46 protein-coding genes and 2 pseudogenes (2 of these 48 running past the window's edge) are annotated in these 57,338 nt (G+C 67.1%); 19 read left to right on the top strand and 29 right to left on the bottom strand.

What is annotated here, in order from left to right:
* The 7 genes from B2G71_RS05650 to B2G71_RS05620 all read right to left on the bottom strand — a co-directional run.
* Positions 1-68: the beginning of a response regulator gene (locus B2G71_RS05650; RefSeq protein WP_098104741.1), read on the bottom strand. 604 nt of this gene lie to the left of the window's left edge; 68 of the gene's 672 nt are visible here — the first part of the coding sequence; its start codon is at positions 66-68; its stop codon lies beyond the left edge, outside the window.
* Positions 61-1,932: a PAS domain S-box protein gene (locus B2G71_RS05645; RefSeq protein ID WP_098104740.1), complete on the bottom strand. Its 1,872-nt coding sequence runs from the start codon at positions 1,930-1,932 to the stop codon at positions 61-63. Before B2G71_RS05645 ends, B2G71_RS05650 begins: the two co-directional genes overlap by 8 nt.
* Before the next feature lie 276 nt (positions 1,933-2,208).
* On the bottom strand, positions 2,209-2,646 hold the full coding sequence (gene trxC / locus B2G71_RS05640; RefSeq protein ID WP_098104739.1) for a thioredoxin TrxC: 438 nt from the start codon (positions 2,644-2,646) through the stop codon (positions 2,209-2,211).
* Between the two features lie 9 nt (positions 2,647-2,655).
* Complete coding sequence (locus B2G71_RS05635) at positions 2,656-2,976, bottom strand: metalloregulator ArsR/SmtB family transcription factor (RefSeq protein ID WP_098104738.1); 321 nt, start codon at positions 2,974-2,976, stop codon at positions 2,656-2,658.
* The gene (locus B2G71_RS05630) at positions 2,973-6,236 is read right to left on the bottom strand and encodes an efflux RND transporter permease subunit (RefSeq protein ID WP_098104737.1); all 3,264 of its coding nucleotides are present in this window, start codon (positions 6,234-6,236) and stop codon (positions 2,973-2,975) included. Before B2G71_RS05630 ends, B2G71_RS05635 begins: the two co-directional genes overlap by 4 nt.
* Entirely contained in the window at positions 6,233-7,270 is a 1,038-nt protein-coding gene (locus B2G71_RS05625; RefSeq protein ID WP_098104736.1) for an efflux RND transporter periplasmic adaptor subunit, read from the bottom strand. The genes B2G71_RS05630 and B2G71_RS05625 overlap by 4 nt, the downstream gene beginning before the upstream one ends.
* 30 nt (positions 7,271-7,300) lie before the next feature.
* Positions 7,301-7,636: a rhodanese-like domain-containing protein gene (locus B2G71_RS05620; protein WP_098104735.1), complete on the bottom strand. Its 336-nt coding sequence runs from the start codon at positions 7,634-7,636 to the stop codon at positions 7,301-7,303.
* Between the two features lie 233 nt (positions 7,637-7,869).
* Here B2G71_RS05620 and B2G71_RS05615 point away from each other — a divergent pair, with 233 nt between their 5' ends.
* From B2G71_RS05615 to B2G71_RS05605, 3 genes are read left to right on the top strand one after another with little or no spacing between them, the layout of a single operon-like run.
* Positions 7,870-9,150 (top strand): FAD/NAD(P)-binding oxidoreductase, encoded by a 1,281-nt coding sequence (locus B2G71_RS05615; protein ID WP_098104962.1) that lies wholly within the window; start codon positions 7,870-7,872, stop codon positions 9,148-9,150.
* An 11-nt stretch (positions 9,151-9,161) separates the two neighbouring features.
* Positions 9,162-9,365 carry a DUF2892 domain-containing protein gene (locus B2G71_RS05610; protein ID WP_098104734.1) on the top strand — a complete coding sequence of 68 codons (204 nt, stop codon included), beginning with the start codon at positions 9,162-9,164 and terminating at the stop codon, positions 9,363-9,365.
* A 9-nt stretch (positions 9,366-9,374) separates the two neighbouring features.
* The gene (locus B2G71_RS05605) at positions 9,375-10,634 is read left to right on the top strand and encodes a TolC family protein (RefSeq protein ID WP_098104733.1); all 1,260 of its coding nucleotides are present in this window, start codon (positions 9,375-9,377) and stop codon (positions 10,632-10,634) included.
* Positions 10,635-10,694: 60 nt separating this feature from the next.
* Here B2G71_RS05605 and B2G71_RS05600 read toward each other — a convergent pair whose 3' ends face one another.
* Positions 10,695-11,294, bottom strand: a complete 600-nt coding sequence (locus tag B2G71_RS05600; protein WP_098104732.1) for a murein L,D-transpeptidase catalytic domain family protein — start codon at positions 11,292-11,294, stop codon at positions 10,695-10,697.
* A gap of 108 nt (positions 11,295-11,402) precedes the next feature.
* On the opposite strand from B2G71_RS05600, the gene B2G71_RS05595 reads away from it, so the two are divergent.
* Complete coding sequence (locus tag B2G71_RS05595) at positions 11,403-12,587, top strand: L,D-transpeptidase family protein (RefSeq protein WP_240530019.1); 1,185 nt, start codon at positions 11,403-11,405, stop codon at positions 12,585-12,587.
* Between the two features lie 52 nt (positions 12,588-12,639).
* On the opposite strand, the gene B2G71_RS05590 is transcribed toward B2G71_RS05595, so the two are convergent.
* From B2G71_RS05590 to B2G71_RS05580, 3 genes are all read right to left on the bottom strand, one after another.
* Positions 12,640-13,452: a ferredoxin--NADP reductase gene (locus B2G71_RS05590; protein ID WP_098104730.1), complete on the bottom strand. Its 813-nt coding sequence runs from the start codon at positions 13,450-13,452 to the stop codon at positions 12,640-12,642.
* Positions 13,453-13,456: 4 nt separating this feature from the next.
* Positions 13,457-13,900, bottom strand: coding sequence for a hypothetical protein (locus tag B2G71_RS05585; RefSeq protein ID WP_098104729.1), 444 nt, complete (start codon positions 13,898-13,900; stop codon positions 13,457-13,459).
* Between the two features lie 89 nt (positions 13,901-13,989).
* Entirely contained in the window at positions 13,990-14,676 is a 687-nt protein-coding gene (locus tag B2G71_RS05580) for an SDR family NAD(P)-dependent oxidoreductase (protein ID WP_098104728.1), read from the bottom strand.
* A 295-nt stretch (positions 14,677-14,971) separates the two neighbouring features.
* On the opposite strand from B2G71_RS05580, the gene B2G71_RS24030 reads away from it, so the two are divergent.
* The 5 genes from B2G71_RS24030 (at position 14,972) to B2G71_RS05555 (ending at position 20,429) form a co-directional block, all read left to right on the top strand.
* Positions 14,972-15,481: a nuclear transport factor 2 family protein gene (locus B2G71_RS24030; protein WP_168176271.1), complete on the top strand. Its 510-nt coding sequence runs from the start codon at positions 14,972-14,974 to the stop codon at positions 15,479-15,481.
* An 86-nt stretch (positions 15,482-15,567) separates the two neighbouring features.
* Positions 15,568-15,798, top strand: a complete 231-nt coding sequence (locus tag B2G71_RS05570; RefSeq protein ID WP_098104726.1) for a hypothetical protein — start codon at positions 15,568-15,570, stop codon at positions 15,796-15,798.
* A gap of 249 nt (positions 15,799-16,047) precedes the next feature.
* Positions 16,048-17,817 (top strand): alpha/beta fold hydrolase, encoded by a 1,770-nt coding sequence (locus tag B2G71_RS05565; RefSeq protein ID WP_098104961.1) that lies wholly within the window; start codon positions 16,048-16,050, stop codon positions 17,815-17,817.
* Positions 17,818-17,820: 3 nt separating this feature from the next.
* Positions 17,821-19,248 carry a bifunctional enoyl-CoA hydratase/phosphate acetyltransferase gene (locus B2G71_RS05560; RefSeq protein ID WP_098104725.1) on the top strand — a complete coding sequence of 476 codons (1,428 nt, stop codon included), beginning with the start codon at positions 17,821-17,823 and terminating at the stop codon, positions 19,246-19,248.
* Positions 19,245-20,429 (top strand): acetate/propionate family kinase, encoded by a 1,185-nt coding sequence (locus B2G71_RS05555; RefSeq protein WP_098104724.1) that lies wholly within the window; start codon positions 19,245-19,247, stop codon positions 20,427-20,429. Before B2G71_RS05560 ends, B2G71_RS05555 begins: the two co-directional genes overlap by 4 nt.
* 24 nt (positions 20,430-20,453) lie before the next feature.
* On the opposite strand, the gene B2G71_RS05550 is transcribed toward B2G71_RS05555, so the two are convergent.
* On the bottom strand, positions 20,454-21,443 hold the full coding sequence (locus B2G71_RS05550; protein WP_098104723.1) for a zinc-dependent alcohol dehydrogenase family protein: 990 nt from the start codon (positions 21,441-21,443) through the stop codon (positions 20,454-20,456).
* A complete protein-coding gene (locus tag B2G71_RS05545) occupies positions 21,440-22,984 on the bottom strand; it encodes a bifunctional aminoglycoside phosphotransferase/ATP-binding protein (RefSeq protein ID WP_240530018.1) in 1,545 nt (514 codons plus the stop codon). The genes B2G71_RS05550 and B2G71_RS05545 overlap by 4 nt, the downstream gene beginning before the upstream one ends.
* A 204-nt stretch (positions 22,985-23,188) precedes the next feature.
* Between B2G71_RS05545 and B2G71_RS05540 the strand changes: the two genes are divergently transcribed.
* From B2G71_RS05540 to B2G71_RS05530, 3 genes are read left to right on the top strand one after another with little or no spacing between them, the layout of a single operon-like run.
* Positions 23,189-24,184: an efflux RND transporter periplasmic adaptor subunit gene (locus B2G71_RS05540; RefSeq protein WP_098104721.1), complete on the top strand. Its 996-nt coding sequence runs from the start codon at positions 23,189-23,191 to the stop codon at positions 24,182-24,184.
* Positions 24,181-25,431, top strand: coding sequence for an FtsX-like permease family protein (locus tag B2G71_RS05535; protein WP_098104720.1), 1,251 nt, complete (start codon positions 24,181-24,183; stop codon positions 25,429-25,431). Before B2G71_RS05540 ends, B2G71_RS05535 begins: the two co-directional genes overlap by 4 nt.
* On the top strand, positions 25,428-26,123 hold the full coding sequence (locus B2G71_RS05530) for an ABC transporter ATP-binding protein (RefSeq protein ID WP_098104719.1): 696 nt from the start codon (positions 25,428-25,430) through the stop codon (positions 26,121-26,123). The genes B2G71_RS05535 and B2G71_RS05530 overlap by 4 nt, the downstream gene beginning before the upstream one ends.
* A 21-nt stretch (positions 26,124-26,144) precedes the next feature.
* Here B2G71_RS05530 and B2G71_RS05525 read toward each other — a convergent pair whose 3' ends face one another.
* The 3 genes from B2G71_RS05525 to B2G71_RS05515 all read right to left on the bottom strand — a co-directional run bounded on the left by B2G71_RS05525 (position 26,145) and on the right by B2G71_RS05515 (position 30,727).
* Positions 26,145-28,277 carry a TonB-dependent receptor gene (locus tag B2G71_RS05525; protein ID WP_098104718.1) on the bottom strand — a complete coding sequence of 711 codons (2,133 nt, stop codon included), beginning with the start codon at positions 28,275-28,277 and terminating at the stop codon, positions 26,145-26,147.
* A gap of 264 nt (positions 28,278-28,541) precedes the next feature.
* Positions 28,542-29,933: an FAD-linked oxidase C-terminal domain-containing protein gene (locus B2G71_RS05520; RefSeq protein ID WP_098104717.1), complete on the bottom strand. Its 1,392-nt coding sequence runs from the start codon at positions 29,931-29,933 to the stop codon at positions 28,542-28,544.
* A gap of 191 nt (positions 29,934-30,124) precedes the next feature.
* A complete protein-coding gene (locus B2G71_RS05515; protein WP_098104716.1) occupies positions 30,125-30,727 on the bottom strand; it encodes a TetR/AcrR family transcriptional regulator in 603 nt (200 codons plus the stop codon).
* A gap of 248 nt (positions 30,728-30,975) precedes the next feature.
* Here B2G71_RS05515 and B2G71_RS05510 point away from each other — a divergent pair, with 248 nt between their 5' ends.
* From B2G71_RS05510 to B2G71_RS05495, 4 genes are all read left to right on the top strand, one after another.
* Complete coding sequence (locus B2G71_RS05510; protein WP_240530017.1) at positions 30,976-32,028, top strand: efflux RND transporter periplasmic adaptor subunit; 1,053 nt, start codon at positions 30,976-30,978, stop codon at positions 32,026-32,028.
* 4 nt (positions 32,029-32,032) lie between these two features.
* The gene (locus tag B2G71_RS05505) at positions 32,033-35,236 is read left to right on the top strand and encodes an efflux RND transporter permease subunit (protein ID WP_098104715.1); all 3,204 of its coding nucleotides are present in this window, start codon (positions 32,033-32,035) and stop codon (positions 35,234-35,236) included.
* Positions 35,229-36,683, top strand: coding sequence for an efflux transporter outer membrane subunit (locus B2G71_RS05500; RefSeq protein WP_098104714.1), 1,455 nt, complete (start codon positions 35,229-35,231; stop codon positions 36,681-36,683). Before B2G71_RS05505 ends, B2G71_RS05500 begins: the two co-directional genes overlap by 8 nt.
* Positions 36,684-36,926: 243 nt before the next feature.
* Entirely contained in the window at positions 36,927-39,662 is a 2,736-nt protein-coding gene (locus B2G71_RS05495; protein WP_240530016.1) for an EAL domain-containing protein, read from the top strand.
* A gap of 77 nt (positions 39,663-39,739) precedes the next feature.
* On the opposite strand, the gene B2G71_RS05490 is transcribed toward B2G71_RS05495, so the two are convergent.
* The 7 genes from B2G71_RS05490 to rlmN all read right to left on the bottom strand — a co-directional run bounded on the left by B2G71_RS05490 (position 39,740) and on the right by rlmN (position 46,354).
* Complete coding sequence (locus B2G71_RS05490) at positions 39,740-40,303, bottom strand: septal ring lytic transglycosylase RlpA family protein (RefSeq protein WP_098104712.1); 564 nt, start codon at positions 40,301-40,303, stop codon at positions 39,740-39,742.
* A gap of 119 nt (positions 40,304-40,422) precedes the next feature.
* On the bottom strand, positions 40,423-41,637 hold the full coding sequence (locus B2G71_RS05485) for an argininosuccinate synthase (protein ID WP_098104711.1): 1,215 nt from the start codon (positions 41,635-41,637) through the stop codon (positions 40,423-40,425).
* Positions 41,638-41,718: 81 nt separating this feature from the next.
* Positions 41,719-42,984, bottom strand: a complete 1,266-nt coding sequence (locus tag B2G71_RS05480) for a cyclopropane-fatty-acyl-phospholipid synthase family protein (protein WP_098104710.1) — start codon at positions 42,982-42,984, stop codon at positions 41,719-41,721.
* 83 nt (positions 42,985-43,067) lie between these two features.
* Positions 43,068-43,820 (bottom strand): SDR family oxidoreductase, encoded by a 753-nt coding sequence (locus B2G71_RS05475; RefSeq protein ID WP_098104709.1) that lies wholly within the window; start codon positions 43,818-43,820, stop codon positions 43,068-43,070.
* A gap of 252 nt (positions 43,821-44,072) precedes the next feature.
* Positions 44,073-44,399, bottom strand: coding sequence for a glycine zipper 2TM domain-containing protein (locus B2G71_RS05470; protein WP_098104708.1), 327 nt, complete (start codon positions 44,397-44,399; stop codon positions 44,073-44,075).
* A gap of 159 nt (positions 44,400-44,558) precedes the next feature.
* The gene (locus B2G71_RS05465; RefSeq protein ID WP_098104707.1) at positions 44,559-44,972 is read right to left on the bottom strand and encodes a glycine zipper 2TM domain-containing protein; all 414 of its coding nucleotides are present in this window, start codon (positions 44,970-44,972) and stop codon (positions 44,559-44,561) included.
* Positions 44,973-45,070: 98 nt separating this feature from the next.
* Entirely contained in the window at positions 45,071-46,354 is a 1,284-nt protein-coding gene (gene rlmN / locus B2G71_RS05460) for a 23S rRNA (adenine(2503)-C(2))-methyltransferase RlmN (RefSeq protein ID WP_206049304.1), read from the bottom strand.
* Between the two features lie 243 nt (positions 46,355-46,597).
* Between rlmN and B2G71_RS05455 the strand changes: the two genes are divergently transcribed.
* Entirely contained in the window at positions 46,598-47,260 is a 663-nt protein-coding gene (locus B2G71_RS05455) for an outer membrane beta-barrel protein (RefSeq protein ID WP_098104706.1), read from the top strand.
* A 731-nt stretch (positions 47,261-47,991) separates the two neighbouring features.
* Here B2G71_RS05455 and B2G71_RS05450 read toward each other — a convergent pair.
* The 4 genes and pseudogenes from B2G71_RS05450 to B2G71_RS05440 form a co-directional block, all read right to left on the bottom strand.
* Positions 47,992-48,498 (bottom strand): hypothetical protein, encoded by a 507-nt coding sequence (locus B2G71_RS05450; protein ID WP_240530015.1) that lies wholly within the window; start codon positions 48,496-48,498, stop codon positions 47,992-47,994.
* A gap of 53 nt (positions 48,499-48,551) precedes the next feature.
* Positions 48,552-49,538: a TauD/TfdA family dioxygenase gene (locus tag B2G71_RS05445; protein ID WP_098104705.1), complete on the bottom strand. Its 987-nt coding sequence runs from the start codon at positions 49,536-49,538 to the stop codon at positions 48,552-48,554.
* 228 nt (positions 49,539-49,766) lie between these two features.
* Positions 49,767-50,192 (bottom strand): annotated as a pseudogene (locus B2G71_RS24805) (OmpA family protein); the annotation flags it as partial.
* Positions 50,193-50,333: 141 nt separating this feature from the next.
* A pseudogene (locus B2G71_RS05440) lies at positions 50,334-52,520 on the bottom strand (TonB-dependent receptor); the annotation flags it as partial.
* Positions 52,521-52,798: 278 nt separating this feature from the next.
* Between B2G71_RS05440 and B2G71_RS05435 the strand changes: the two are divergent.
* On the top strand, positions 52,799-53,695 hold the full coding sequence (locus B2G71_RS05435; protein ID WP_098104703.1) for an enoyl-CoA hydratase: 897 nt from the start codon (positions 52,799-52,801) through the stop codon (positions 53,693-53,695).
* Between the two features lie 27 nt (positions 53,696-53,722).
* Here B2G71_RS05435 and B2G71_RS05430 read toward each other — a convergent pair whose 3' ends face one another.
* Together B2G71_RS05430 and lptD are read right to left on the bottom strand one after the other, a co-directional pair.
* Positions 53,723-54,625: an SDR family NAD(P)-dependent oxidoreductase gene (locus tag B2G71_RS05430; RefSeq protein WP_098104702.1), complete on the bottom strand. Its 903-nt coding sequence runs from the start codon at positions 54,623-54,625 to the stop codon at positions 53,723-53,725.
* Positions 54,626-54,702: 77 nt separating this feature from the next.
* On the bottom strand, positions 54,703-56,991 hold the full coding sequence (gene lptD, locus B2G71_RS05425; RefSeq protein WP_098104701.1) for an LPS assembly protein LptD: 2,289 nt from the start codon (positions 56,989-56,991) through the stop codon (positions 54,703-54,705).
* A gap of 85 nt (positions 56,992-57,076) precedes the next feature.
* Here lptD and B2G71_RS05420 point away from each other — a divergent pair, with 85 nt between their 5' ends.
* On the top strand, positions 57,077-57,338 hold the 5' end (the start) of the coding sequence (locus tag B2G71_RS05420) for a leucyl aminopeptidase (RefSeq protein WP_098104700.1). The gene runs 1,202 nt beyond the window's last position; only the first 262 of its 1,464 coding nucleotides appear in the window; the start codon lies at positions 57,077-57,079; the stop codon falls past the right edge of the window.

Raw genomic sequence — 57,338 nt, 5'->3', positions numbered from 1 at the left:
GAACGCCTGACCGAATCCTCGTCATCGATGACGTGGACGAGCCGGGAGCGGCCGGTGCCGTCAGTCATGGCCGGTCTCCGCTACCGGAACGGTGAAGTGGAACGCCGCGCCGCCTTCGGGCGGCGTTTCGCACCACATCCGTCCCCCGTGCGCCTCGACGATGGTGCGGCAGATCGCCAGACCGATGCCCATGCCGCTCGCCTTGTCGCTGACGAACGGTTCGAAGAGCTTGTCGGCCTTGTCCGGCGCAATTCCGGGTCCGGAGTCGACCACGCTGAAACGCATCATGGCGCCTTCCCGCTCCGCGCCGATTATGATCCGCCCCTTGCCGCCCATCGCCTCCATCGCGTTGCGGATCAGGTTCAGCAGCACTTGCTGGATCTGGACGCGATCGACCAGGACGGGCGCGAGTTCCGGCGGCACCGCGACCTCGCAGGAAATTCCTCCCGCCGTCGCGCCCGCCGCGCCGAGCTCGTGCGCCTGCAAGGCGAGCTCGCGCGGCGACACGACCGTACGCTCCAGCTCGCCGCGTGCGACGAAATCGCGCAATCTTTGCACGATCGTCCCGGCGCGGATGGCTTCGCGTCCCGCTTCCTCGAGCGCTTCGCGCACCAGCGCGATCGCGTCCTCCCCGCCGCGAGCCAGAAGGGCGGCCGAGGTCTGGACGTAGTTGGCGATGGCAGTGAGCGGCTGGTTGAGCTCGTGGGCGAGCGCCGTTGCCATGGTGCCGACCGCCGAGACGCGCGAGATATGGATGAGTTCGCTCTGCAATTCGTTCAGCCGGGCATCGGTCGCCTCGCGCGTCGTAAGATCGCGAATGAACCCGGTGAAGATGGTCCTGCCGCCGCTGCTTGCCCCACCGACGTAGAGTTCGTGAGGAAAGACCGAGCCGTCCTTGCGTCGGCCGAACACGCGGCGCATGTCGCCAATGATGCGCTGGTCGCCGGTCGCGTGATAGCGCGCGAGATACTCGTTATGGCGCGAACGGTCCGGTTCGGGGATGAGCATGGCTATGTTGCGCCCGACGACTTCCGCCGCGCGATAGCCGAACAGTTTCTCCGCCGCGGTGCTGAACGAGAGCATTTGCCCGTGATCGTCGATGGTGATCATCGCGTCGGGCACCGTTTCGAGGATGGAACGCAGATAGGCTTCGTTGGCTTTTATCGTCCGCAGGCTCTCGGCTTCCTCGGTGACGTCGTGCACCACGTGGCCGAAGCCGAGGCAATTGCCGGTCTCGTCATCGATCCGGCCCAGGGTCACATCGGCAAGGAAGCGCGAACCGTCCTTGCGTACGCGGGTCGAGCGGGCGTGAAACAGGCCCTCGTTTCGGGCAGCGGCCAGTTGGTCCGCCGGCACCTTCGAGGACCGGTCGCCGGCCTCGAACATCATTGCGAAATGCTGGCCCAGGACTTCATCCTCGCTCCAGCCGAAGAGCCGTTCCGCCCCTGTGTTCCAGATGCGCACGTACCCGTCGGGATCGAGCATGCAGATGGCGTGGTGCGTGGCGCTGTCGATCAGGAGATTGAGTTCGCTGTCGAGCGTCCTGGCCTCGCGCTTGCTCTCGATCGCGTCGGTCAGAACCTGGGTGAAGAGCACCACCCCCCCGATTTCGCCCGCCTCGTCGCGCCAGGGGACCATCTCCCACTCGATCCAGTCGGTCGCGCCGTCCGCGCGCGGAAAGGCCTCGGCGTGGCTCGATTGCGTTTCTCCGGAAAGCGCGCGGCGATGGATCTCGCGCATGCGCTCCGCAGTCTCGGGGAAGACTTCCTCGTGCGAGCGTCCGATAATGTCCAGACCTTCGAGACCGTAGTCGGTCCGCCAGCGGCGACTACAGGCGATATACCGCATTTCGGTATCGAACAGGGCGATCGCCGCCGGCATGTGTTCCAGCAGCAATTCGCTGACGCGCACGTTGGCGACGAAGTTCCGCAAGTTCCTGCCCCCCGCTTCAGCCCATCGGTTCCGGACATATGCTTCGCTCTGATGCGAGGTAGTGCCGGCTTGCCGGACGGGGAGCGAGAGCGACGCGGCGTCGCATCGCAGGGGATGCCGGAAAACCGGCAAAACCAGCCGGACGATATCTCGATGACTGGCGTGCGCCCGATGGCTTCGCTATCCGTAATGTTACCAGTTGCCGGACCACGAGACCCATGAGCGTCGCCCGGTGCATCCGGCGGTCCCTGGTCGGACGTTCCTTCACGCGGCTTCTTACGACAGCGCCTGCCCGACCCATGAGATGATCGCGTGCGCGGGCATGACGCCGGATTGCCGCGCGATCTCGCGTCCGCCCGTGATCAGGATCATCGTCGGGATCGAACGGATGCCATAGCGCCCGGCGATCGCCTGCTCGGCCTCGGTATCGAGCTTGCCGAGCCGCACTGTGGGTTCCAATTCGCGTGCGGCGGCTTCGAATTGCGGTGCCATCTGGCGGCACGGTCCGCACCATGACGCCCAGAAATCGACCAGCAGGGGAATGCTGCTGCGGGCGGCATGCGCGTTGAAGTTGGCCGCGGTGAGCGTCACCGGATGGCCATCGAATAGCGGCGAGTGGCATCGCCCGCATTTACCTCCGTCCGCCAGCTTCGTGCTCGGCACGCGGTTGAGCGATGCGCAGGCGGGGCAGGCAATGATCTCGGAGTCGCTCACGTCGGGGTCCTAGTCGCAGGAATTGCTGCAGATGTCGCACAAGGCGCGGATGATGTCGCGCACGATCGGGTCCTTCAGGCTGTAATAGCGGGTCTGCGCCTCGCTGCGGATCGCGGCGATGCCCTCATCGCGCAGCAGGGCCAGATGCTGCGAGACCGAGGACTGGGAAAGGCCGGTTAGGTCCACCAGTTCGCTGACCGAGACTTCGCCTTCGTCCATCCGGCACAGCATCAGCAGGCGCTCGGAATTGCTCAGCATCTTGAGCCGCCCCGCCATGGCATTGGCGTTGGACTTGAGCGCCTGGAGTTCGGACGGGTCGGTCGTCTTCATGCTTCGTGGCTTTCCAATGCCCTGCCGTCGTCGCGAAGGACGACGTAGATCGCGGGGATGACCAGAACCGTCAGCAGGGTCGATGAGGCCAGGCCGAACATCAGCGAGATCGCAAGACCCTGAAAGATCGGGTCGGTCAGGATCACGGCGGCGCCGATCATGGCGGCCGCGGCGGTAAGTACGATCGGCTTGAACCGGATCATGCCGGCCTCCAACAGGGTTTGGCGCAAGCTCTTGTCGGGCGAGCGGCTGTGCCGGATAAAGTCCACGAGCAGGATAGAGTTCCGCACGATGATGCCCGCCAGCGCGATGAAGCCGATCATCGAGGTGGCGGTGAAGGGCGCGCGGAACAGCATGTGCCCGAGCACGATCCCCACCATGGTCAGCGGAACCGGGGTGAGGATCACCAGCGGAATGGTGAAGCTGCGGAACTGCCCGACCACCAGCACGTAGATGCCCAGAAGCGCGATCATGAAGGCTCCGCCCATATCGCGGAAGGTGACCCAGGTGATTTCCCATTCGCCGTCCCACAGCAGCGAGGGCTTGCTCTCGTCATCGGGCTGGCCGTGCAGGATCACCTGCGGCTTTTGCAGCCCGTGCGCCTGCCAGTCGAAGCCCTCGATCGCCTCGTCCACCGCGAGCATGCCGTAGATCGGCGCTTCGTAGCGCCCGGCGAGTTCGGCGGTGACCATGTTCACGCCGCGCCCGTCACGCCGGAAGATCGTCTGTCCGCCCGGTTCGGTCCGCGCGGTGACGAGCTCTCCTAGCCGGACGAGCGTGGGCCCGGCCGGCCCCTGCGCCACGGCCACCGGCGTCGCGGCAAGCGCCGCCGACCATGTGCGCTGCGACTGGTCGAGTTCCAGCACGATCGGCAAGGGATCGCGTCCGCTGCCGTGGGTCCCGGCGTTTCGCGAGGCATAGCCGATGGTTCGGCTGCCGAGCAGGGTGCCGATCGAATCGAATAACTGGCGCTCGGACAGGCCGTAGTGGTCGAGCTTGGCCCGGTCGGGCACGAGCCGAAGCGTCGGACGGGGTTGGCCGAAGGAATTGTCGACATCGACGATGAAGGGCACCGAGCGGAAGATCTTCTCCACCTGCTCGGCCGTGTTCATCCGCGTGGCTTCGTCGGGGCCGTAGATCTCGGCGAGCAGCGTCGCGAGGACCGGCGGGCCGGGCGGGGTCTCGACGACCTTGAGCGAACCGCCGGCGGGCAGGGGGATCGCCTCGAGCTTCTCGCGCAGGACGACCGCGATTTCGTGGCTCGAGCGCGAGCGGTCGCCCTTGGGCAGCAGCGCGACCATCAGATCGCCCATCTCGGGCTGGCTGCGCAGGAAATAGTGGCGGACCAGGCCGTTGAAATTGAACGGCGCGGAGGTGCCGGCATAGCCTTCCATCGAGACCACTTCGGGCACCGAGCGGGTGATCGTCGCGGCTTGTTGCAGCACGCGGGCGGTGGTCTCGAGGCTGGTCCCCTCGGGCAAGTCGACGAGCAGTTGCACCTCGCTCTTGTTGTCGAAGGGCAGCAGTTTGACCGTCACCGCCTTGAAGTAGAACATCGAGCAGGCGAGCAGGGTGGCGATGCCGACCGCGATCAGGAATCGCCACGCGCTCCGTTTCGTGGCGATCACCCGGCTGGCGTAGCGCTTGTAGAGCGCGCCCAGCCTGCCGCCGTGGTCGTCCGCATGCGCGCCGCCGCCGCCATTGGCGAGCGTCTGGCGTGCGAAGCGGATCATCAGCCAGGGCGCGATGATCACCGCGACGAAGAAGCTGAAGATCATCGCTGCCGACGCGTTGATCGGGATCGGCGCCATGTAGGGCCCCATCAGCCCCGACACGAACAGCATCGGCAGCAGCGCCGCCACGACCGTGAGCGTCGCGATCACGGTGGGATTGCCGACTTCGGCGACCGCCTCGATCGCCGCGTCCACGCGGCTGCGCGCATCGCCGCCGGCGCCGTCTTGCATCGCCCAGTGCCGCGCGATGTTTTCGATCATGACGATCGCGTCGTCGACGAGGATGCCGATCGAGAAGATCAGCGCGAACAGGCTCACGCGGTTGATGGTGAAGCCCATCAGGTTCGATGCGAACATAGTCAGCATGATCGTCGTGGGAATGACGATCGCCGTCACGCCCGCCTCGCGCCAGCCGATGGCGAAGCCGATCAGCACCACGATCGAGACCGTCGCCAGCGCCAGGTGTAAGATCAGCTCGTTGGCCTTTTCGTTGGCGGTTTCGCCGTAGTTGCGCGTCACCGCCACCTCGACACCCTGCGGGATGAGCGTGCCTTGCAGAAGGTGCACGCGCTCGACCACCTGCTCGGCCACGACCACGGCATTGGCGCCGGCACGCTTGGCGATGGCGAGGCTGACGGCCGGAGCCATCGTCCAATCGCCCTTGTCGTCCCTGGTCCAGCGCACGGCGCGCGCCTGATCCCGGGTTGCTTCGCGTTCCACTCTGGCGACGTCGGACAGCAGCACCGGCGCGCCCGTGACTGAGCGCACGGTGAGCTGCGAAAGCTCGCGTGCATCGCGCAGGCTTTGCCCGGCGACCACGAGCGCAGTCCGGCCGTCTTCACGCACGGTCCCTGCGGGAAAGGCGCGGTTGGCCTGGCCGACCGCCTCGATCACGTTGCTCAGCGGCACATCGTAAAGCGCGAGGCGGGCAGGGTCGGGCACGACGCGCAGCGCCATCGTCTGTCCGCCGGTGATGAAGGTGAGGCCGACATCGTCGACCTTGGCGATCTCGGTGCGCAGCTTGCCCGCCAGTTCGGCAAGCGCCTGATCGTTCCATTGCCCCGCCGCGCCGGGCTTGGGCGCGAGCGTCAGGACGACGATCGGTACGTCGTTGATCCCGCGAACGGTCACTTGCGGGAACGGCACGCCCACCGGGATCAGGTGCTTGTTCGCCTCGATCTTCTCGTTGATGCGGATCGCCGCGTCCTCGGGATTGGAACCGACGAGAAATCGGGCGGTGACGAGCACGCCGTGGTCCTGCGCCTGTGTGTAGACGTGCTCCACCCCATCGACGCTCCTGACGATGGTCTCCAGCGGTTTGGCGACCAGCTCCACCGCGTCAGGCGCGGAAAGGCCGGGCGCCTGGACCATGATGTCGACCATCGGCACCTTGATCTGCGGCTCTTCCTCGCGCGGGATCGTGATCGTGGAGATCAGTCCGACGACGATCGCGGCCAGCAGGAAAAGAGGCGTCAGCGGTGACTGGATCGTCGCGCGGGTCAGCCTGCCGGAAATGCCCAGATTCATGCGCCGCTCGCGTCCCTCGCGGGGCCGATCAGCGTGTCTCCGGCCGATAGCCCGGACAGGATCTCGACCTTGCCCGGCTCGCTTGCCGCCGCCATCTGCACGGGCACTTCGGCGCCGTCTCCGTCCTTAGTCAGGACGGTGACGTAGTCGATGCCATAGCGGCTCGTGACGAAGGCGCGCGGCACCAGCAGCGCCTTGCGGGTTCCGGTTTCCACTCTCGCCGGCAGCCGACGGCCGATCAGCGAATTGTCGATTCCGGGCATTTCGACATCGGCCCTGACCTGTCCCGTCGCGACGGAAGGATAGAGCTTAACGACGCGGCCCATCGTCTCGCCGCCGCCGGCGCGCGAGACGCTCACGCGCGAGCCGATCCGGACCTTGTCGGCCAGCGATTCGGGCATTTCCAGTCGGACGATCGTCGGGCCGGCGGTGATCACCGCCACCGTCATGCCAGGCGTCACGGGCGAGCCGGGCGGCACGTCGGCGTGCAGGACGCGTCCGGTCGCGGGCGCGACGACGCGGCCCTGCCCGGCAACGGCCCCGACGGCCGCCTGCTGCGCCTGCGCCGCGCGGACCTGCGCCTGCGCGGCGGCAGCGGCGGCCTGTGCCTGTTCGAGTCGCGCCTTGGCGTAGACGCCATTGTCGTGGAGGAAGCGGACGCGCTCGAGTTCGGCCTTGGCCTGTTCAGCCTGCGCGCGGGCGGCGGCGGCCTGCGCGCCGTAGGCGCCCGACTGATAGCCGAGCTGGCTGTCGACGATGCGGCCGATGGCCTGGCCCTTGCGGACCATATCGCCTTCGCGAACAGAGAGCGTCGCCAGGATGCCGGGAATGCGCGCGAGCACCTGCGCCTGATCGACCGTGGCGATTTCGGCGCTGACGTCCTGCCAGTCGACCGTGTCGCTCGGCGTGAGCACGAGCCTCGGGCCCGCCGGGGCCCGTGCCGTCTCGGTGGGCTCCTCGGTTGAGCCGCAGCCTGCCAGGGGCACGGCGAGAAGCAGGCCGAGAGCCGCAGTTGCCGCGAGCGCCTTACGCATGATCGCTTACTCCGTCGGCTCGCGTGGGTGCTAGCGTTCCACGGGAAGCTTCGCCGCTTCCCAGCCGGCAAAGCCGCCGGCGAGGTGCGTATCGACCGATTCCTGCGCCGCGCCGCACTTGTCGAGCGCCATCGCCGAGCGCTTGCCGCCTTGGCAGTTGAGCACGAGCGTCTTGCCGGGCTCGACCGGCAGGTTCGACGGGCGGAACGTTGACAGCGGCATGTTGACGGCGCCGGGAATGTGCCCTGCCGCGAATTCATCGGCTTCGCGCACGTCGACGACCGTTGCCGCACCGTCGTCGATCATCGCCGCGAGCTGTTGCGCGCTGATTTCCCGATGCGGGCCCTTGCCTGAATTGGAGTTCATTTTCCTGCCTCTCGAGACGGCTCATCCGGAGCCTGCTGAACCTCTCTTGCTATATCGTAATTTCATTATATAAGTAAAGGGCGATATTGAGTCGGGTCGGACGTCTGTCTCCGAGCGGCTCGGCGTGCATCGCCCTTCGTCCCTGCCGCAAGCAGGAATGTCCAGGTATGCGGGACATTATGAATGGGCGTGCGGGCCGGGCCGATGCATCCGACGGACAGGAGCTGGATGCCATGACGTTACCCCGGATCATCATTCTCGGAGCTGGGCTGGGCGGTACGATAGCGGCTTACGAGATACGCGACGCGGTCAAGGGCAAAGCCGAGGTCATGCTGGTCAACGATCAGGACGACTACTGGTTCGTGCCCTCAAATCCGTGGATCGCGGTCCGCTGGCGCGAGCCCGAGGCGATCAAGGTCCACCTGCCGCCGATCATGCACCGGAAGGGCATCGGGTTCACCAGCGCCGGGGCCGAGCGGGTGCATCCGGCGGAAAACCGCCTCGAACTGCGCGACGGGACCTCGCTCGCCTATGACTATCTCGTCATCGCCACGGGCCCCGACCTCGCGTTCGACGAAATCGCCGGGCTCGGTCCGCAAGGCTTCACCCAGTCGGTATGCACGACCGGACACGCCGCCGACGCCGCCGACGCGTTCGACCGTTTCTGCGCCGATCCCGGTCCGATCGTGGTGGGCGCCGCGCAGGGGGCCTCGTGCTACGGCCCCGCCTACGAATTCGCGCTGATCCTCGATACCGAACTCAAGCGGCGCAAGATACGCGACAAGGTGCCGATGACGTTCGTCACGGCGGAGCCCTACATCGGCCACCTCGGACTCGACGGCGTGGGCGACACGAAGGCCCTGCTCGAAAGCGAGCTGCGCGAGCGCCACATCAAATGGGTGTGCAACAACCGCATCCTGGGCGTCGAGGACGGTCTCATGCACTGCGAGGAGCTGGCCGAGGACGGTTCGGTCAAGGCCCGGCACGACCTGCCGTTCGGCTATTCGATGATCCTGCCCGCCTTTCGCGGCATTTCCGCCGTCAGGGACGTGGAGGGTCTGGTCAATCCACGCGGCTTCATTCTTGCCGACAAGCACCAGCGCAACCCGACGTTCAAGAACGTCTATTCGCTGGGCGTGTGCGTGGCGATCCCCCCGGTGGGGCCAACTCCGGTTCCGGTCGGCGTACCCAAGACGGGGTTCATGATCGAATCGATGGTCGCCGCGATCACCGCCAATCTGAAGCTGGCACTCGACGGCAAGGAGCCCGCCGAGGAAGCGACCTGGAATGCGGTATGCCTGGCCGATTTCGGCGACGGCGGCGTCGCCTTCGTCGCCCAGCCGCAGATCCCGCCGCGCAACCTCAACTGGTCATCGAACGGCAAGTGGGTCCATTTGGCGAAAGTCGGCTTCGAGAAGTACTTTCTCCACAAGGTGCGGCGCGGTTCCAGCGAACCATTCTATGAGAAGCTCGCCATGCACGTGCTCGGCATCCGCAAGTTGCGGTTCAAGTGAGGAGACGACCGATGAATCTCGATGTTGCCGTTCTTCGCTTCGCCGGCGTGGTGGTTCTGGCCAGTGCGATCCTTGCGATCTATGTCCATCCCTACTGGATCGGGCTGACTATCTTCGCCGGACTCAACATGATCCAGGCAAGCTTCACCGGCTTCTGCCCGGCGGCGGTGATCTTCCGGAAACTTGGCGTCGCCCCCGGAAACGCTTTCCGCTGAGAGACCGCGATGCGTCGCCTGCTGCTTGCCCTCCTGCCGGTATCGTGTCTGGCCGCCTCGCCCGCCACGGCGGCATCGGATCTCGACGCCGCCATCGCCGACGCGCTTGCGAACGCGCCCGCGCTCGCGGCTGCGAGGGCGCAGGAAACGGCGGCGAAGGCGCGCCTCGATCGCGCCAAGGCGGAAGGAAATCCCTTGCTTCGCGTCGAGGGATCGGTCGGGAAAGGCCGGATCGACAACGGCGGGTTTTTCGGCATCACCGCCGCGAACACCACGCCGCTGGCCGTGCAGGGAACGGCGGAAATGCCTCTCTACGCCGGCGGTCGGATCGCGGCGGCAATCGATCAGGCCAGCGGCGGTGCGCAGATCGCCGGCTTCCAGGCCGAGCACGCGCGCTTGCAGACGGTGGTGCAGACCATTTCCGCCTATGCCGAGGTGCTGACCGCGCGCAAGCTCGATGCGCGTTTCGGTCGCCTCGTCACCGAACTGACCGAAGTGGAGCGGCAGGCGCTGCTTCGCTTCCAGTCGGGTGAGATCGCGAGTTCCGAGCTTGCGCAGGCGCGGGCTCGCAGGGCCGAGTCGGAAGCCTGGCAGGCGCGGGCGAAGGGGCGTCTGGCCTCGGCCGAAGCCGCCTTCGAGCGGCTGACCGGCAAGCCGGCGGGCGAACTGGCTGGACTTCCGGATCTGCCGGCAACGCCGCCGACGCTGGACGAAGCGCTCGATCTGGCGCGCGCCGCCAATCCGTCGTTGCAGCAGGCGAAGACGGCGGTGGATGTTGCGAAAGCGGGCGCGCGCGGGGCACGGGCCGAAGGTATGCCGCAGGTCATGGCCTTCGTCGAGGCCGACCATGTGCGCGACCAGTTCTTCTCCGACTATCGCGCGGATTCCGTCGCAGTCGGCATTCGCGGGCGGTGGACGCTCTTCGCGGGCGGTCGCGTCGCCAGTCAGGCCCGCGCCGCCGATGCCGATCTCGATGCCAGCATGGCGCGGCTGCGTCAGGCCGATCAAGTGCTGGAAGGTCTGGTGATCGACGCCTGGACGGGGCTTGCCGCCGCGCGGCGGATGGTGGAGGCGACCCAGTTGCAGAGCGAAGCCGCCGACGAGGCGCTTCGTGGCCGCAAACTGGAAGCGCAGGTCGGCGCGGTGCCGGTTCTCGCCGTGCTCGATGCCGAGCGCGAGGCGGCCGAAGCCCGGGCGGCGCTGCTCGAAGCCCAGGGCCAGCGGCTTGTCGCGGCGTGGCAGCTCAATGCCCTGACGGGCGGTTTCTGAGGGAGACCGACGGACAAGGTGACCGGCTTGCGCCGAAGCCTCCATCCGCCTGTCGGGCCTCTACCTCGCGGCGAAGAGCATCCGGCCCTCACCAAGCCGGGATAACACCTCGGAGAGATCGCCGCGCGTCAGGGTGAAGCAGCCGAGGCTCCGACCGATGCGGCCTTGCGAGCGCGCCATGATCGGGTCCACGTAACTTGCGCTATGAATGACGATGGCACGGGCCAGCGCGTTGTCGTTCTCGGGATCGAGCCCGATAAGCCGCCGCGATTTGCCGTGCTTGCCGTAGTAGGAGTTGGCGGTGAGAAAGGCGCCGTGGCTGGACGCGTTGGAACCCGGCCGGTTTGAGAATTTCTGCACGACACCGGTGTTCGCCGGATCGGATCCCTTGCCGTGGGCGACGAGATGATGGCTGATCACACGGCCCCCGGCGACGTCCACCAGTTGCAGCCGGGGTACTGCCGAAGGAACCGAAAAATCGACGAGCCCGATCAAATCCCGGTGCGGAATCCTGGAAGAATGCGTATCGAGAGCGGCCATTGCCTTGCGAAGCAGGTCAGGGCGGCTATCCGATTTGACCGCGGCGAATACGCGCGGAGAAATAAGGCCGGTTGAACCTGCAGCAATGGCGCCCAGAAGCGTGCGCCTGCTGAATGTCATGTCTTGCGAACCCAATTAGGAGTTGTTTCTTTGAAACTGGGAAGCCTGTGGCTTGTTTGCAATAGTGAACACATCGCCCGAGCGGGTCTGCTTCGTCGGTTGCCGATTTTGCTGGCGTACGTGACGCTCGGCGCGACACCCGTTGCGGCGCAGTCCGTCGCAGGCTGGACGCGGCACGAGGCCGATCGCCTGAAGGTCTGGGCCGCCAGGGCGCCGGAAGATGCGCTTCCCGCGCTGGATACGACGTCGCTTGACGACGCGATCGCCTCGGGCGACGGGGCCGCCATCGACGGCGAAGCGACGGCGCTGGCGCTGCGGCTGGCCCGTTGGCACCTGCTGGGCGCCGTTCCCGCCTCGCGCCGCGCGGGCTGGCATATCACCGACACTGACTCTTCGGTCGACCTGCGAGAGCGGCTGGCTCGCGCCTTGGCGATGAACAGCCTGGATTCGTTTTTCGAGGGTCTGCGTCCGGCCCATCGCGACTACGCCGCCTTGCGCAGGCAGTACGGCGTCGAATCCGACCCCGCGCGCCGGCGCACCCTCGCGCTCAACATGGAGCGCTGGCGCTGGATGCCCCGCGTGCTGGGCTCCGACTACATCCTGGTGAACGCGGCGGCCTTCGAGGCGCGGCTCTCGCTGCAAGGACGCGAACCGAGCCGCTGGCGCGTGATCGTGGGCAAGAGATCCACGCCCACCCCGATCTTTTCGGCGCAAGTGACCGGCGTGATCCTCAATCCCTGGTGGACGGTCCCGGCCAGTATCGTGCGCGAGAAGCGCGGCGTCTTTCCGGCAAGCGCCGGCTATGTGCGCAGCGGCGGCCAGGTCCGCCAGAAGCCCGGCCCGACCAATGCCCTGGGCGAAATGAAGCTCGACATGCCCAACCCCTATACGGTCTACATGCACGATACGCCGAGCAAGGCCCTGTTCGATCGCGAGGTTCGTGCGTTCAGCCATGGCTGCGTGCGCGTCGACCATGCGCTCGATTTCGCCCGAACCCTGCTCGCCGGAACGATGTCGCGCGAGCAGATCGATGCCGTCGTCGCGCGTCGGGTGACCACGACCGTGCCGCTGGAGCGGGCTCTCCCGGTCTACATCGCCTATTTTACCGCGAGCGCAAGCGAGGAGGGCGGCGTTGCATTCCACCCCGACATCTACGGACGTGACGCGAGGCAGGGCATGGCGGAAGTGACACGCCCGGCGGCAGTGGCAAGCAGCGACCCCGCGAGCGAATGCGGACAGGCCGAAGCGTTGGCCTTGAACGAGGCGCCAGCGGCGGCGCTCGTCCAGCGGTAGCGACGTGCGGGCGGCTGCCGAGACGGGCTCGCACACGCCGCGCCGAATTCCGTTATCCCACGAAGGCGCGCTCGATCACGAAGTCGCCCGGGCTGGCGTTGGAGCCTTCGACGAAGCCTTCGCGTTCCAGATCGGCCGCCAGGTCGCGGATCATGTCCATGCTGCCGCACAGCATGGCGCGGTCGGTCTGGGGATCGAAACGATGCGCTCCGCCGAGGCCGCGGAAGAGAGTGCCGTCGGCGATCAGGCTGCCGATGCGGCCTTGGGTGTGGAACGCCTCGCGGGTCACGGTCGGAATGTAGCTGAGCTGCAGCAAGGCCTGGTCGCTGACCAGCGGATCGTCGGCGAGATGGCTTTCCAGCTCGTCTCGGAACGCGAGGTCGCTGACCTGCCGCACGCAATGCACGACCACGATCTGGCCGAAGCGGTCGTAGATGTCGGGATCGCGAACCAGCGACAGGAAGGGCGCGAGGCCGGTGCCGGTGCTCAGCAGGAACAGCCGCTTGCCCGGGCGCAGGGCGTCGGCCACGAGCGTTCCGGTGGGCTTGCGTCCCAGATAGACCTGGTCGCCGGGCTCGATCGTCTGGAGGCGCGAGGTCAGCGGGCCGTCGGGCACCTTGATCGAGAGAAACTCCAGCTCGTCCGACCAGGCCGGGCTCGCGATCGAGTAGGCGCGCAGCAAGGGGCGGCCGTCGCCCGGCAGGCCAATCATGACGAACTCGCCCGAGCGGAACCGGAACGAGGGCGGGCGCGAGATCGAGAAGCTGAACAAGTGCGCGTTCCAGTGGCGCACGGCGCGCACCTCCTCGATCGTGAGCGCGGCGGAAGCGGGAAGGGCGGCCGCCGAGGCCTTGCGGTTGCTCATCACATCAATCCTCCGATGCATGAATGTGGAGCGCCGAGGGTTCGAAGCCGCCATGGGTCATCTCGGCGGAGCACGAATTCAGCGCGCGCAGCAGCGGCGTGACCGCCTCTTCGTTGACCAGCAGCGCCAGCGTTGCGCGGACGCGAGCCTCCCTGCCGAAGGCGACGTCGCGCCAGAGCGCCAGCAGGACGGCCTCGTGCTCGACGATGTCGCGGTGTTCAAGCGGCGCCACCGCCAACTTGTCGCGGCCTTCGAGGTTGAGCAGCACCATCGCGAGGTGGAAGTGCGGCAGCATGTCCATCAGGCCGTGAGCGTTGAAGCCGCGCATGAGGACGCGCGGAGGACAGCGTCGCGCCGCGATCGCCCTGGCCCAGCCGCGCGTCGCCCAGACCAGAAAGCGACCGCTGCGGTCGAGGTTGGCGACGGGCTGTTCGATAAAGTCGTACATGGTTCGCTCCGGTCAGCGGGGTTTCGTGGTGTTACCGACGCGCACTGGCGCTGCGGCGGACACCCTGACGAAATCGGTCTCGCCATCATTCATTTTGCTAATGCAAGTGATTCGCAATAACAAGCGATTTCGCATCTCGGCGGGCCTTGGTCAACCCGGTTGCCGTGCGCGACGTGCCGGTTGGTCTCTCCCGCTGTGAAGCCGGGAGCGACCGAGTTGACGGTGATGCCGCGCGGCCCAAGTTCCGCCGCGAGCACGCGGGTGAAGGCGTCGACCGCGGCCTTGGCCATGGTGTAGACGATGATGCCGGGATCGGTGAGCCTGGCCCCGGTCGAGGAGATATTGATCACGCGGCCGTTGTCGGCGATCGTGTCGAGCAGCGCCTGCGTCAGGAAGAACGCGCCGCGCACGTTGTTCGAGAAGGTCTGGTCGTAGGCCTCCTGCGACACGTCGGCAATCCGCGCGTAGTCGCCCCCGCCGATGTTGTTGACGAGGATATCGAGCCGGCCGCTTCCGCTGCGGGCGGTGAGTTCGCGTGAAAGGCTCGCCGCCAGCGCTTGCGCGGTGGCGGCGTCTCCGAGCTGCCCCCGGATCGCGAAGGCCGCGCCGCCCGCCGCCGCGATCTCCTCGACGGTCTCTTCGGCGGCCTCGGCGTTGCTGGCGTAATTGACCGCGACCAGCGCCCCGGCCTCGGCCAGGCGTTTCGCCATTTCGCGGCCGAGTCCGCGGCTGCTCCCGGTCACGAGTGCGGTCTTGTCCGCCAGGTCCCTCGTCATGCCATCCTCTCCCCCAATTCTCGGCTCGGACTATACCCGGCACGGCCTGTCGCGCTTGTCCCAGAGGGATGTTCCGGAGGTTTCAGCACGAAGGACGGGCGCGTGGTCCGCATTGTCGCGCAAATGCGATCGTTTCGCGAACCGGGCCGTATTCGGGCCAGGCCCGCCGTGCCTTCGGCGAGCTCGCCGGCGATGCCTTGCCAGCGGAACCGGATCTTGTCAGGGGAACGGCGGGCGCGAGAGCCGGTATCGACCGGCCCGCCTGCGAGCATTGCAGGACAAGGAAGCGAAAGAAATGACGGCTGACGATATCTCCCAGATCGTTAACGTCGTGAACCTCTATGCGGTGGCCACCGATTCGCGCCGCTACGAGCTGTTCCGGCAGGTATTCACCGATACAGTGCATCTGGACTTCGGCGCCGGCGCCGCGATCGACGGCCTCGACACGCTGATTTCGGCATACCAGGATATTCACGCCGGATTCTCCGCGACCCAGCACATGACGTCGGGGCACACGGTCCAGGTCGAGGGAGACGAGGCACGGGCGTTCAGCTACGTCTCGGCGCGCTTCCGGCGCGAACTCGACGATGGCGAAGGCTTGTTCACCTCGACCGGGTGGTACGACGACGTACTCGTGCGGACCTGGCACGGTTGGCGGATCTCCGAGCGCGCCTCGCGCATGGTTTCCTACGCCGGGGACCACAGGGTGATGCAGGCGATGCCCGGTGTCGACACGAACTACGTTCTCGCCTCGCTGTTCCAGGAGGCGGACGCGGGCAATATCGGTTTCCTCCGCTCTTCCTGAATCCGGCGCAATCGTCTCGAAAAGTCAAAACGGGTGCGTTAGACTGCGCGCCGGGGGCAATCCACGCGTGCTGAAGGTGCAAGACGATGACCACGGATATCCCGGTGATGACCGACATTCCGACCCAGAAGCTCGAAGAGGCTTTCGACCCCATCTTTTTCGAGTGCTTCACGCTCATGCCGGTCCGTTTCATGGAAATGATGCTCGCCTGGCAGAACCAGGTCCTGGAGATGGCGACCGTGATGTTCCCGCCGCTGAACCCTGCGGCGGTGGTCGAGATGGCCACGTCCGTCACGCCGCCGGTGTTTCAGGACTGATGCGCTGAGGCCGGGGTGCCGACGATACCGATGCAGATGCATCTCGTCGGAAACCCTGGGTCCCTGTCCCTCGCGCGCTCGCAAGACATTGGCAAAGACTGCACGCGAATCCGGCAGAGAGCCGAAGATCGCGGCCTCGCCGCGACCCGGCCGCAATGCATAGTGACAATACGCAAAGAACGGACGGCAGGAATGGGGCAGAACCGATTCGCCTCACCCACGAACTGACAGGTGCATAGAATGAACGAGATGACGCGTGCGGCCGAGGCCGACCGCAGCCCGCAGGACTTCGACCCGCTCGATGGCCTTGCGGCGACGATGGACCATGCCGCCACCGCGGCGGTCGCGCAGATGACGTCAGCGCTTTCGCCGGCGACCTTGATCCAGGCCGTGACCGACTGGGCCGTTCACTTGGCGATTTCCCCCGGCAAGCAACTTCAACTTGGGGCGAAGGCGGTGCGCAAGTCGATGCGGTTTGCTGACTACGTTTCGCGGGCCAGTTCCGATTCCGACGCCGAGCCGGCCATCGAGCCGCTTGCCAATGATCGACGCTTCCGGGACCCGGCCTGGTCCGAGCCGCCCTATTCGTTCATCTCGCAGGCCTTTCTCCTGCATCAGCAATGGTGGCACGCGGCCACCAACGGCATCGGCGGCGTGACGAAACACCACCAAGACGTGTTGTCCTTCGCGACTCGCCAGATGCTCGACGTGGTCGCGCCGACGAACTTTCTGGCGACCAATCCGGTCCTCCAACGCCGAATCCGGGAGACCGGGGGCAAGTGCCTGATCGACGGTGCCGCCAACCTGCTCGAGGACGCGCGCCGCCAGCTTCGCGGCGAGCCCCCCTGCGGCGCCGAGAACTTCCGGGCCGGCGAGACCATCGCGACCGCGCCCGGCAAGGTCGTCTACCGCAACCACCTGATCGAGCTGATCCAGTACGAACCGACCACCGACACGGTGCATCCCGAGCCGGTCCTGATCGTCCCGGCCTGGATCATGAAGTACTACATTCTCGACCTTTCGCCGCACAATTCGCTGGTGCGCTGGCTCACCGGGCAGGGCTTTACCGTGTTCATGATATCCTGGCGCAATCCGACCGCCAAGGATCGCGATCTCGCCATGGCCGACTATCGCGAGATGGGGCCGATGGCGGCGATCGACGTCGTCTCGCGGATCTCTGGCGGCGCCCGGATTCATGCCGCCGGCTACTGCCTTGGCGGAACCCTCATGGCGATCGCCGCCGCGGCGATGGCGCGCGACGGGGACGAGCGGCTGGCGAGCCTCACGCTCTTCGCCGCGCAGACCGAGTTCAGCGAGCCGGGCGAACTTGGCCTGTTCATCGACGAGGCGCAGCTTCACCTGCTCGAAAGCCTGATGTGGAGCGAGGGCTATCTCGACGGAAGCCGGATGGGCGGCGCGTTCCAGATCCTGCGTTCGAACGACCTGATCTGGTCGCACGTTCTGGGAACCTACCTGATGGGCGAACGTGAGCCGATGAGCGACCTCATGGCCTGGAACGCGGATTCGACGCGGATGCCGTTCGCCATGCACAGCGAATACCTGCGCTCGCTCTTTCTCAACGACGATCTCGCCGAAGGCCGCTTCCGCGTCGACGGGCGTGCGGTCAGCCTTTCGGGCATACGCGTGCCGCTGTTCGTCGTCGGAACGGAGCGCGATCACGTCGCGCCCTGGCGATCGGTCCACAAGATCCACGGCCTCGTGCCGGCCCAGATCCGCTTCGTGCTGGCCAGCGGCGGCCACAACGTCGGCATCGTCGCCGAGCCGGGCAGCAATCGGGCGAAATACCGCACGCTGCTGCGCGAAGAGGAAGGTCCCGCACTGTCGGCCGACGAGTGGGAAACGCGGGCGGAGCGCCGCTCGGGAAGCTGGTGGCCCGAATGGGGCAAGTGGCTCCACGAGCGATCGGCGGAGCCGGCCCCGCCGCCCCGCATCGGTGATCCTGCCAGCGCGTACGATTGCCTCGCCGACGCCCCGGGAACGTATGTGAAGGAGCGCTGAGCGATGACGACCGACGAGTTCATGGTGAACCGCACCTTCGACGAGATCGCCGTCGGCGACACGGTCACCGCATCGCGATCGCTCAGGACCGAGGACATCCAGCTTTTCTCGCTGGTGTCCGGCGACGTGAACCCCGCGCATGTCGATCCCGAATATGCCCGTCAGGCGATGTTCCACCGCGTCATCGCGCACGGCCTGTGGGGCGGCGGACTGATCTCGGCCTTGCTGGGAACGGAGTTGCCGGGCCCGGGCACGATCTACCTGAGCCAGTCGCTGCGCTTCCTCGCCCCGGTCGGCATAGGCGATACGATCACGACGAGCGTCCGCGTGGTCGAGAAGCGCGACGAGCACCATGTCGTCGTGCTCGAGTGCCGCTGCGTCAACCAGGCCGGGCAGGACGTCATCACCGGTACCGCAGAAGTGAAGGCGCCGACCGAGAAGGTTCGCCGCCGCCGCATGGCGCCGCCCGACGTGAAGCTGGCCACGCACGAGGGCCACCGCCGGCTGATGAAGGCGGCAGCCGGGCGCCCGCCCGTGCCGACGGCCGTCGTCCACGCCTGTTCCGTCTCGGCGATCCGGGGCGCGGTCGAGGCCTGCGAGGCGGGTCTGATCGACCCGATCCTCGTCGGGCCGGAAGCGAAGATCGCCGCTGCCGCGAAAGAGGCCGGGGTCGATCTCTCCAAGTTTCGCGTCGAGCCTGCCGCGCACAGTCACGCGGCGGCGGCGCGGGCCGTCGCACTCGTGCGCGAGGGCGAGGCGAAGATGCTGATGAAGGGCTCGCTGCATACCGACGAACTGATCGGCGCGGTCGTCGACAAGGCGACCGGCCTGCGCACCGAACGCCGCATCAGCCACGCCTACGTCTTCGACGTCCCAGGCCGAAGCGGCCCGCTGATCATCTCCGACGCGGCGATCAACATCGTGCCGACGCTCGAGCACAAGGCGGACATCGTGCGCAATGCGATCGACCTGGCAAAGGTCATCGGCGTCGAGGAGCCCAAGGTGGCCATCCTCGCGGCGGTGGAGACCGTGAACCCGGCCATGCGCTCGACGCTGGAGGCCGCGGCGCTGTGCAAGATGGCCGATCGCGGACAGATCGCGGGGGGGCGGCTCGACGGCCCGCTCGCTTTCGACAATGCCGTCAGCGAGGCGGCGGCGCGTGAGAAGGGGATCGATTCGCCCGTGGCCGGACGCGCGGACATCCTGCTCGTGCCCGATCTCGAGGCAGGCAACATGCTGGCCAAGCAGCTCACTTTCCTGGGCGGCGCCGATGCGGCGGGCATCGTCCTCGGCGCGCGCGTGCCGATCGTCCTGACGAGCCGAGCGGACAGCCTGCAAACGCGCCTCGCTTCGTGCGCGCTCGCCGTGCTGCTCACCGATGCGGAAACGCTCGCGGCTCCCGGCCTCGAGGATTCCGGGACGAGAGCATGAAGTCTATCCTCAGTCTCAACGCGGGGTCCTCGAGCCTCAAGTTCGCCGTCTTCGCGGCTGACGGTGGAGGCAGTCTCGATCCGCGGCTGTCCGGCAAGGTCGAGAAGATCGGCAGCGCGCCCAAGCTGCTCATCCGTGCGTCGGAGGAGATCATCGCCGAGCGCGAATGGCCGGACGGTGCGGACCTGACGCACGAGGATCTGCTCGATCAGGTTCTGACCATCATTCACGACGAGCCGAGCGTCCCCGATCTTGTCGCGGTGGGTCATCGCGTCGTGCACGGCGGGCGCGAGCATGTCGCGCCCGTTCGGGTCGATGAGGCGCTGATGGACGATCTTGCGGTGCTCGGCGAACTCGCGCCGCTTCACCAGCCGCACAATCTGGCCGGCATCCGCGCGCTCGCGGACCTGCTGCCCGCGCTGCCGCAGATCGCCTGTTTCGACACCGCGTTTCACCAGACCATGCCCGAGATCGCTTGCCGCTTGCCGCTGCCGCGCCGCTTCGACGAGATCGGCATGCGCCGCTACGGCTTTCACGGGCTGTCCTACGAATGGATCGCGCGCCGCCTGCGCGAGATTGACCCGCAGGCTGCGGCGGGCCGGGTGATCGCCGCGCATCTCGGCAACGGTGCGAGCATGTGTGGCATGAACGATGGCCGCAGCGTCGATACGACGATGGGCTTTTCGGCGCTCGACGGGCTGATGATGGGCACGCGCTGCGGCAGCCTCGATCCCGGCGTGGTGCTCTATCTGGTGACGCGGCTCGGTATGTGCGCCGAGGAGGTCGAGAGCATGCTTTATCGGGACTCCGGCCTGCTCGGCGTGTCCGGGATCGCCAGCGACATGCGCTCGCTGGACGAAAGCGAAGCCCCCGAGGCGCGTGAAGCGATCGCGATGTTCTGCTGGCGTGCGACGCGCGAAGCGGGCGCGTTGGCGGCGTCGCTGGGCGGCCTCGACGCGCTCGTCTTCACCGCCGGGATCGGCGAGAACAGCGCGCCGGTGCGCGAGACGATCTCCGACAAGCTCGAATATCTCGGCGTGGCGGTCGACCGCGCTGCCAACCGGTCCGGCGCCACGGTGATCAGCGCGCCGTCGAGTGCCGTGAAGGTCTTCGTCATTCCCACTGACGAGGAACGGATGATCGCGCAGCACACGCTGGCGGCGGTTATGCGGCAGGCTTGAGCGCGGGGGGCGCGAGCCGGCCCGTCAGGGCACGAGGACGAACGCGCCCTCGATCTCGCCGGCGCGCAGCCGGTTTAGCGCCGTGTTCGCCTCGCCCAGCGGCAGCGCGGTGACGTGCGTGCGCACCGGGACTTGTGCGGCAACCGCCAGGAACTCGGTGCCGTCGTCGCGCGTGAGGTTCGCGACCGAGACGATCTGGCGCTCTTCCCACAGGTCGGCATAGGGAAACGCGGGAATGTCGGACATGTGAATACCGGCGCAGACCACGCGCCCGCCTTTCTTCACCGCCTTGAGCGCTTGCGGCACGAGCGCGCCGACGGGCGCGAAGATGATCGCGGCGTCAAGCGGCTCGGGCGGGCTTTCCGATGATGCTCCGACCCAGGCGCAGCCCAGCTCTCGCGCGAAGCGCTGGCCCGCAAGGTCGCCGTCGCGAGTGAAGGCCATGACCTTGCGGCCCTGCCAGACGGCGAGCTGGGCGAGGATGTGCGCCGCCGCGCCGAAGCCGTAGAGGCCAAGCACCGGCGCGTGCCCCGCCATCCGGTAGGAGCGATAGCCGATCAGCCCTGCGCACAACAGCGGCGCGGCGTGAATGTCGTCGAAGACGTCGGGAATGGCGAAGCAATACTGCGCATCGGCCAGGCAATGGGTCGCGAAGCCGCCGTCGCGGGTGAAGCCGGTGAAGAGCGGGTCGTCGCACAGGTTCTCGCGGTGGCTGAGGCAATAGGGGCATGCGCCGCAGGTATGCCCGAGCCAGGGCACGCCGACGCGCTGGCCGATCGCGAAGTCCGTCACGCCCTCGCCAAGCGCCTCGATCCGCCCGACGATCTCGTGCCCGGGTACGACCGGCAGCTTGCCGTGAATGTCTCCGTCGACCACGTGTAGGTCGGTGCGGCACACGCCGCAGGCCGAAATCGCGATGCGCACCGCGCCGGGCTCCGGTTCGGGAAGCGCGCGTTCGACCATCCGTAGCGGCTGGCCCACCGCGTCTAGCTGCATGGCGCGCATCACGCTCATGATGCGCCGAGCCCCACGAGGCGCCTGGCCGACGCCAGCACCTCTTCGGGCGCCCCCGAGGCCGGCAGCCGCTGCCAGCAGCCGAGATCGCCGATGTCGTAGTCGAGCTGGCGCCCGACGATTTCGGCGTCCGCGTCCGAGGCGTCGCCGGTCCGCGCGCTCACGCGGCTGCGCAGGACATCGGGGGACGCTTCCAGCCAGAGCCCGGTGAAGCGCACGCCCGCCGCGCCCGCGACGCCGAATACCGCCTCGCGCTCATCCTCCGCCGAAAACACACCGTCGACGATCACAGGCATGCCCGCCGTGAGCACCTCGTGCGCCTCGTCGGCCAGCCGCGCGTAGACTTTTGCGCCTTGCTCGCGCGAATAGGCCTCGGGCGGCAGCCGTTGCTCGGGCGCGACGCCGGCGATGCGCTTGCGCAGCACGTCGGTTCGCAGCCAGCGCGCCCCTGGCGCGCGACCCAGAGCGGGCGCGAGGCCGCGCGCCAGGGTCGACTTGCCGGTCCCGCTCAGCCCTCCGACGGCGACGAGCACGGGTTCGTCGCGATCGAGATCGGCGAGGGCGGTCCGCAGATAGGCGCGCGCGGCTTCGGCCTTCCGGACCTTTGCGTCGCCTTCGACCTGACGCTCGGCCGCCGTGGCATTCACATGCGCACGCACAGCCGCGCGCATCGAGAGAAAGAGCGGCAGGGCCGCCAGTCCCTCGGCCTCGCCGCGCATGTCGCAATAGCGGTTCAGCACCAGCGAGGCGGCGGCGTGCTGGCTGCGCTGGCACAAGTCCATCACCAGAAAGGCAAGATCGTAGAGCGTGTCGGTGGTTGCCAGCGCGGCGTCGAATTCGAGGCAGTCGAACAGGGTCGGCCGGCCCTGCCACAGGCAGATGTTGGCGAGGTGGAGATCGCCGTGACAATGGCGCACCTCGCCGCTCGCGCCGCGCCGGTCGAGCAGGGGCGCGACCGCGTCGAGCGCTTCCAGGCTGCGTGCATGAAGATCGGCGCACGCCTCCGGGTCGAGTGCTTCGGGCGAGAGTGCGGCCATCGCCTCGCGATTGCCGTCTATGACCTTGCGCGCCCGCGCGGCGCCGTCTCCGGCCACGATTTCGGCCTCGTCGTGAAAGCGCGCGATCGTGTCCGCGAGGTCGCGTATCAGGCCGGGATCGAGCGGGCCTTCGTCGACCATCGCAGCGAGCAGTCTATCGGAGGCAAAGCGCCGCATGACGATCAACCAGTCGACCGGTTCGCCCTCACCGAGCGCGAGCGTCCCGTCGGCCAGCCGGCCCACGCAAACGAGGTCGAGGTAGAGTTCGGGCGCGGTTCGCCGGTTCAGCCGCAGCTCGGCCTCGCACACCGCCTTGCGCTTTTCCAGGCTCGAGAAATCGAGATAGCCCAGCTTGACCGCGCGCTTCATCTTGTAGGCGCGCTCCCCGGCGAGGAAGACGACCGCCGCATGGGTGTCGATCCGCTCGACCGGCCCGGACACGCCGAAGGCAGCGCCATCCGCGAGGAAGGCGAGCGTTTCGGACTGGTCGTCGCATTCGGTCAAGACAACTGGACCTCGATTGCCTGCGCGATGGACCCGGTGGCGAACGTCTGCGCGTTGCGCCTTGATGCCCGTCAATGCGATACGGAGCATGCGCCTGCAACAGTTTCGTGGCAGGTTCTTGCCTTGGGCCAGGTTCGGGATTGCAATGACACGTTCGAAGTTCGCCGGTTTCCGCTTCCCCATGTCTCGGGTCGGTTGAGCCGCATGTCGCGGCGCGCCGGGTTCATCCTGCTGGGCTTGCTGGCCTTGCTCGGCGCGGCCGCGTGGTGGCTGCTGTGGTCGCGGCCGGCCTCCGTCGAAATGCAGGCGGTCGAGCGCGGGCCAGCGACCGCGCTCGTCTACGCGACGGGTTTCGTCGAGGCCGAACATCCGGTCACTGTTTCCTCGCGGCTGACCGCGCCGGTGGTCGAGGTTCTGGTGCGCGAGGGCGAGCGGGTTGCGCGCAGCCAGCCGCTGGTTCGGCTGGACGGCTCGGAACAGGAGGCGATGCTGCGCCAGGCCGAAGCCGACGCGCGCGGCAAGGCGCTCGCCGAGAAGCGCGTGACGACGCTTTACGGGCAGGGCTGGGTCACGCGCGCCGCGCGCGACGAGGCGGTCGCAGCCGGCGATGCCTCGCGCGCCAACGCGGCGGCGCTCGCCGCCCGGCTCGACCAGATGACGGTGCGCGCCGGAATATCGGGCATCGTGCTCACGCGCGATGTCGAACCGGGGGACCTCGCGACGCCAGGCAAGGCCTTGATGCAACTGGGCGATCCGGCGCAGGCGCGCGTCACCGCGACGGTCGACGAGCGCGACATCGCGCGGGTGCGCGTCGGGCAGCAGGCGCTGATGTCGAGCGACGCGCTGCCCGGGAAGGTGGTGCGCGGCACGGTGACCGAAATCACGCCCGGCGGCGACCCGGACCAGCGTTCGTTTCGCGTGCGCATCGGCCTCGCCCGCGCGGCCGATCTGCCGTTCGGGCTGACGCTCGAGGTCAATATCGTCACCGCGCGTCATGAGAACGCGCTGCTGGTGCCTGCATCCGCGGTGACCGACGGCAGGGTCTGGGTGGTGGAGCAGGGCAGGGCCAAGGGCCGCGAGGTGCGCACTGGGATCGCGGGCACCGACCAGGTCGAGATTCTCGCCGGCCTCGCCGCGGACGAGAGCGTCATCGTCAACCCGCCCGAGGGCCTGGAGGATGGCGATCGGGTCCGGCGATGATCGGTCGCCTCGGGTTTCTGATCTCGATCGCGCTGCGCCATTTGTCGCGGCGCAAGCGCCAGACGGTGGTGGCGGTCACCGGCGTTGCGGTCGGCGTGGGCTTCTTTCTCGCGGTCTCGGCGCTGATGGTCGGCAGCCAGAACGACTTCATCGATCAGCTCATCGATGCCGCGCCGCACATCATCATCTCCGACGAACTGCGCAGTCCCGCGCCGCAGCCCGGCACGCGCACCTTCCGCGAGGGCGCGGTGGAGTTGCACGGCTACAAGATCCGCACCGAGGTGCGCGGGATCAAGGACTGGCAGAAGATCGTCGCCGCCGTCGATGCGATCGACGGCGCGATCGCGTCGCCGAGCCTTTCGGGCGGCGTCACCTTGCGGCTCGGCGGGCACGAGGAGGCGCTCGGCATCGTGGGCGTGGAGCCGGAGATCGAGGCGAGGATCAGCACCATCGAGGATCAGTTGCGCGTGGGGCACTTGCGCGACCTCGAGACCACGCAGGGCGGGATCATCATCGGCGAGGAACTGGCGAACCGGCTGGGCGTGCGCGTGGGAGACATCGTCGCGGCGACGTCGTCCTCGTCGAGCGCGCGGTCGATGCGCGTGGTCGGGCTGTTCAAGAAGGGGCAGACGCAATTGTCCTCTGGCACGGGGTATGTTTTGCTGCGCGAGGCGCAATCGATGCTCGGCCGCCCCTTCATCATCAACCGTATCGGCGTGAAGCTTGCCGATCCCTACGACGCCCAGCGCGTCGCACAGCGGATCGAAGGCCAGTTCGGCTACAAGGCGGAAAGCTGGCAGGAACGTTCGTCCGATTTCCTCTCGCTGCTGCTGACGCGCAACGTCATCATGTATTCGGTGGTCTCGGCGATCCTTCTGGTCGCGAGCTTCGGCATCTACACGGTCGTCTCGAACAGCGTGGCCGACAAGCGCAAGGATATCGCGATCCTGCGCTCGATCGGCTTTTCCGAAGCTGACCTGCAGATCGTCTTCGTCGTCGAGGGGATCGTGCTCGCGCTGATCGGCGTCGTGTTCGGCTGGCTGCTCGGCACTCTGTTGATGGAGATCCTGGGCTCGCTGCGCTTCTCGATCGGCGGCGAGGACGAGCGCATCCCGCTCGACCGCACGGCGCGCCAGTACGCGATCGCCGCCGCGGCTTCGTTCGCCGCCGGAACGGTCGCCGCCTGGCTTCCCGCGCGCAAGGCCTCGCGCGTCGATCCGGTCGACATCCTCAGGGGCGCGATGTGAGCGGTATTCTCGAGGCGCGGGGCCTGGGGCGCATGCTCCCCGGCGAACCGCCGGTGACGCTGGTGAGCGGCGTCGACCTGACGATCCAGCCCGGGCGCTTCACCACGATCGTCGGCCCGTCCGGCTGCGGCAAGTCGTCGCTGCTCTATCTGCTGGGCCTGATCGATCGGCCCACTTCGGGCGAGCTGCTGTTCGAGGGCCGCGAAGTGAGCGGCCTCACCGGCGACGAGCGCGCGCGCATCCGCCTCGCGCGCTTCGGCTTCGTGTTTCAGTTCCACTTCCTGCTTCCCGAGTTCTCCGCGCTCGAAAACGTCATGCTGCCGATCCAGCGGCTGGGCCGCCTGACCCATCGCGAGGCCAAGGCGCGAGGGCTGGAATTGCTGGCCGGCGTGGGGCTCGAGGACAAGCAAGGCAAGACGCCCGACCGCCTTTCGGGCGGTGAGCGCCAGCGCGTGGCGATCGCGCGCGCGCTCGCCAACGATCCCGTGCTCATTCTCGGCGACGAGCCGACCGGAAATCTCGACAGCCACAACAGCGCGCGGGTGGTCGAGACCTTGCGGACGCTGGCGCACGAACAGGGCCGCGCGATCGCCTGCGTCACGCACGATCCCGCCATCGCCGCGATTTCCGACATCCGCATCGAGATGCTCGACGGGCGGGTCGAGCGGGTGGTCGAGAGCGATCCCGCCTGATCTTCCCGCTCGCCCGCTTTGCTAGAAGTCGAGCTTGGCGCTGACGCGAAGGTCGCGCCCCGCCAGCGGCGCGTAGTCCTTGAGGTACGAGGCATGGCGCCGCGCGTTGACGTCGAAGATGTTGTTCGCCGACAAGGCGAAGCTGAGCGGGCGTTCGTCGCCCCAGGGGCGTACGCCGATCTCGGCGTTGACCATGGTGTAGCCATCGGTCGGCGTTTCGAAGCTGCTGATCCGGTTCTGGTCCCAGACATGCTCGACTTCGCCGCGCACGTCGAACTTGGGCGCGGTGTAGGTCATGCCGCCCAGCACACGAAGGGGCGGGATGCGCGGCGCGGGGCCGAAGCCCACGATCCGGGCATGAACATAGTCGCCCAGCGCATCGGCGACGACCTTGCCTTCGCCGAGCCGGGCCAGCGTGAGCGTACCCTGCGCCTCGAACCCGTAGTACCGGGCATCGGCCTGCCGGAACTGGTAGACGGGCAGGCCGTCTTCGACTTCGCCGGTCAGGTCGTCGTAGATGAAGTTCGAGAACCAGCTATGATAGGCAGAAGCCTCGAAAGTGTAGTTCTCGCCGCTGCCGCGCAGGATCGCCTCGAGACTCCATGACTTTTCGAGCGCAAAATCCGGATTGCCGACCTCGAAAGCCTCGGTGCCCGCGTGGGGGCCGTTGGCGAAGAGTTCCTCGGCCGCCGGCGCGCGTTCGGTGCGTGAGACGTTGAGGCCCACGCGCCAGGATGCGCCGAGACCGTAGGAGGCGCCCAGCGAACCGGAAAGCGCGTCGAACGTGCGCGATCCGGAGAAGAACTGCGGCTGGTCGTCGCCCGGCGTCGCATTCAGTTCGGTGTGTTCGAAGCGGGCGCCGGCCTCGATCTTGAGCGGGCCGTATTCGAGCTGCTGGAGCGTGAACAGGCCGATCTGCGCGGTCCTGTTCTTGGGCAGGAAGGCTTCCTCGCCGACGACGTTGAAGTCGCGGGTGAAGACCTGCACGCCGGTCGCACCCTGCCAGGCGCCGCGCTTGGCCTGGGTGAATTCGAGCCGGCCTTCCATGCCCTTGTTGTAGAACGCGGTGCCGACTTCGCCGCTCTCCTCCAGCTCGAAGTGCTGATAGTCGGCATAGCCGAGGCGGAGCGTGATCTTGTCGATAAGGTCGCCATCGGCGTTGATCACCGCGCGCGCGTCGACACGATCCTGTTCGAGGCTGAGGCGGGGCGCTTCCTGCTCCTGCCCGGGCTCGGTGGCGTAGCGCACGGGGATGCCGTAAAGGCTGTCGTAGTGGCTGTACGACACGCCGATGCTGCCGCCTTCGCCGATGTAGGCAAGGCCGGCGCCCGCCGTCCAGGTCTTCGCCGCGGAGTTGGGGAGCTTGCCCTTGACCCTGGCATTGGCCGCGAAGTCGATCGGCTCTTCGCCGGCATCGGGCGTCTCGGTGGGCAGAAGGCTCGACGCCAGCGCCTGCGCGCGCAGCTCGGGTGTCAGCGCATAGCCGCCGATGCGCATGTCGTCGGTCTTGAGGTAGCTGCCGTCGACATGCGCGACCCAGTTCGCGCCGAGCGGAACGTCGATCGCGCCGGCGGCCGAGCGCTCCTCGGCGGCGGAGCCGTACCCGGCCATGGCGCCGACATGCGCGATCTCGTCGGGCACCGAGGTCGGGATGCGTTTGTCGATGACGTTCACGACGCCGCCGATCGCCGATGATCCGTAGAGCAGCGACTGGGGCCCGCGCAGCACTTCGATGCGCTCGGCGAGCAGCGGGTTCACGACCACGGCATGGTCGACCGAGGTGTTCGAGACGTCGATCGCGCCGATGCCGTCGGTCAGCACGCGCACGCGCTCGCCCTGGAGGCCGCGCAGCACCGGGCGCGAGGCGCTCGGGCCGAACGAGGTCGCCGAGACGCCGGGCTCGTGCTGCAACGTCTCGCCGAGCGAGGGGCGCGTGGCCTGGAGCAGCTCTTCGCCCTGCACGACCGCGACGCTCGAAAGCATGTCCTCGCGGCGTGTGGGCAGGATGCCGGTCACGACGATCTCATCGTCCGGCTTGCGGTGATAGTCGCCGGTCGATTTCTCAGCCTCGGAGGCCGGTGCTTCCTGCGCCAGCGCGGCGAGCGGATGCAGAAATGCTGCGATCGCACAGCCGGTGAGAAATCTTGCCCTCATTCGAACGTACCTTCCAAATTCATGCCTCTTGCCCCGTCTGACGAGAGGTTTTCGCCTCCTAGACATGAATCCGAGATGTTACAACATTACATTTTGCGTGTTCGCTGGATTTTTGCATGCTGCACTCGCGAGGGCCCGCCTGCGGTGCGCGACGGCGGGCTGGCTGCCGAAGCGCGGCAGCTATGCCAGGGCGCGTCCGGCCCCACGACTCGCATTGCCCACGCGTATGACCAACCGCGCCGGACGTTCACGAGGATGGGGGCGTCAGAGGAAGATCTTGCCGGGATTGAACATGCCGGCGGGGTCGAGCGCGTGCTTCAGCGTCGCCATCAGCGCGACGGCGTCGGCACCGCGCTCGTCGAGGAGGCACTGGCGCTTGCCGATCCCGACGCCGTGCTCGCCGGTGCAGGTACCGCCCAGCCGGATCGCGCGCGCGACCATGCGCTCATTGATCCCGGCGGCGACGTCGCGGTCTTCCGGCGCATTGGGATCAAGCACGAAGAGCACATGATAGTTGCCGTCGCCGACATGGCCGACGATCGTCGCCAGCGCGCCGCTTTCATCGATGTCCGCGCGAGTCGCGGCGATGCTTTCGGCGAGGCTGGCGATCGGCACGCAAACGTCGGTGGTCCAAACCTTGGCGCCAGGACGCAGCGCCTTCGCGGCGAAATAGGCATCGTGCCGCGCCTTCCACAAGCGGGTGCGGTCCTCGGTCCGCAGCGCGGTTTCCAGTTCGCCGCCGCCGAGTTCGCGCGCGATCTCACCGAAGAGCGCGGCCTGCTCCGCGACGCCGTCGTCGGTGCCATGAAATTCGAGGAACAGCGTCGGGCGCTCGGCGAGATCGAGCTTGGAGAAAGCGTTGCAGGCGCGGATCTGCGCCTCGTCGAGCAGCTCGATGCGGGCGACGGGCAGGCCGAACTGGATCGCCTGGATCACCGCCCGGACCGCATCAGAAATGTCGTCGAAGGCAACCGTCCCGGCGAGGATCGCCTGCGGAATCCCGTGAAGCCGCAGGGTCACCGCGGTGATCACGCCGAGCGTACCTTCCGAGCCGACGAACAGGCCGGTGAGGTCGTAGCCCGCCGACGACTTCTTGGCGCGCGTGCCGGTTTCGATCACGCGTCCCTGGGCGGTGACGACCTCGAGCGAGAGGACGTTGTCGCGCATCGTGCCGTAGAGCACGGCATTGGTGCCCGAAGCACGCGTCGCCGCCATGCCGCCCAGCGACGCATTGGCGCCCGGGTCGATCGGGAAGAACAGGCCATGGTCGCGCAGCGCGAGGTTGAGCTGTTCGCGCGTCACGCCTGGCTCGACGCGGCAGAGCATGTTCTGGGGATCGATTTCGAGGATACGGTCCATCGCGGTCAGGTCGATCGAGAGCCCGCCTCTCACCGCCGACAAGTGGCCTTCGAGCGAGGTGCCCGCGCCGTGCGGCACGATCGCCAGACCGTTGCGCGCGCAAAGGTCGACCGCCGCCACGACGTCGTCGCGCGAGGCGGCCATCAGCACCGCATCGGGAAGCCCGCCGGTGTGGTGTCCTTCGAGACCGGCGTGCTGCGCGCGCGCCGCTTCGGACAGCACGAGCTTGTCGCCGAACGCGTCACTCAGGGCGGCGAGCGCCGTGTCTTCGGGTTCGAGGAGGTCGGTCTGCCGCATCGCCAAATTTCCAGTTTCGCCGCCGTTTCGGGGATCGTGCGGCGACGTTCGCCGATGCTAGACAATATCATCGATCGGGACAAATTCCTCGACGATGCCGTACTGGGGATCGCCAGACGGCTCCGGGCAGCGAGCACTCGCGACCGGTCGGCCTCGCCGCTCGCCCGGCCGCGCATCGGCGCGAAAAGCGGTCATGTCCGGTTGTCGCGCCGCGGCGCGAAGCCGTCGCGCAGGATGGCGAGTGCGCGCTCGTATCGCCGGGTGCCGTCTTCGTCGGCTTCGTGATCCCCCTTGCTTCGCGCGATCGCTTCGCTCGAGCGAAGCGTGTCCCTGGAACGGATCGTCGAAAGCATCGTGATAAGAAGGACCAGATCCTCGACCTCGAACGTCTCGCGCACGAGACCGTGCCGTTTGGCGGAGTTCAGCACGGTTTCCAGAACGCCATCGTATGTCGGCACGACGCGGATCGCGAAGTCCTGAAGGCGTTCGTCCTGGAACGTGGACAAAACGCGCAGGTGCGCCGCGACGGATCGGCTCTGGTCCTCGATCAGGGCGAGGAACAGGTCGGGACGATCCTCGCACTGCTCGACCTTGCGACGCAGAACCTCGATATCGTGGCTGATCGCGGCGATGATCAGGTCCTCGCGCGTGGCGAAGTGGCGATAGAGCGTGCCGCGGCCGAGCCGCGCTTCGCGAAGAATCGTCGCGAGCGGGACATCATAGCCTTGCTCGCCAAAGACCTTCGCGGCAGCCTCTATCAACGCCTGACGATGGCGGAGCGCATCCGCACGCATAACAACCTCCCGGACCCGAGCGCGCGCTTAGCAGACCGGTAACCGGAAATAAATGGACACGACTTGTCCGATTGCGGCAACTGGAGTAAGCGCGACGACACGCCATCCTCCCCCCGGATACGGTGAAAATTTTGTCGCTTATAATCAAATACTTAAATCCGACTACGATTCTCGTCGCGGCACTGCTCGCCGGTTGCGGCCGCGAAGATTCGCCCGCCGAACCGCCGCCCGTGCCGGTGGAATCGGTCGTGCTGCGCAGTCAGACCGTGCCCAATATCATCGAGCTGCCCGGCCGCATCGAGTCGGTGCGGATGGCCGAAGTCCGGGCCCGGACCGACGGGATCGTGTTGCGCCGTCTTTACGAGGAGGGGGCGACCGTGGCCGCGGGAACCGCGCTCTTCAAGATCGATCCTCGCGACTACGAGGCGCAGGTCGCCTCGGCGCGCGCCGCCTTGCAACGTGCCATCGCCGCCAAGGAGAACGCATCCTCGATCGTCATCCGTTACGGCCCGCTGATCGACGAGCGCGCCGTCAGCGCGCAGGAATACGACGCGGCGGAATCGGATCTTCGGCAGGCCAACGCGCAAGTCGCGGAGGCGCGCGCGGCGCTCGACCGCGCGCAGCTCCAGCTCAGCTACACCACCGTGCGCGCACCGATCGGCGGGCGCGTCGGCGCGGCGGAAGTGACAGAAGGCGCGCTCGTCAGCGGCGCCGAAGGCACCTTGATGACCCGGGTCGACCAGGCCTCGCCCGTCTACGCCGTGTTCAGCGCTTCCAACGCTTCTGTCCTCAACACGCTTTCGGCTGTTCGCGAAGGCCAGCTCAAGGTCCCCGCGCTCGATTCGGTCGAGGTTCGTCTGGAGCTTGAGAACGGCGAGGAATACGGCGTCATCGGCCACCTCGATTTCGCGAGCCCGGTCGTCTCGCCCGAGACGGGGAGCCAGACGATTCGCGGGCAGTTCGCCAATCCGGCGGGTCTGCTGGTGCCCGGCCAGTTCGTGCGCGGCAAGATCGCGCTCGGCATGATCGAGGGCGGGATCACCGTCCCCTCGCGCGCCGTGCAGTTCAAGGGCGAGGAAGCGCAGGTCTCGGTCATGGGCAAGGACGGGACGGTCACGTCACGCACCGTGCGGCTCGGCGAAATGGTCGGGTCCTCATGGATCGTCGAGTCGGGACTGAAGCCCGGCGAGCGGATCATTACCGACGGGTGGCAGAAGATCCGCCCCGGCCAGAAGGCGATCGACGCCGAACAGGCCAAGCGCGCCGCCGCCCAGCAGCAAAAGCAGCAGCAGGGACGCTGAGGCGATGAACCGCTTTTTCGTCTACCGGCCCGTGTTCGGCTGGGTCATTGCCGCGTTCGTGGCCCTGGCCGGCCTGATCTCCATGAACGCGTTGCCGATCGAGCAATACCCCTCGGTCGCGCCCCCCGCGCTGAACCTTTCGTACACCTACACAGGCGCCGACGCCGAAACGCTCGACAAGAACGTGACGGCGGTGATCGAGCGCGAGATGAACGGCCTCGACGGCTTTCTCTACATGTCCTCGGCCAGCCGCTCCAACGGCACCGGCCAGATCACGCTCACGTTCGAATCGGGCACCGATCTCAACGACGCGCGCAGCGAGGTTCAAGACCGGCTCAACCGGGCCGAATCGCGGCTGCCCGAGGCGGTCCGGCAACTCGGTATCCAGATCACCGACAACACCAACGGTTTCCTGATGGTCATGGCGATCTCGTCGGAAAACGGGGCGATGAGCCCGCTCGAGATCGGCAACTACACCAACAACAACATCGTCAACGAGATCCGCCGCGTGAACGGGGTGGGTGACGTGATCCTGTTCGGCTCGCAATACGCGATGCGCATCTGGATCGATCCGACGAAGCTGGCGGGCTATTCGCTGACGCCGGGCGAGGTCCTGTCAGCAGTGCAGGAGCAGAACAGCCAGACGGCCGGCGGCGGGCTGGGTGACCAGCCGGTGACGCGCGAGACCGAATTCACCGCCAAGATCGTCACCCAGAACCGCTTCTCCAATCCCGAGCAGTTCGAGCGGATCATCGTCAAGTCGAACCAGGACGGTTCGACGGTCCGGCTGAGTGACGTCGCGCGAGTCGAACTCGGCGCGGAAAGCTATACCTTCCGCGCACGGCTCGACGGTGACGATATCGCGGGAATGGGCATCCAGCTCGCCTCGGGCGCCAATGCGGTGGAGACCGCGAACCTGGTCCGCGAGCGCATGGCCGAACTCGAGAAGACCTTTCCGCCCAGCCTGCAATGGGACGTTGCCTTCGATACCACGCCGTTCATCAATGCCTCGATCGACAGCGTCGTGCACACGCTGATCGAGGCGATGGTGCTCGTCTTCCTCGTCATGTTCCTGTTCCTGCAGAACTGGCGTGCGACGCTCATCCCCGCGGTGGTGGTGCCGATCGCGCTCCTCGGCGCCTGCCTCGGCCTCTTCCTGTTCGGCTTTTCGATCAACACGCTCTCGCTCTTCGCGATGGTCGTCGCCATCGGCATTCTTGTCGATGACGCGATCGTCGTCGTGGAGAATGTCGAGCGCATCATGTCCGAAGAGAAGCTTCCGCCGCGTCTCGCCACGATCAGGGCGATGGACCAGATCCGCAGCGCGATCATCGGCATCACGCTGGTTCTCGTGGCGGTCTTCGTGCCGATGGCGTTCTTTCCCGGCTCGACGGGCGGAATCTACCGGCAGTTCTCGGTGACGCTCGCGGTTTCGATCTTCTTCTCAGCCGTGCTCGCGCTCACGCTGACGCCGGCCTTGTGCGCGACCTTGCTGAAGCCGCACGAGATGAAGGGCGAAGACGAAGAGGTGCGGTCCGGCATTCGCGGCTGGCCGGACCGCTTCTTCGCATGGTTCAACGACCGCTTCGGTCGCGCGACCCATCGCTATGGTGGCACGGTAAAGCGGATGATGTCCGTCCCGTTCCGCTGGCTGGCGGTCTTCGCGGTGATGGCCGTGGTGACCTTCGTGCTGTTCACGCGCCTGCCGGGCGGCTTTCTGCCCGAGGAAGACCAAGGCTACATCATGGTCAACTACGACGCTCCGGTCGGTGCGACGATGGACCGCACGGAGGCGGTCGTCGAGAAGATGGAAAAGCACTTCCTGGCCAAACCGCAGGTCGACAACATCGTCTCGCTCATCGGCTTCAATTTCTATGGACAGAGCCAGAGCGCGGCGCTTTCGTTCATCTCGCTCAAGCCTTGGGAAGAACGCACCGACGAAGCCTCTGGCGTGCCGGCGATGATCGCCGAAGCGCAGAAATTCGCCTACGGCCTTCCCGGAGCGACCGTCTTCGCGCTCAATCCGCCGGCGATCCAGGCGCTGGGCAACGCCACCGGCTTCTCGATGAAGGTCGAGGACCGCTCCGGCATCGATCGCGAGGGCCTGATCGCGGCGCGCGACGCGATTGTCGCCGCCGCCTCGCAGGACCCGACGCTGGCGCAAGTCCGTCCGGACGGGCAGGGCGACGCGCCCGAACTGTTCGTCGACATCGACCGGGTCAAGGCGCGGGCGATGGGGCTGTCGATCAGTTCGGTGAACCAGACGCTCGCGATTGCCTTCGGCTCGTCCTACGCCAACGACTTCAGCCGCGAGGGCAGCATCTTGCGCGTCTACATCCAGGCCGACGCGCCGGCGCGGATGACGCCCGACGACATCATGGCGCTGCGGGTTCGCGGCGACAACGGCCAGATGGTCCCCTTCAGCGCCTTCGCGAACGCCGAATGGCGCTCCGGCCCGATCCAGGTCGAGCGCTACAACGGCTATCCCTCGCTCACCATTTCCGGGTCGGCGGCGCAGGGCGAATCGTCCGGCGCGGCGCTCGAGGCGATGGAGCGCATTGCCGGCGAGCACCTGGGCGGCAATTTCGCCTTCGAATGGACCGGCACCGCCTACGAGGAAAAGCAGGCCGGCGGCCAGATCGGCATGCTGCTCGGTCTGAGCGTGATCGTCGTGTTCCTGTTGCTCGCCGCGCTGTACAACAGCTGGGGCATTCCGGTCTCGGTCCTGCTCGTGGTGCCCTTCGGCATTCTGGGCGCGGTGCTGTTCACGCTGCTGCGCGGACTTTCGGCGGACGTCTATTTCAACATCGGTCTGATCACCATCATCGGTCTGGCGGCCAAGAACGCGATCCTTATCGTCGAGTTCGCGATCGAGGACGAGGAGGGCGGGCGCTCGCCCGAGGACGCCACGCTCGAGGCGGCCCGTCAGCGCTTGCGGCCGATCCTGATGACCAGTCTCGCTTTCATCCTGGGCATGGTTCCGCTCGTTATTGCCTCGGGCGCGGGTGCGGCAAGCCGCATGGCGGTGGGCACCGGGGTCATGGGCGGCATGATCGCGGCGACCGCGTTCGGCATCTTCTTTACCCCGGTGTTCTATCTGATCGCGCGGCGATACCTTTCGAAGCGGCGCGATCCCGAAGGCGAAGACTCGCGCTGGCTCGCAGAGAACCGCCCCGGCCACGGCGAAGGAGGCGAAAGCCATGCGTAGTCTCGGCACCGCGCTCGCCGTCCTGGCCGCCGGCTCGCTTGCCGGGTGCAATCTCGCGCCCTCGTTCCGGCAGCCGGCGGCGCCGATCGCGAGCGCCTATCCCGCCGATGCGGATCGTGCCGGTGCCGCTTCGGCGGCGAAGCTCGGATGGCGGGACTTCTTCCGCGATCCGCGCCTGCTCGAACTGATCGGCACCGCGCTCGAGCGCAATCGCGATCTTGCCCAATCCTACGCGCGCATTGCCCAGGCCCGCGCGCAGTACCGGGTCCAGGCTGCCGACCGGCTGCCGACCATCTCCGCCTCGGCTTCGGGAACACGGGCGCGTCAGCCGCTCTCCGCGCTCGGGGCGCAGGGCGCGGCTGTCCCCGAGGGCGAGGGCGCCCCCTCGGGCGTGACCTTCAACCAGTTCAGCGCCAATGTCGGCGTCAGTTCGTTCGAACTCGACCTGTGGGGACGCGTGCGCAATCTCAGCGAGGCCCAACGGCAGACCTGGCTTGCCTCGATCGAGGGGGCACGCGCCTTCCGCCTGTCGCTCATCGCCCAGGTCGCGGCGACCTATTTCGACATCCGCGCGGGCGAGGAACGCCTGCGCCTCGCCCGGCGCACGCTCGAGGCGCGCCGCGAAGGGGTGCGGATCGCCGGGCTTCGCCTCGATGCGGGGGTCACCTCGACGGTCGACTACGATCAGACGATGCTCCTGCTGACTCAGGCGGAGACCGAGCTGGCGGAAATTCAGCGGACCACCGAACAGGCGCGCAACCTGCTCGAAGTGCTCGTGGGTGGTCCCATCGATGCGAGCCTGCCCGAGCCGCTGCGCTTCGAGCAGCAGCTCGTGCCGGTCGATCCGGGCCTGCCGTCGCAGCTCCTTGAAAACCGTCCGGACATCCTGCAGGCCGAGCACAACCTGCGCGCGGCAAACGCCAACATCGGCGCCGCGCGCGCCGCGTTCTTCCCGCAGATCTCGCTCACCGGCCTGTTCGGCTTCGCCAGCTCGTCGCTGGGGGATCTGTTCACCGGCGACAATCGCGCGTGGAGCTTTGGCGGCGACGCGGGTCTGCCGATCTTCGACTGGGGCCGCCGGGAAGGTCAGCTCGACCTCAGCCGGGCGCAGGCCGAGGAACTGGCCGCCGCGTACCAGCGCGCCGTGCAGGGCGCGTTCCGCGAAGTTGCCGATGCGCTTGTCGCCAAGCGCCGCTTCGCCGAGCAGATCGAAGCCCAGCAGCGCGCGCTCGAGGCGCAGCGCCGGCTCGCGCACACCGCGCGGCTGCGCTATGACAACGGTATCGCCATTTACCTCGAAGTGCTCGATGCGGAGCGCAATCTGTTCTCCGCCAGCCAGACGCTGATCCAATTGCGCGCGACCGAGCTGCAGAACGCGGTGAGCCTCTATGTCGCGCTTGGCGGCGGTACGCAGTCGGGCGACGATGCGGACGTGCCCGGCGCCTGACGCCACGATGACCGCCGTCATCGGGCCGGAATGGCCGAGCCGGAATTCTTGGTTCGCCGCGAGACGGGCCGGAACTTGTGTGCACCAGTCGTCTCTTAGCGTTGCAAAAACGCCACTTTTATCTTGAATTAATTTCTCAAGTCTATTGCTCCGTAAAAATACGGGGTTCGGATGTCCGGTTTGTACTACTGCTTGCGAGACCAGCACGACATTCGCTTTCTGTTGGTAGCCGGCGTTCTCTGTGTGCTGTCCGCGTCCGCCGCGATATTCATCCTGCGGCGGGCGACGTACGGCGAGCGCTGGCGCCGTCGCGGATGGCTCACGCTTGCCGGAGCCTGCGCCGGACTGGGCGCCTGGGCCACGCATTTCGTCAGCATGCTGGGTTACGATCCCGGCGGCGGTTTCGGGACCAGCTACGATTTCTCGCTCACGTTGGGCTCGCTCCTGATCGCCGTGGTGGCGACGACCGTCGGCTTCAATCTCGCGGTCTTCGACAAGCGATCGAGAGTTCATGCGCTGGCCGGGATCGTGGTCGGCGGCGGCTATGCGGCAATGCACTACACGGGCATGCTCGCGGTGGAGATGATGGCCGAGTTTCGCTGGTCGGTTCCGCACGTCATCGCTTCGGTGGTCTTCGCCGTCGGCTTCATGATTCCCGCGCTGACCTTCGGATTCGACCGCAGGCGCAAGAACAGCGCGCTGCTCAGCGGATCGCTTGCGGTGCTCGCCGTGCTCTCGCTGCACTTCACCGCGATGGCCGGCACGACGCTGATTCCGCATTCGCGGACCTTCGATTCCTCCGGAATGCTCTCCGACATCCAGCTCGCGGCGATGATCTCGCTCGTCTCGCTGTTCGTGCTCGCCTGCGGGATGTTCGCGGCCTTCGTCAGCTATCGCGTGCAGGTCTCGGCGGTCGAGCACGAGCGCGAGTTCCGGATCTTCGTGCAGGGCATTTCCGATTGCGCGATCTACATGTTGACGCCCGACGGGCACGTCGCGAACTGGAACGCCGGTGCCGCGCGGCTCAAGGGCTACACGGCCGCCGAGGCCGTCGGCCTCCCGCTGGAGGCATTCTACGGCGTCGAGGATCGCCTGGCGGGCAAGCCGGCGCAGGCGCTGCGAAGAGCCCGGCTGGACGGTCGATACTCGGCCGAGGGCTGGCGCATGCGCAAGGATGGATCGCGGTTCTGGGCCCTCGCCACGATCGAAGCGGTTCGCGACGACAAGGGGCGCTTCCGCGGTTTCGCCAAGATCACGCGCGACATGACCGAAACGAAGGCGGACAAGGATCGCCTGCTCGCCGTGACCGCCAATCTCGATGCCGCGCTGTCGAACATGCACCAGGGGCTGTGCATGTACAGTGCAGACCGCAGGCTGGTTTTGTGGAACGAGCGCTATTGCGAAATCTACGGCATCGCGCCGGACAGTCTCGCGCAGGGCATGTTGTTCGAGGACGTGCTGCGTTTGACGATGGCGTCCGTGAACGGGGAGCCGCTCTCGGACGAAGGCCTGCGGGGAATCGAGGAGCGTCTCGACGAATCGATGGCTCAGGGCGCGGGCGGCTCGATGGACATAAACTATGCCAACGGACTGCACGTCTACATGTCCCATCATCGCCTGGACAACGGGGGGTGGGTCACGACCTACGAGGACGTGACCGCGCATCGGCGCTCCGAGGCACAGATCGCGCACATGGCGTTGCATGACGATCTCACCGGCCTGCCCAATCGCACCTATTTCAATCGCCGGCTCGACGCCGCCATCGCCAGCGCCAAGGCAGGGGCCAGCCATGTCGGCGTCGCGGTGATCGACCTCGACCGCTTCAAGGAGGTCAACGACACCTGGGGCCATGCCGCCGGCGACGCGCTCCTGAGCAAGATCGGCGAACGCCTGTCCGGAGACGATTTCGAACGCGTTTTCTTCGCGAGGCTCGGCGGCGACGAGTTCGCCGCTTTCTTCCACTTCCGCGACAAGCGGGAGGCGGAGGATCTCGTATCGGGGATCGAGGACGCGTTCGCCACGCACGTGACGGTCTCGGAGTGCACTTTCAGCGCGGGCGCGAGCATCGGCTTCGCCGCTTTTCCCGAGAACGGCGAGAATCGCGAGCATGTGCTGAACAACGCCGACCTCGCGATGTATCGTGCCAAGAACATGATCGGCACCCGGATCTGCCAGTACGAAAAGAGCATGGACGAGAAGGCGCGGGCCGAACGCCAGCTCGCCAACGACTTGCGTCAGGCGATCGAGCGCAACGAGCTGTCGCTCGCCTATCAGGCCCAGCTTTCGCTCGCGACCGACGAGATCGTTGGCTACGAAGCGCTGTTGCGCTGGAACCATTCGCGGCTCGGCCCGATACCGCCTTCGCGGTTCATTCCCATTGCCGAGCAGACGGGCGAGATTCTTCCTATCGGCGAATGGGTCCTGCGCGAGGCCTGTCTCGACGCGGCGAAATGGGAGAAGCCCTGGAAGCTGGCGGTCAATCTCTCTCCGGTCCAGCTATTGCAGGCCGATCTCATGGAGACTGTCCTTTCCACCCTGGCCGAAACGGGACTGTCGCCAAACCGCCTCGAGCTTGAGATCACCGAGACCGCGATCGTCGCCGACAAGGAGCGCGCGCTGCATATCCTGCGCAGCATCAAGGCGCTGGGCGTGACAGTGGCGATCGACGACTTCGGCACCGGCTATTCCTCGCTCGACACGCTGAATTCATTCCCGTTCGACAAGATCAAGATCGACAAGTCGTTCCTGCTCGAATCGGGCAAGAGCGCGCAGGCACGCGCGATCATCCGCGCGGTGCTCGCGCTCGGGCGGAGCCTTCAGGTGCCGGTGCTGGCCGAAGGGCTCGAATCCTGGGAGCAGCTCGATCTGCTCAAGGTCGAAGGCTGCGACGAGGCGCAGGGCTATCTGCTCGGGCGGCCGCGGGCCGCGGGCGAGCTGTGGGACGGGGCGCGGGTGCCGCAGGAGCCCCTGGCGAGCTAGCGATGGCGGAGCCATCGGCGGGTTCAATTCGCGATCTGAGGGGCATGCGCCCGGTCAGGCACGGCGCGCCGGGCCGGTCAGTCGCTCAGCAGCGCCAGTTCAACCTTGCCGCTGCCCGGACCGACAAGCCCGATCTCGCCGGCCGCGGCGCGGCTGAGATCGATCACGCGATCGGCGTGGAAGGGGCCGCGGTCGTTGATCTTGACGATCACGGTCTTGCCGTTGCGGCGATTGGTGACGCGCACGCGGCTGCCGAAGGGCAGGGTGCGGTGCGCGGCGGTGAGCTGGGTGGGATCGAAGACGTCGCCACTGGCGGTGCGCCGGCCCGCGAACTTGCGGCCATAGTAGCTCGCGACGCCCGAACCGATCGGTTCGGCGGTGTCGGTCGCCGTCTCGTCCTGCCGCGCCGCTTCGGCCTCGGCTTGGCCGAGCAGGTCCGTCGAAGCGGGCGCGGCGCGCACCGCGTCGGCCACGCCGGCGAAAGCCGGATTGGTCGCGCGCGTCGTCAGCGTTTCGCCGGCGATCGCCGGGCTCTCGGCCGCGCCGAGCAGTGCCAGTCCGCTGACCGGCAGCGCGATCGCCGCAGCGAAAGTGATAGCCGGCCCGAAAATACCGGCGCGCTGGCCAAGGCGTTGTCCCATTGGGGTCCCACTCCATCCCGCTAGTGCGAGCGGGCAGGTACACGCTCAAATCGGCGTTGGGCACCCCTTCGCGGTCGGGTCGTCGCGAAACCGCAACGACCCGACCCAGGTGCGGGAACCTAGCGATCGCGCTGTGCGAGGAGCCGAAGCCTCAGCGCGTTGAGCCGAATGAAGCCCTGCGCATCCTTCTGGTCGTAGGCGCCGGCATCGTCCTCGAACGTGACGTGGCGTTCCGAATAGAGCGAATCGGGCGACTTGCGGCCCACCACCGAGGCGAGGCCCTTGTAGAGCTTGAGGCGCACGGTGCCGTTCACGCGGGCCTGCGAGTGGTCGATCGCGGCCTGCAGCATCTCGCGCTCGGGCGCGAACCAGAAGCCGTTGTAGATCAGCTCGGCGTACTTGGGCATGAGCTCGTCCTTGAGGTGCGCGGCGCCGCGATCGAGCGTGATCTGCTCGATCCCGCGATGCGCGGCGGCGTAGATCGTGCCGCCCGGCGTCTCGTACATGCCGCGGCTCTTCATGCCCACGAAGCGGTTCTCGACGAGGTCGAGCCTGCCGATGCCGTGCTTGCGGCCGAGTTCGTTGAGCGCGGCCAGCAGCGTGGCCGGGCTCATCGCTTCGCCGTTGAGCGCGACGCCGTCGCCCTTGTCGAAGTCGATGGTGATGTATTCGGGCGCATCGGGCGCGTCTTCAGGATCGACGGTGCGCGAGTAGACGTAGTCGGGCGTCTCTTCCCACGGGTCCTCGAGCACCTTGCCCTCCGAGGAAGTGTGCAGGAGGTTGGCGTCGGTCGAGAACGGGCTTTCGCCGCGCTTGTCCTTGGGGACCGGGATCTGGTGCTGCTCGGCCCAGGCGATCAGCGCGGTGCGCGAGTTGAGATCCCACTCGCGCCAGGGGGCGATGACCTTGATGTTCGGATCGAGCGCATAGGCGGAAAGCTCGAAGCGGACCTGGTCGTTGCCCTTGCCGGTCGCGCCGTGGGCGATCGCGTCGGCGCCGGTCTCGCGCGCGATTTCGATCAGGCGCTTCGAGATGAGCGGGCGCGCGATCGAGGTGCCGAGCAGGTAGTCGCCCTCGTAGCGGGCATTGGCGCGCATCATCGGGAAGATGAAGTCGCGCACGAATTCCTCACGCAGGTCGTCGATGTAGATGTTGGCGTCGGGCAGCCCCATCAGCTTGGCCTTGGCTCGCGCCGGCTCAAGCTCTTCGCCTTGTCCGAGATCGGCGGTGAAGGTGACGACCTCGCAGCCGTAAGTCACCTGGAGCCACTTGAGGATGACCGAGGTGTCGAGGCCGCCCGAATAGGCGAGGACGACTTTCTTGATATCGGACATGGGCATTGGCTTTCGTATCGGGATGGAGCGGGCTCGACGCGCCCCTAGGCCAAGGCCGGGGCGGCGACAAGGGCCGCGAAGCTAGCGCTGCGCGGTGCCCGGCGAGCCCAGCAGCTTGCGCTCCGCCTCGCCCATGTAGTCGCGCGCCAGCGGCAGCGTGCGGCGCAGTCGGGTGTACTGGATCTGGTAGTTGCACATGCTCCCGCTCTCGAAGGCGGCGGTCGCGCCCGCGAGGTAGAAGATCCACATGCGGTAGAAGCGCTCGTCGTGGAGCGCGACGATCTTGTCGAGGTTCCCGACACAGCGCTTGTACCACTCGCGCAGCGTCAGCGCATAGTGCAGCCGCAGCGTCTCGACGTCGCTGGCAATGAGGCGCGAGCGTTCGCTGGCCGCGACGGTTTCGCTCAGCGCCGGGATGTAGCCGCCGGGGAAGATGTACTTGCGCGTGAAGGCATCGGTCGCGCCGGGGCCGCCCATGCGGCCGATCGTGTGGAGCAGCATGACGCCGTCGTCTTCCAGCAGCCGCGCGCAGTCGGCGAAGAAGCGGTCGAACTGCGCTTGCCCGACGTGCTCGAACATGCCGACCGAGACGATCCGGTCGTAGCGCGCGCCGCTGGCGGCGAGATCGCGGTAGTCGACCAGCTCGAAGTCGATGCGATCGGCGACGCCGGCGGCCGCGGCGCGTTCGCGGGCGAGCGCGAGCTGCTCTTCGCTCAGCGTGATGCCGTGGACCCGCACGTCGGCGTGGCGCGCGAGGTAGATCGCCATGCCGCCCCAGCCGCAGCCGATGTCGAGCACGCGCTGGCCGGGCGCGAGCGCGAGCTTGGCGGCGATGTGCGCGAGCTTGGCCTCCTGCGCCTGTTCGAGCGTCATGTCCGGGCGCGGCCAGTAAGCGCAGCTATACTGCATGTGCTCGGCATCGAGGAACAGGCGGTAGAGATCGTTGCCGACGTCGTAGTGGTGGGCGACGTTGGACTTGGCGCGCGCGGCCTGGTTGATGCCGTCGAGCCGCGTCGCGATCCGCGCGCGCAGCTTCTTGAAACGGCTCATCTCGCGCACTTCGCCGCCCCGGTCCCAGGGGCGGTTGGCGCGCAGCAGCTCGATCAGCAGCATGATGTCGCCTTCCTCGACCTCGAGCTGGCCGTCCATGAAGGCTTCCGCCGCGCCGAGCCGGGGGTCGAGCAGGATGCGCCGCTCCGCCTTGTCCGACGCCAGCCGGATGGCGACGTCCGGGTATCCTTCTGCGGGTTGCCCGAAGCGCGCCACGCTTCCGTCCGGACGGCGGACTTCGAGAGTTCCCTTTCGCACGCCGCTCGAAAGGAAACGATCGAGAATGCGTTTGGCCATGTGCGTCCCGTGCCTGTGCTGCCTATGGGCGCGTACTTAGCCACCGCGCGCCGGGCCGCAAGTCTTCAGTCCCCGCGCGGGCCTCACTCCCGGGCGAGGAAGAGCACGTCGCGCGGCTGGCGCAGCAGGTGCTGGCCGGAATCGACGTAGAGCGTCTCGCCGCTCGCGAGCCAGCCCTGCGAGAGGAACAGCGCCGCATCGGCGATCTCGCCCGCGCCCGTCTTGCGCTGGAGCAGATTCATCCGGTGTGAGCGTTCGGTCTCGTCCTCGGCCTGGTCGTGGCTGGCGAGAATCGCGCCCGGCGCGATCGCGTAGACCCGGTCCGCCGCGTTATCGAGCGCCATCGAGAGCATCGGCACGGTGGCGGCGAGCGCGTGCTTGCTCATCGTGTAGGAGAAGAAATCGGGGTTGGGATTGGCGATCTTCTGGTCGGTGACCTGGACCACGCGGCGCCCCCCCTGGGCACGGGCGTGCGCCAGGAAACGCTGAGCCAGGATCGCGGGTGCGGCCGCGTTCACCGCCATCGCCCGCGTGAAGACGGCGGGATCGAGCGCGGCTACGCTGTCGAGCGGGAATATCCCGGCGCAGTTGACGAGCACGCGCCAATCGGAAAGCCGCTGCGCAAGCTCGTCGACCATGGCGATCGACGCGGCCGGATCGGCAAGATCGCACGAGACCGTCTCGGCGCTTGGAAGCCGTGTCGCCAGCGCCTCGGCCGCGTCCGCCGACCGGCCATGATGGATCACGACGTGCCAGCCCGCTTCAGCGAACCGGCGCACGATCGCGGCGCCGATCCGCTTCGCGCCGCCGGTGACGAGGACCGCGGGGCGGGTCATCGGCGTGCGCCCGGTTGACGCAGTTGACGGTGTTCAGTCACAAAACCCGCAATCGGCCATTTGTCGCAGTCTGACAGAGACTTGCGCGAAGTTCGGGAGAGGGCGGGGTAGCCGGGCATCGCGGCATAGGAGCAGATTTGCCGGGCGTAGGGAAGCGGGCGCGCGGTTCCATCGCCCCCATGGAAAGACGCCGCCTCCGCTAAGGAAGGACGGCGTCTTTCGAATTGTCGCGGCGGTCGTTGCCGTGCGCTATCAGCGGCAGCGCGGCTTGGAGTTGTTGCGGTCGATCTCGCGGCCGACCAGCGCGCCCACCGCGGCGCCGGCGACGGTGCCGACGGTCTTGTCGCGCCCGCCGTCGATCGTCCGGCCGAGCAGCGCGCCGGCGACGCCGCCGATCAGCAGGCCGGTGGTGCCGTTCGGCTTCTTGCAGCGGTAGCGCCCGTCGTCGCCGCGCCAGTAGCGGATGCCGTTGTCGGTCGTGTAGTAGTGGCGCTGCTTGGCCATGGCCGGAACCGTGGTCGCGGCCATGGTGGGGACGGTGAGGGCCGCCATCGTGGCGGCGAGGATGGTCTTGCGCATGATCTGCCCTTTCGGTTGCGAAACGTCAGAGCCCTAACGCCAAGATCCGTTCATTGATCCACAACCTCAGATGAACGTGGGCAAAAGGAGCCACCGGCACGACAGGAAGGGAGCAACGTGCGACCAATCGCGCGTCGCCCCTTTGCGGCCTGTGGTCGCTCAGCGGCAGCGCAGCTCGCCGCGGTCGATCTCGCGACCGAGCAGGCCGCCGGCCACTCCGCCGATGATCGCGCCGAGCGTCTTGTCGCCGCGTCCCGCGATCAGGCTGCCGCCCAGCGCACCGACGCCCGCGCCGATGATCAGCCCGGTGGTGCCGTTGTCGCGCTTGCAATAGTAGCGCCCGTCGCGCCCGCGCCAGACGCGGTCGTTGCGGCTCAGCCGACGCGGTTCGTAGTAGCGGCCCTGCGAATCGTAGATGCGGCGCTGCTGGCGGCGGCCGTCGCGATATCCCTCGCGATAGTCGCGCTGGTCGCGATAGCCGTGCGCGGGCGCCCAGGGCGGCGGATCGGCCTGGACCGGGATCACGGGGAGCACCAGCGCGGTCGCGGCCAGCGCCATGAGAGCTTTTTTCATCGAGAATCTCCTGCCTTGGCGGTTCCGTCCGCAGACTGGCCGCCGGGTTCGGAACGCGCGATTAACGAAACGAAAGCACCCGGCAGCCTGGGAGGCGATCAGCCGAGCGCCGCCTGCTTCTCGGCGTGAATCCGCTCCACGTCCTCGCGGTCGCGCTCGGCCCGGGACTTCTTCTCGGCGGCGGTCCGGAGCTGGCCGCAGGCGGCATCGATGTCGCGGCCGCGTGGCGTGCGCACCGGCGCGCTGATCCCGGCTTCGAAGACGATATCGGAAAAGCGGCGGATGCGCTCGGGCGTCGAGCATGCATAGGGCGCGCCGGGCCAGGGGTTGAACGGGATCAGGTTCACCTTGGCGGGCAGGTCGTACTTGCGCAGCAGCCGCACGAGTTCGCGCGCATCGGCGTCGCTGTCGTTCTTGTCCTTGAGCATCACGTATTCGAAGGTGATGCGCCGCGCGTTCGAGGCGCCGGGATAGGCCGCGCAGGCCGCGAGCAGGTCTTCAAGGCCGTACTTCTTGTTGATCGGCACGATCTCGTCGCGCACGTCCTTGCTCACCGCGTGGAGCGAGACCGCGAGGTTGACGCCGATCTCCTCGCCGCAGCGCGCCATCATCGGGATTACGCCGCTGGTCGAAAGCGTGATGCGCCGCTTCGACAGCGCCAGGCCGTCGCCGTCCATCACGAGACGCAGCGCGTCGCGCACGTTGTCGAAATTGTACAGCGGCTCGCCCATGCCCATCATCACGATGTTGGTGAGCAGGCGCCCGTCGGCCGAGTAGCCGCCTTCGTCCTCTTCGATCTCGAGCCCGTCCATCCGGCCCTTGGGCCACTCGCCGAGCGCGTCGCGCGCGAGCATGACTTGTCCCACGATTTCGCCGGGCGTCAGATTGCGCACCAGCCGCATCGTCCCCGTATGGCAGAAGCGGCAGTTGAGCGTGCAGCCGACCTGCGAGGAGACGCACAACGTCCCGCGATCGGCGTCGGGGATGAAGACCATCTCGAAGTCGTGGCCGTCGGCGGTGCGCAGCAGCCACTTGCGGGTGCCGTCGCGCGAATGCTGCGCCTCGACGACTTCGGGGCGGCCGACGACGAAGCGCTCGGCGAGCCAGGGGCGCATGGTCTTGGCGATGTCGGTCATCGCCGAAAAGTCGGTGACGCCGCGATGATAGAGCCAGTGGAACACCTGCTTGGCGCGCAGCTTGGCGGCCTTGGCGTCGAGCCCGGCGGCGGCGAACAGCTCGGTGATCCGCGCCTTGGGCAGACCGATCAGGTCGACGCGCCCGTCCGCGCGCGGCGTCACGTCCCGCGGCAGCGGAACCGGGTCGATGTGCCCGGGGATCGGCATAGGGCCGGCCCCGGCGGAGATGGTGTCCGGATCGGTCATGGTGAGGCGTCCATATAGGTCATCTGCGCCGCGAACAAAAGACACCCGCGAGCGGGCCCGCGCGAACAGCGGCCGAGGCCGATCGGTTCCGGCGGATCGTCGCTCGAATCATTCGAGATATCGCAAGAGTGTGTCTGAAAAACAACGCTTTTTTCGTTGTGTGAGGTTCAGGAAACTTCCTCTGGGACTTCGGCATTCCATCGGTCCGGCACCACGAGTGCCGAGATTTCTGGAGTACCTAAAATGAAGAAGATTCTCGTCTGCCTCGCTTCCGGAACCGCGCTGGTCTCCGTGCCCGCCATGGCTCAGCAGGCCGACTCGCCGTTCAACGGACCGCGCGTCGAGGCGATCGTCGGCTACGATGTTTCCAAGGCCGGAAGCAGCATCGACGACGACGTCAATGCCGACAACGACGAGTCCATCGACGGCTTCCTCTACGGCATCGGCGCGGGTTACGGCGTCGATCTCGGCAGTGCCGTCGTCGGCGTCGAGGCGGAACTGAGCGATTCCACTGCGAAGACCAAGTTCGACAACGGCGATTTCGAGGGCTTCGGCATCGGCAACGTCAAGGCCAACCGCGACCTCTATCTGGGGGCGCGCGCGGGCATCAAGGCGACCCCGCGGACGCTGGTCTACGTCAAGGGCGGCTACACCAACGCCAAGTTCGACGTGAACTCGTTCGACGGCACGACCGACCTCGGACAGGACATCGACGCCGACGGCTGGCGCATCGGCGCGGGCGTCGAGCAGGCGATGAGCAGCAACACCTTCGCCAAGCTCGAATACCGCTATTCGAACTACTCGAAGGCCGAAGTCGATTTCGATGGCGACTTGCCCGACAGCGAGCGCTTCGACGTCGACCTCGACCGGCACCAGGTGGTGGCCAGCGTCGGCGTGCGGTTCTGACCGCATAGCCGCCGCGTCAGGGAAGGGCGGGGCGCTCGGGTGCGGCCCCGCCCTTCTTCATGGGTGGAGCGGATGCAGGCCATGGGAACATCCGCCGCTTCCGCTGAGCGGGGTCGGCATGCGTTCGGCCAAGTGTCCGCTTTCGGCAAACGCTTTGCGAGTCTGGAACGTCACGAAAGTCGTGGTTAGCGGACACAAGTCTCTCGCGCCTCAACCCACCAAATCCGTCCAGTGACACCCCCACTGAATGCGCCGAGAACCGATAGCAACAGTGACCAAACTCCATTGGAGCCAATCCACTCGAGAACGGCTATCGGAAATGCGGCACCAGCCACAATCCCAACGATAATGTAAGCAGCGGGACTTTCTATCTGAAGTCTCGAAAGGATAGCAGTTGTTGGCAGCCCAACGAGGACGCTAGCTGTCAGAACAAAGCATAAAACAATTAAAAATGGAGATAGGGCAAACGCTATCGCGGGGAAAATTTCGCCACTCCCGTCAAATCCTTCGGGAATATAACTTAAAATGCCCATCACAGTAAATATCAGCGGAGCCCAAGATCCAGCAAGGGACCCAACGAAAACCGCCTTTACGAAAGCGCGCATCATATCTCGATAGACCAGACTATAAGGCGGTCAACGGGCATCCACATTGCGACCGCGCCCGCAACTTCGTCGTATCCCGAAAGGCCGCTTCCAGCGAGAAATATCGTAAGGCCGACAATCCCGCGGCTACCGCGCCTTGGCGCAGCCCAGCGCGGCCGCGTCGATGGCCGAGGCGGCGCCGGGGAGGGTCCAGGTGTCGTGGAAGCGGCGGCCGGTCTCGTCGGTGGCGCGCACCGTCATCGTCGGGGCCGAGCGGATCGCGGCGATGATCGCGGCGTTGGTGCGGTCGTCGGGGGGCCAGGCGTCGCCGCCGCCTCCGGTCAGTTCGAAGCGCTCATCGCCGACGCGCAAGTCGATCCGGGGAGCATCGGCGAGCTTGCGCGAGACGCGGAAATGGATCTGGTTGCGCACGCCGCGCTTGGGCCAGGTGCCGACCGAGGCATAGGGCTGGTAGTCGCGCCTGCGGTTCGACGGCTGCGCCTTGGCGATGGCATAGCAGCGCGGCACCATCGGATCGCGGAACGCGCCCCAGTCCGAATAGAGCCCGAGGCTGTCGCGCGCGATGGCGGCCGACGAGCCGAGCGGACTCAGGACAAGGCCGAGCAGCAGCAAAAGGACCGGACGCGCGAACACGACCGGCCCATTGCAGATTGCGGCGCGCGGGAAAAGCCCCGCGAGCCCGGCGATCAGGCGACTTCGCGCAGGACTTCGCCGATCTTCTTGCCGTCCTCGAAATAGCCGAGGCCGTAATCGCCCTTGATCGTCGAGCGGATCGTGCGGCGGTCGTACTTGGGATCGCAGCCTTCGACCGCGTGGAGCATGCGGTGATTGTCCCAGATCACCATGTCGGTCGGCTCCCACTCGTGCCAGTAGGCGCTCGTGCCTTCCCCGCGGCGATTGATCTCCTTGCAGACCGCGTCGAACATCGCGTCGCCCTCGGCGGTTTCGTCGTTCTCGACGCCGACCGCCATCCACGGGCCGGCATGCAGCACTTTCTCGCCGGTCTCGCGGGTCCAGACCGCCGGATGCATCGCGCGCGGGAAGATCGCCACTTCCTTGAGCAGCATCGCGGTGCTCGGCAGCTCGTCGAGCGGCTCGAAATCGACGGCGTACTTCTGCTTCGAGAGCCGGGTGTCGAGCGTGTAGATGATGGTCTTGCCCTCGATCTGGTCGCGCAGATCCTTGGGGAACTGGCGGTAGAGCTCGATCCCGTCCATGAAGCCGGTGCGACCGCCTTCGCCCTTGGGCGCGTTGAGCGGCGCGCGCAGCACGCCCGCGTAGTTGAGTTCGTCGTTGTAGCAGTGATCGAAGTGCCAGGGCGCGAAGCGAGCCAGGCGCTTGCCGTTGCGCACGACGATCCCCTCGTTGGCGTTCTGATCGGCATTGCCCTTGTGGAACATGTCGATCACGCCCTGGGCTTCGTCGCCGGTCTCGTCGTCGCGTGGGGTGGTCTTGGTCGGGTGGTCCTTGAGCGGGCCGAAGATCTTGCTGAGCGCGACCTGCATCTTGGCGGTCGGCTCCATGTTGCGGAACACGATCAGGCCGCGTTCGACGAACAGGTCGCGCAGTTTCTGCCGCACGCCCTCGTCCTCGATGTTGTCCCAGCCGAGACCGTCGACTTCGGAGCCGAAGTTCAGGCTTTCGTCGAGATCGCGAATCACCAGTTCACTCATTCGTCACTCTCCCTTGAATGCCGCTTGCCGTCTTTTGGAGTGCCGGGCAGGGCCTCGGCGGCGTGGGCAACTCTTAAGCAGGCTCATGATATAGCCTAACTCACAGCGACGCAAAACCGATTCTCGCGCGCGATTGTATCGCGCTCGCAATGCGAATTGACTGGCGGACCCGGCGCCCGCCCGTGCCATGGGCGAGGCGCCGGGTCTGACGGACCTGTCCGGCGCCGGCTAGTAGCCCGAGCCCGGTCCGTAAGTGATCTCGACGCGGCGATTCTGCAGTTCGCGCACGCCGTCGGCGGTCGGCACGCGCGGATCGCTTTCGCCGTAGCCCCGGCTCGAGATGGCGGCATCGGGAACGCCGCGGTCGGTCAGGTAGCTCCGCACGCTGGCGTTGCGCTCTTCCGACAGCGTCTGGTTGTAGGCCGCCGCCCCCGAACGGTCGGCGTGGCCCGCGAGCATGATCGGCACGTTGTCGCAGCTTCCGTAGGCCGTCAGCGCGCTGTCGAGGATGCCGCTCGCCTCGGGCGTGATCGCGGCGCTGTCCCAGTCGAAGAACACGATATAGGGGCCCTTGTTGCACACCACCTTAGCCGGCGGTGCGGGCGGAGCGGGCGGCGGCGGGGGAGCCGGCGGGGGCGGCGGTGCCGGCGCCGCCGTCCGCGGGCTCGCGTCCTCGCGGAACTTGAAGCCGAGCGTGACGCCGTAGGTGCGCGGCTCGCCCATCGGCGCGTAAGTGCCGTAGGTGGTCGTGCCCGAGTAGTGGATGCGGTAGCGGTGATCGGTGAGGTTGGTGCCGAACACGCGGATGTAGAACGTGTCGGTCGGATCGGTCCAGGTCGCCGAGGCATTGAGCAGCGCGTACTTGCCCTCGCGGAAGCGCTGTTCGTCCTGCCGGTCGGCGGGAACGCCCGGCGCATCGCCCCAGACGCTCGGATTGGTCACCACATAGCTGTCGGTGTACTTCACGTTGGCGGCGAGCAGCAGTCCGCCGTCCCCCATCGGGATATCGTAGTCGACGCCGAAGTTGGCCGAGAAGTCGGGCGCGCGCGACATCTGCAGGCCAGACAGGTCCTGCACCTGCGAGACGTTGAGATAGGTCTTGAGCGGATCGGAACTGGTGTTGATGCCCACTCCGCCCGGCGCGGCGTTGCTCACGCCCGCGCCGCTGAAGGTGAAGCCGTCGCCGTAGCGCGCGTGAAGATAGATCGCGCCGGCATGGACGCGGAAGTTGTCGAAGGGTTCGAATTCGAGACTGCCCTCGATGCCCTTGATCTTCGCCTTGGGCGCGTTGGTCACGTCGACGAAGGGGCTGCCTTCGGGCAGCGTGATCGTGGACGAGACCTGGAGGTTCTTGTAGTCGTAGTAGAATGCGGCCAGTTCGGCGCGGAAGCGCCCCCGCGCGGTCTTGAAGCCGATCTCGTAGGCGTCGATCGTCTCCTGATCCGCGGGCTGGTAGCAGCTCGGATTGGTGAGCACGCAGGGCGGCAACGTCGAATTGAAGGCGCCGCTGCGGAAACCCTTCGAATAGGATGCGTAGACATTCGTGCGCGGTGCCACTTCGTAGCGGATCGAGGCGCGCGGCGTGAGCTTGCTGAACTTGGCGTCCGCCGTGGTCGCCGGGCGGACCGACGAGGGCAGGAAGCTGTCCTGCGCGGCGAAGACGTCGAAGGTTTCCTCGCTGTAGCGTCCGCCGACGTTAAGGCTCAGCCGGTCGCCGAGATGGACGGTCGCGTCGGCATAGGCGGCCCAGGCTTCCTTGGTCTGGGAAAAGTCTGCGCTGAACAGCAGCGTATAGGCCGAAAGCGGGGCGGGGTTGGCCGGATCGTAGGGCGCCCCCAGGGCCGCCGGGCCGAGGTAGAACTGGTTGGGGTCGATGTACTTGTTGCGGTCGCGGAAATAGGTGCCGCCGACGATGAGATCGACCGAATCGATCGCGGTCACGGTGAAGTCGAGCGCCTGCTGGAAGGTGCGGTTCTGGATCTTGCTCGTGCTCCAGCTCAACGGGATGTATGAGCCGTCGAAATCGAAGCTGGTGCGTGCGCGGGTCTGGGTATAGCCGGTGATCGACTTGAGAACGCCGAGCCCGGTCTCGAGTTCGAGCGTGAGCGATCCCTCGTGCTGGCGCGTGGTGACTTCGGCGGCGATGTCCCAGGCGGCCACGCCCAGCTTGTTCGGCAGCAGCTCGCCGCCGGGCAGCAGATAGGTCGCGGGCCGGTTCTCGAAAGGCGTGAACATGTTGCCGCGCGCGTCGCTGACCCGGGTGTAGTTGTAGGCGAGCGTCGCGGTGAAGGTATCGGTGAGGCCGAGCTTGAGCTTGGCGCGGACCGAATCCTGCTTGAGCGGCGCGGCATCGCCGTCGGTCTCGCCCGGCGTCGTGCGGCTGGCGAGCTTGATGTAGCCGTCGCTGCGCCGGATGTAGCCTGCGAGGCTGAGCCCGACCCGGTCGGACACCGGCCCGGCGACGTAGGCGCTGAAGCGCTTGTCGTCGAAGCGGGCGTAAGTCGCCTCGGCCTTGCCTTCCCAGAACTCGCCCGGGGAGATCGTGTTGAGCAGCAGGGCGCCGCCGGTGGCGTTGCGGCCGTAGAGCGTGCCTTGCGGACCCTTGAGCACCTGCACGCTCTCGATGTTGGGCAGGTCGATATTGATGGTCTGCGGATTGACCTGGTAGATTCCGTCCACATAGACGGCGACGTTGTTCTCGTAGATGCCGTTGATCACCGTGGTGACGCCGCGCACCGAGGGCTGCGGGAAGGCGCCGCCCTGGCCGAGTTGGTAGCCGGTGGTGACGTTTGAGATGTCGCGCAGCGAGGTTACGCCCGCCGCCGCGAGCGTCTCGGCATTGACGACGGAGACCGACATCGGCACGTCCTCGAGCGCTTCCTGGCGGCGCTGCGCCGTGACGATGATGACGTCATCGGCGACGCTCGCGGTCGCCTGCGCTTCCTGCGCGAGCGCCGGGCCGGTGGCGAACGGCGCGCTCATCGCCGTGGTGGCCAGCGCGGTTGCGATGAAGCTCCGACGGCCGACGCCGCCGGATTGCGTTGGGCGCAATCCCCTCATGTTCCTCTCCCCTTTATTTTTGTACGTCTGTACAGTTTGCTTACTTTGGCTTTGCGTCGAGATGCAGAGCGGCCCGGAGCCAACCTTGGGACAATTCGGGCGATTGTTCGAGAAATCGCGCCGACGAGCGCTTGCGCGGGATCGCGGGGCCGCGCCGCTAAGGGTCAATTCGTAATCCGCGAGGGTGAAGGGACAGGCACTTGGACTACCGGCATCTGCTGATCGAGACGCTCGACGAGGGAACGATCGTGAGAATCACGCTCAATCGGCCCGAGGCGCGCAATGCGCAGAACCGGGTCATGCTGGTCGAACTGGGAGACGCCTTCGCGCGCGCCGAACGCGACGACGCGGTGCGCGTCGTGATCCTTGCCGGCGCGGGGCCGATGTTCTCGGCCGGGCACGATCTCGGCTCGGCCGAGCAGCGCGCCGCGATGACGCCGGGGCCCGGCCAGCACGAGACCGCGCGGACCAATGGCGGGACGCTGCCGGGCGGCGAGGGGCGCACGCTCCAGGAGTGGCACTACTACTATCAGAACACGCTGCGCTGGCGGAACCTGCGCAAGACGACGATCGCGCAGGTCCACGGCAAGGTCGTGTCCGCCGGCCTCATGCTGATGTGGGCCTGCGACCTCATCGTCGCCGCCGAGGCGACCGAATTCTGCGACGTCGTCGGCACGCGCCTCGGGATGCCGGGAATGGAATACTTCGCGCATCCCTGGGAGTTCGGGCCGCGCAAGACCAAGGAACTGATGCTCACCGGCGATGCGATCGACGCCGAGGAAGCCTACCGGCTCGGCATGGTCTCGAAGATCTACCCGCCCGACGAGCTGGCCGAACGCACGCTCGCCTTCGCGCGGCGCATCGCCGAGGTGCCGACGATGGCGGCGCTGCTGATCAAGGAATCGGTCAACCAGTCGGTTGAGGCGATGGGCTTCACCAACGCCCTGCAGTCGGCGTTCTCGCTTCACCAGCTCGGCCACACGCACTGGGAATCGATGCACGGCGGGGCCGGCGGCATGCCGATCGCGACTCCCGAGGACGGCGTGCCCGACTGGCGCAGCGCCCCACCGATCCGGCTGGCAAGGAAGGACCGCTGACCTTTCGGCGAGGGCCGTGCATGGCTCTCAGATCGGCGGGTAGGCGAAGAGGTCGCGCGCCTCGTCGAGCGGGCAGAGGCTGTCGGCGAAGGCGGGCAGCAACTCCTCGGCGATGGCCTGGGGCGTCCAGCCCTGCGACTTGTGCATCGAGCGGACCGGGCGCGGCTGGCTGAACAGCATGATCTCGTTCTTGCGCACCGCGAAGATCTGCCCGCTGACCGCGTGCGCGGCATCGGCGAGGAGGAACGCGACGAGTGGTGCGATCTTTTCGCTCGACATCGCCTTGAACGCATCGAGCGCGGGATCGCTCCCGTCGAGCCCGGCGATTCCGCCGATCATCCGGCTCCAGGCGAACGGCGCGATGCAGTTCGAGCGCACGCCGTAGCGGCTCGCGTCGAGCGCGATCGACCGCGACAGCCCGACGATGCCCATCTTCGCGGCCGCGTAGTTCGCCTGCCCGACATTGCCGACGAGCCCGGCGGTCGAGGTGAAGTGGACGAAGGCGCCCGACCGCTGCTCGCGGAAATGCGGGATCGCGGCCCTGGAGACGAGGAAGGCGCCGTGCAGATGGACGTCGATCACCTGCCGCCAGTCTTCCTCGCTCATCTTGTGGAAGATGCGGTCGTGCAGGATGCCGGCGTTGTTCACCACACCGTCGATGCGGCCGAAGGCGCGCACCGCGTCGGCGACGATCGAGGCCGCGCCCTGCGGGTCGGCGACGCTGGCGGTGTTGGCGAGCGCCCGTCCGCCGGCGGCGAGGATTTCCGCGGCGACATCTTCGGCGGGCGTCGCATCGGCGCCTTCGCCCTGGGTCGAGGTGCCGAGGTCATTGACCACCACCGCCGCGCCCTCGCGCGCGCAGAGCAGGGCGATGTCGCGCCCGATGCCGCGTCCCGCGCCGGTCACCGCGATCACCTTGCCTTCGAGCATCGCCTTTTCTCCCTTGGTCCTCGGGAGAGAAGTCTGGCGCGGCACGGCTCGGGGCGCAACGCTCCGGAGCGATATCGTCAGCGGATGCCGATGTTGCGCAGCGCGAAGCGGACCTGGAACGAATCGCCGCGCCGGGCGTCGCCGGTCGCGGTGTAGTTGCGCCGCCAGGTCAGCGCGATCTCGAGGCAGTCGTCCTCGTAGGCGATGCCCATGCGCGTGCGCAGCGGCTGGAAGCCGTCCGAGCCGAACACCGGATCGTCGCTGCGGTTGGTGAGGTTGACCACCGCCGAGCCGAACAGCGACCAGTAGCGCGCGAAGGCGACGCGCCCGGCGACGCGGGCTTCCTCGCGGTCCTGCAGGTCCTCGATGCTCTCGGGGATGTCGCGGTTGAGCTTGACGTAGCCGATCTCGGCGTAGGTCCGGGTATTGCCCACCGTGGCGTCGAACTCGTTGCGCCGGATCGCGAGGTTGTCCTTGTCGAGCCGGAAGCGGTGCACGAAGCTGACGAGATCGCGGTAGCGCACTTCGGTGCGGCCGACGAAGTCCGAGGTCTTGCTGGTGAGCCCGGTGCCGTCGGGCAGCAGCGTCGGCTCGTCGGTGAGACGGATCGATTGTCCGACCGTCGCCTTGATCGCCCAGCGCGGCCGCTCGAAATTCCAGTCGAGGCCGTACGTGAACCGCACCCCGTCCTCGATCCGGTCGTAGCCGGGGAAGCGGTTGAGCGCGAACAGGTTGCTCGTTTCGAGGTCGATCGCGCGCGCGTCCTCGTTGGGCACGTCGAGGTTCTTGATGCTCGGGCTCGCGACGATCTGGACGCGCGGTGTCAGCACTTGCGTGCCGCCGGCGAACTGGCCGACGAAGGGCCATCTCACGTCGAGCGCGGCCGTGGCGATTCCGCGCGCTTCCCAGCCGCTGTTGCCGCGATAGATCTCGGTCGTGGTGAGGTCGTTCTCGTCCGAATGGTAGACGTCGCCGCGAACCAGGCCGGTGAGCGTGATCTCCTGGCCCATCGCGGTCAGCTTGCGCAGGGTCCACTGGCCGCTGGCGAAGGCGCGCTGCGTGTCCTGCCCGGCGCTGCGCTGGATCGCGAGCGTGTTGACCTGCGTTTCGAACTTGCCGCCGAGCACCGGATCGTCGAAGCGGTGGCGATAGTCGAGCACCGGCAGCGCGACCGGAATCTGGCCCTGCACGGCGTTGACGCGCATCGTCTGCGTCGCCCACCCGGCCAGCGAGAAATAACTGTCCTGGTCGATCCGTTCGAGTTCGACCATCGAGCGTAGTCTGTCGTCGCGGTTGATGTCGTAGCGGCGCAGGAACGTGCGGTCGGTCGAGCGGCGGATCGATCCGGTCACACTCCAGTTCTCGTCGAACTGGAGCCGTCCGTTGGCCTCGAGATAGCCGCGAAAGTCGCTTTCCGCCGTCGGTGTGGACCCGAAGATCGGGATGCGGCTGCTCGCGGTCGCATAGCCGGTGATCTGGTAGGCGCCCTTCTCCGTGAGCGCGCGGTACTCGACCTGGGCCATCGGCGCGACCTTGGTGTAGACGAAGGCCGTGGCGGTGAGATCGCGGTTCTCGTCGATCCGCAGGTAGTAGGGCTGGCTGATTTCCACCCCGTTCGACGGCGTGAGCCGGAAATCGGGAATCAGCACGCCCGAGACGGCGCGCCCGTCGGTGGTGATGCGCAGGCCCGGCAGCGGCAGCGCGATCTTCTCGAACAGCACCAGCCGCGCGCCCTTGAAGCTGACGCGCTTGGCGGTGTCGTCGTAGACCACCTCGCGCGCCGTGACGCGCCAGCTCGGGCTCTTGGGGCAGCCCTCGGCATCCTCGATCGCGCAGCCGGTATAGGCGGCGCGGCTGAGGATGATGTTGCCGTTGTCGATCCGCCGGCCTTCCTCGGCGGCGAGGCGGCCGCCCTGACGCAGCGCGATCAGCAGGTTCTGCATCGCTCCGGTCTTGAGTTCGTCGGTCAGTTCGACGCGCTCGGTGTAGAGCTGGTTGCCGTCCTGATCGACCATCCGCACGTTGCCGCTCGCCACGATCTCGCCGGTCTCGCGGTTCCAGGTGACGGTCTCGGCCGCGACCGACTGGTCGTCCTTGCGCAGCACGACGTTGCCGCTGGCGGTGACGGTGTCGGCATCCTCGGCATATTCGATGCGGTCGGCCTCGAAGGCGATCGGCACGGCGTCGGCGGTTTCGGGCGGCGGCTCGGCGATCACCGGCGGCGGCCCCTCGGCGGGCGGCGTGAAATCCTGCGCCTGGAGCTGGGCCGGCCATGCCGTGCAAAGCGCCAGCGCCAGCGTGCTCAGGGGGAGGGGCCGCAGACGTTGGACAAGGGCTTGCACTGGGTACGACGCGGCCGGGAGCATGGGTTGCCTATCGCACCGCGCGTGCCTAACTGCAATCCGGCGATGCGGCGAGCGGACGCCTAATCCGCACAATCCAGGAGAAACCATGCAAATTCAGTTTCTTGATGCAACCGCTGACACCGACAATGTCTTTGTCGTCCGTTTGGTGAATCAGGACGCCGTTCCCGCCGACCTGGAACCCGTGATCAGCGAAGGCGCCAAGCGGTCGCGCTTCGCCGGCAAGGCCGGACAGATCCACGAGGGCTTCGTCGAGAGCAACGGCAAGGTCGTGCGCATGGTGCTCGCCGGGATCGGCAAGCCCGACGCCAAGGACCGTCGCAGCGCGATCGAGCGCGGCGTGGCGGGCG

This window comes from Novosphingobium sp. PC22D, assembly GCF_002556635.1.
Lineage (GTDB): Bacteria > Pseudomonadota > Alphaproteobacteria > Sphingomonadales > Sphingomonadaceae > Novosphingobium.
This window is presented reverse-complemented; position numbering and strand designations above follow the sequence as displayed.

What these genes read in the sequence shown, in the direction of transcription:
- B2G71_RS05635 (WP_098104738.1), bottom strand. Translation starts at nt 2,976, where the DNA reads ATGAAGACGACCGACCCGTCCGAACTCCAGGCGCTCAAGTCCAACGCC.
- B2G71_RS05630 (WP_098104737.1), bottom strand. Translation starts at nt 6,236, where the DNA reads ATGAATCTGGGCATTTCCGGCAGGCTGACCCGCGCGACGATCCAGTCA.
- B2G71_RS05625 (WP_098104736.1), bottom strand. Translation starts at nt 7,270, where the DNA reads ATGCGTAAGGCGCTCGCGGCAACTGCGGCTCTCGGCCTGCTTCTCGCC.
- B2G71_RS05620 (WP_098104735.1), bottom strand. Translation starts at nt 7,636, where the DNA reads ATGAACTCCAATTCAGGCAAGGGCCCGCATCGGGAAATCAGCGCGCAA.
- B2G71_RS05615 (WP_098104962.1), top strand. Translation starts at nt 7,870, where the DNA reads ATGACGTTACCCCGGATCATCATTCTCGGAGCTGGGCTGGGCGGTACG.
- B2G71_RS05610 (WP_098104734.1), top strand. Translation starts at nt 9,162, where the DNA reads ATGAATCTCGATGTTGCCGTTCTTCGCTTCGCCGGCGTGGTGGTTCTG.
- B2G71_RS05605 (WP_098104733.1), top strand. Translation starts at nt 9,375, where the DNA reads ATGCGTCGCCTGCTGCTTGCCCTCCTGCCGGTATCGTGTCTGGCCGCC.
- B2G71_RS05600 (WP_098104732.1), bottom strand. Translation starts at nt 11,294, where the DNA reads ATGACATTCAGCAGGCGCACGCTTCTGGGCGCCATTGCTGCAGGTTCA.
- B2G71_RS05590 (WP_098104730.1), bottom strand. Translation starts at nt 13,452, where the DNA reads ATGAGCAACCGCAAGGCCTCGGCGGCCGCCCTTCCCGCTTCCGCCGCG.
- B2G71_RS05585 (WP_098104729.1), bottom strand. Translation starts at nt 13,900, where the DNA reads ATGTACGACTTTATCGAACAGCCCGTCGCCAACCTCGACCGCAGCGGT.
- B2G71_RS05580 (WP_098104728.1), bottom strand. Translation starts at nt 14,676, where the DNA reads ATGACGAGGGACCTGGCGGACAAGACCGCACTCGTGACCGGGAGCAGC.
- B2G71_RS24030 (WP_168176271.1), top strand. Translation starts at nt 14,972, where the DNA reads ATGACGGCTGACGATATCTCCCAGATCGTTAACGTCGTGAACCTCTAT.
- B2G71_RS05570 (WP_098104726.1), top strand. Translation starts at nt 15,568, where the DNA reads ATGACCACGGATATCCCGGTGATGACCGACATTCCGACCCAGAAGCTC.
- B2G71_RS05565 (WP_098104961.1), top strand. Translation starts at nt 16,048, where the DNA reads ATGACGCGTGCGGCCGAGGCCGACCGCAGCCCGCAGGACTTCGACCCG.
- B2G71_RS05560 (WP_098104725.1), top strand. Translation starts at nt 17,821, where the DNA reads ATGACGACCGACGAGTTCATGGTGAACCGCACCTTCGACGAGATCGCC.
- B2G71_RS05555 (WP_098104724.1), top strand. Translation starts at nt 19,245, where the DNA reads ATGAAGTCTATCCTCAGTCTCAACGCGGGGTCCTCGAGCCTCAAGTTC.
- B2G71_RS05550 (WP_098104723.1), bottom strand. Translation starts at nt 21,443, where the DNA reads ATGAGCGTGATGCGCGCCATGCAGCTAGACGCGGTGGGCCAGCCGCTA.
- B2G71_RS05540 (WP_098104721.1), top strand. Translation starts at nt 23,189, where the DNA reads ATGTCGCGGCGCGCCGGGTTCATCCTGCTGGGCTTGCTGGCCTTGCTC.
- B2G71_RS05535 (WP_098104720.1), top strand. Translation starts at nt 24,181, where the DNA reads ATGATCGGTCGCCTCGGGTTTCTGATCTCGATCGCGCTGCGCCATTTG.
- B2G71_RS05525 (WP_098104718.1), bottom strand. Translation starts at nt 28,277, where the DNA reads ATGAGGGCAAGATTTCTCACCGGCTGTGCGATCGCAGCATTTCTGCAT.
- B2G71_RS05520 (WP_098104717.1), bottom strand. Translation starts at nt 29,933, where the DNA reads ATGCGGCAGACCGACCTCCTCGAACCCGAAGACACGGCGCTCGCCGCC.
- B2G71_RS05515 (WP_098104716.1), bottom strand. Translation starts at nt 30,727, where the DNA reads ATGCGTGCGGATGCGCTCCGCCATCGTCAGGCGTTGATAGAGGCTGCC.
- B2G71_RS05505 (WP_098104715.1), top strand. Translation starts at nt 32,033, where the DNA reads ATGAACCGCTTTTTCGTCTACCGGCCCGTGTTCGGCTGGGTCATTGCC.
- B2G71_RS05500 (WP_098104714.1), top strand. Translation starts at nt 35,229, where the DNA reads ATGCGTAGTCTCGGCACCGCGCTCGCCGTCCTGGCCGCCGGCTCGCTT.
- B2G71_RS05490 (WP_098104712.1), bottom strand. Translation starts at nt 40,303, where the DNA reads ATGGGACAACGCCTTGGCCAGCGCGCCGGTATTTTCGGGCCGGCTATC.
- B2G71_RS05485 (WP_098104711.1), bottom strand. Translation starts at nt 41,637, where the DNA reads ATGTCCGATATCAAGAAAGTCGTCCTCGCCTATTCGGGCGGCCTCGAC.
- B2G71_RS05480 (WP_098104710.1), bottom strand. Translation starts at nt 42,984, where the DNA reads ATGGCCAAACGCATTCTCGATCGTTTCCTTTCGAGCGGCGTGCGAAAG.
- B2G71_RS05475 (WP_098104709.1), bottom strand. Translation starts at nt 43,820, where the DNA reads ATGACCCGCCCCGCGGTCCTCGTCACCGGCGGCGCGAAGCGGATCGGC.
- B2G71_RS05470 (WP_098104708.1), bottom strand. Translation starts at nt 44,399, where the DNA reads ATGCGCAAGACCATCCTCGCCGCCACGATGGCGGCCCTCACCGTCCCC.
- B2G71_RS05465 (WP_098104707.1), bottom strand. Translation starts at nt 44,972, where the DNA reads ATGAAAAAAGCTCTCATGGCGCTGGCCGCGACCGCGCTGGTGCTCCCC.
- rlmN (WP_206049304.1), bottom strand. Translation starts at nt 46,354, where the DNA reads ATGACCGATCCGGACACCATCTCCGCCGGGGCCGGCCCTATGCCGATC.
- B2G71_RS05455 (WP_098104706.1), top strand. Translation starts at nt 46,598, where the DNA reads ATGAAGAAGATTCTCGTCTGCCTCGCTTCCGGAACCGCGCTGGTCTCC.
- B2G71_RS05445 (WP_098104705.1), bottom strand. Translation starts at nt 49,538, where the DNA reads ATGAGTGAACTGGTGATTCGCGATCTCGACGAAAGCCTGAACTTCGGC.
- B2G71_RS05430 (WP_098104702.1), bottom strand. Translation starts at nt 54,625, where the DNA reads ATGCTCGAAGGCAAGGTGATCGCGGTGACCGGCGCGGGACGCGGCATC.
- lptD (WP_098104701.1), bottom strand. Translation starts at nt 56,991, where the DNA reads ATGCTCCCGGCCGCGTCGTACCCAGTGCAAGCCCTTGTCCAACGTCTG.